The 57,671-nt window shown below is 59.5% G+C and carries 44 protein-coding genes and 1 riboswitch (1 of these 45 running past the window's edge); of the genes, 13 read left to right on the forward strand and 31 right to left on the reverse strand.

All coding sequences use genetic code 11. From position 1 onward, the window contains the following. Positions 1–225: 225 nt before the first annotated feature. The 3 genes from cpdA to AC1DSG_RS01520 all read right to left on the reverse strand — a co-directional run bounded on the left by cpdA (position 226) and on the right by AC1DSG_RS01520 (position 2,248). Entirely contained in the window at positions 226–1,041 is an 816-nt protein-coding gene (cpdA, locus tag AC1DSG_RS01510; RefSeq protein WP_477789261.1) for a 3',5'-cyclic-AMP phosphodiesterase, read from the reverse strand. 146 nt (positions 1,042–1,187) lie between these two features. Beyond that, entirely contained in the window at positions 1,188–1,640 is a 453-nt protein-coding gene (locus AC1DSG_RS01515; RefSeq protein ID WP_452624688.1) for a DUF1249 domain-containing protein, read from the reverse strand. Then, positions 1,631–2,248, reverse strand: coding sequence for an NUDIX domain-containing protein (locus AC1DSG_RS01520; RefSeq protein WP_007946986.1), 618 nt, complete (start codon positions 2,246–2,248; stop codon positions 1,631–1,633). The genes AC1DSG_RS01515 and AC1DSG_RS01520 overlap by 10 nt, the downstream gene beginning before the upstream one ends. A 228-nt stretch (positions 2,249–2,476) precedes the next feature. Here AC1DSG_RS01520 and AC1DSG_RS01525 point away from each other — a divergent pair, with 228 nt between their 5' ends. Then, entirely contained in the window at positions 2,477–3,223 is a 747-nt protein-coding gene (locus tag AC1DSG_RS01525) for an RsiV family protein (RefSeq protein ID WP_477789262.1), read from the forward strand. Here AC1DSG_RS01525 and cytX read toward each other — a convergent pair. Together cytX and thiC are read right to left on the reverse strand one after the other, a co-directional pair. After that, a complete protein-coding gene (gene cytX / locus AC1DSG_RS01530; RefSeq protein WP_477789263.1) occupies positions 3,192–4,472 on the reverse strand; it encodes a putative hydroxymethylpyrimidine transporter CytX in 1,281 nt (426 codons plus the stop codon). The genes AC1DSG_RS01525 and cytX overlap by 32 nt on opposite strands. Before the next feature lie 104 nt (positions 4,473–4,576). Beyond that, positions 4,577–6,466, reverse strand: a complete 1,890-nt coding sequence (gene thiC, locus AC1DSG_RS01535; protein ID WP_477789264.1) for a phosphomethylpyrimidine synthase ThiC — start codon at positions 6,464–6,466, stop codon at positions 4,577–4,579. 168 nt (positions 6,467–6,634) lie between these two features. Next, positions 6,635–6,740, reverse strand: a riboswitch (TPP riboswitch). A 193-nt stretch (positions 6,741–6,933) separates the two neighbouring features. On the opposite strand from thiC, the gene AC1DSG_RS01540 reads away from it, so the two are divergent. Then, the gene (locus AC1DSG_RS01540; RefSeq protein WP_477789265.1) at positions 6,934–8,370 is read left to right on the forward strand and encodes a TolC family outer membrane protein; all 1,437 of its coding nucleotides are present in this window, start codon (positions 6,934–6,936) and stop codon (positions 8,368–8,370) included. Between the two features lie 44 nt (positions 8,371–8,414). On the opposite strand, the gene waaA is transcribed toward AC1DSG_RS01540, so the two are convergent. Then, positions 8,415–9,692, reverse strand: a complete 1,278-nt coding sequence (gene waaA, locus AC1DSG_RS01545; RefSeq protein WP_477789266.1) for a lipid IV(A) 3-deoxy-D-manno-octulosonic acid transferase — start codon at positions 9,690–9,692, stop codon at positions 8,415–8,417. Between the two features lie 11 nt (positions 9,693–9,703). Further along, the gene (locus tag AC1DSG_RS01550) at positions 9,704–10,600 is read right to left on the reverse strand and encodes a LysR family transcriptional regulator (protein ID WP_477789267.1); all 897 of its coding nucleotides are present in this window, start codon (positions 10,598–10,600) and stop codon (positions 9,704–9,706) included. A 103-nt stretch (positions 10,601–10,703) separates the two neighbouring features. Between AC1DSG_RS01550 and AC1DSG_RS01555 the strand changes: the two genes are divergently transcribed. The 4 genes from AC1DSG_RS01555 (at position 10,704) to AC1DSG_RS01570 (ending at position 14,219) form a co-directional block, all read left to right on the forward strand. Next, positions 10,704–11,036, forward strand: coding sequence for a DMT family transporter (locus AC1DSG_RS01555; protein ID WP_015093202.1), 333 nt, complete (start codon positions 10,704–10,706; stop codon positions 11,034–11,036). A gap of 197 nt (positions 11,037–11,233) precedes the next feature. After that, positions 11,234–12,409, forward strand: coding sequence for an NAD(P)/FAD-dependent oxidoreductase (locus AC1DSG_RS01560; RefSeq protein ID WP_477789268.1), 1,176 nt, complete (start codon positions 11,234–11,236; stop codon positions 12,407–12,409). Further along, positions 12,406–13,218 carry an aldo/keto reductase gene (locus AC1DSG_RS01565; protein WP_477789269.1) on the forward strand — a complete coding sequence of 271 codons (813 nt, stop codon included), beginning with the start codon at positions 12,406–12,408 and terminating at the stop codon, positions 13,216–13,218. Before AC1DSG_RS01560 ends, AC1DSG_RS01565 begins: the two co-directional genes overlap by 4 nt. Positions 13,219–13,250: 32 nt before the next feature. Then, positions 13,251–14,219 carry a metal ABC transporter ATPase gene (locus tag AC1DSG_RS01570; protein ID WP_477789270.1) on the forward strand — a complete coding sequence of 323 codons (969 nt, stop codon included), beginning with the start codon at positions 13,251–13,253 and terminating at the stop codon, positions 14,217–14,219. A gap of 119 nt (positions 14,220–14,338) precedes the next feature. Here AC1DSG_RS01570 and hldE read toward each other — a convergent pair whose 3' ends face one another. Together hldE and msbA are read right to left on the reverse strand one after the other, a co-directional pair. After that, a complete protein-coding gene (hldE, locus tag AC1DSG_RS01575) occupies positions 14,339–15,763 on the reverse strand; it encodes a bifunctional D-glycero-beta-D-manno-heptose-7-phosphate kinase/D-glycero-beta-D-manno-heptose 1-phosphate adenylyltransferase HldE (RefSeq protein ID WP_477789271.1) in 1,425 nt (474 codons plus the stop codon). A 174-nt stretch (positions 15,764–15,937) separates the two neighbouring features. After that, entirely contained in the window at positions 15,938–17,740 is a 1,803-nt protein-coding gene (gene msbA, locus AC1DSG_RS01580) for a lipid A export permease/ATP-binding protein MsbA (protein WP_477789272.1), read from the reverse strand. 155 nt (positions 17,741–17,895) lie between these two features. On the opposite strand from msbA, the gene AC1DSG_RS01585 reads away from it, so the two are divergent. Both AC1DSG_RS01585 and AC1DSG_RS01590 read left to right on the forward strand, forming a co-directional pair. After that, positions 17,896–19,758, forward strand: a complete 1,863-nt coding sequence (locus AC1DSG_RS01585; RefSeq protein ID WP_477789273.1) for an O-antigen ligase family protein — start codon at positions 17,896–17,898, stop codon at positions 19,756–19,758. After that, positions 19,758–20,972, forward strand: coding sequence for an acyltransferase family protein (locus AC1DSG_RS01590; RefSeq protein WP_477789274.1), 1,215 nt, complete (start codon positions 19,758–19,760; stop codon positions 20,970–20,972). Before AC1DSG_RS01585 ends, AC1DSG_RS01590 begins: the two co-directional genes overlap by 1 nt. A gap of 32 nt (positions 20,973–21,004) precedes the next feature. On the opposite strand, the gene AC1DSG_RS01595 is transcribed toward AC1DSG_RS01590, so the two are convergent. The 16 genes from AC1DSG_RS01595 to AC1DSG_RS01670 form a co-directional block, all read right to left on the reverse strand. After that, positions 21,005–21,889, reverse strand: coding sequence for a glycosyltransferase (locus AC1DSG_RS01595; RefSeq protein WP_477789275.1), 885 nt, complete (start codon positions 21,887–21,889; stop codon positions 21,005–21,007). Next, on the reverse strand, positions 21,886–23,040 hold the full coding sequence (locus AC1DSG_RS01600; protein ID WP_477789276.1) for a glycosyltransferase family 4 protein: 1,155 nt from the start codon (positions 23,038–23,040) through the stop codon (positions 21,886–21,888). Before AC1DSG_RS01600 ends, AC1DSG_RS01595 begins: the two co-directional genes overlap by 4 nt. After that, positions 23,037–24,479, reverse strand: a complete 1,443-nt coding sequence (locus tag AC1DSG_RS01605; protein WP_477789277.1) for a PIG-L deacetylase family protein — start codon at positions 24,477–24,479, stop codon at positions 23,037–23,039. Before AC1DSG_RS01605 ends, AC1DSG_RS01600 begins: the two co-directional genes overlap by 4 nt. 8 nt (positions 24,480–24,487) lie before the next feature. Beyond that, on the reverse strand, positions 24,488–25,384 hold the full coding sequence (locus tag AC1DSG_RS01610; RefSeq protein ID WP_477789278.1) for an antimicrobial resistance protein Mig-14: 897 nt from the start codon (positions 25,382–25,384) through the stop codon (positions 24,488–24,490). Further along, positions 25,384–26,514, reverse strand: coding sequence for a glycosyltransferase (locus AC1DSG_RS01615; protein WP_477789279.1), 1,131 nt, complete (start codon positions 26,512–26,514; stop codon positions 25,384–25,386). The genes AC1DSG_RS01610 and AC1DSG_RS01615 overlap by 1 nt, the downstream gene beginning before the upstream one ends. Continuing rightward, on the reverse strand, positions 26,498–28,255 hold the full coding sequence (locus AC1DSG_RS01620; RefSeq protein ID WP_477789280.1) for a carbamoyltransferase family protein: 1,758 nt from the start codon (positions 28,253–28,255) through the stop codon (positions 26,498–26,500). Before AC1DSG_RS01620 ends, AC1DSG_RS01615 begins: the two co-directional genes overlap by 17 nt. Before the next feature lie 172 nt (positions 28,256–28,427). Continuing rightward, a complete protein-coding gene (locus AC1DSG_RS01625) occupies positions 28,428–28,763 on the reverse strand; it encodes a YceK/YidQ family lipoprotein (protein WP_477789281.1) in 336 nt (111 codons plus the stop codon). 147 nt (positions 28,764–28,910) lie between these two features. Beyond that, the gene (locus tag AC1DSG_RS01630; RefSeq protein ID WP_477789282.1) at positions 28,911–30,362 is read right to left on the reverse strand and encodes a lipopolysaccharide kinase InaA family protein; all 1,452 of its coding nucleotides are present in this window, start codon (positions 30,360–30,362) and stop codon (positions 28,911–28,913) included. Then, entirely contained in the window at positions 30,362–31,114 is a 753-nt protein-coding gene (locus tag AC1DSG_RS01635) for a lipopolysaccharide kinase InaA family protein (protein ID WP_477789283.1), read from the reverse strand. Before AC1DSG_RS01635 ends, AC1DSG_RS01630 begins: the two co-directional genes overlap by 1 nt. Beyond that, positions 31,111–31,845 (reverse strand): lipopolysaccharide kinase InaA family protein, encoded by a 735-nt coding sequence (locus AC1DSG_RS01640; RefSeq protein WP_477789284.1) that lies wholly within the window; start codon positions 31,843–31,845, stop codon positions 31,111–31,113. The genes AC1DSG_RS01635 and AC1DSG_RS01640 overlap by 4 nt, the downstream gene beginning before the upstream one ends. Next, positions 31,845–32,651, reverse strand: coding sequence for a lipopolysaccharide core heptose(I) kinase RfaP (gene rfaP, locus AC1DSG_RS01645; RefSeq protein WP_477789285.1), 807 nt, complete (start codon positions 32,649–32,651; stop codon positions 31,845–31,847). Before rfaP ends, AC1DSG_RS01640 begins: the two co-directional genes overlap by 1 nt. After that, positions 32,648–33,772 carry a glycosyltransferase family 4 protein gene (locus tag AC1DSG_RS01650; RefSeq protein WP_477789286.1) on the reverse strand — a complete coding sequence of 375 codons (1,125 nt, stop codon included), beginning with the start codon at positions 33,770–33,772 and terminating at the stop codon, positions 32,648–32,650. Before AC1DSG_RS01650 ends, rfaP begins: the two co-directional genes overlap by 4 nt. Beyond that, positions 33,772–34,833, reverse strand: a complete 1,062-nt coding sequence (waaC, locus tag AC1DSG_RS01655) for a lipopolysaccharide heptosyltransferase I (protein ID WP_477789287.1) — start codon at positions 34,831–34,833, stop codon at positions 33,772–33,774. The genes AC1DSG_RS01650 and waaC overlap by 1 nt, the downstream gene beginning before the upstream one ends. A gap of 1 nt (position 34,834) precedes the next feature. Continuing rightward, positions 34,835–35,869 carry a lipopolysaccharide heptosyltransferase II gene (gene waaF / locus AC1DSG_RS01660; RefSeq protein WP_477789288.1) on the reverse strand — a complete coding sequence of 345 codons (1,035 nt, stop codon included), beginning with the start codon at positions 35,867–35,869 and terminating at the stop codon, positions 34,835–34,837. 176 nt (positions 35,870–36,045) lie between these two features. After that, the gene (glnE, locus tag AC1DSG_RS01665; RefSeq protein ID WP_477789289.1) at positions 36,046–38,985 is read right to left on the reverse strand and encodes a bifunctional [glutamate--ammonia ligase]-adenylyl-L-tyrosine phosphorylase/[glutamate--ammonia-ligase] adenylyltransferase; all 2,940 of its coding nucleotides are present in this window, start codon (positions 38,983–38,985) and stop codon (positions 36,046–36,048) included. Continuing rightward, entirely contained in the window at positions 38,982–39,374 is a 393-nt protein-coding gene (locus AC1DSG_RS01670) for a hypothetical protein (RefSeq protein WP_150782383.1), read from the reverse strand. The genes glnE and AC1DSG_RS01670 overlap by 4 nt, the downstream gene beginning before the upstream one ends. Between AC1DSG_RS01670 and aceE the strand changes: the two genes are divergently transcribed. The 5 genes from aceE (at position 39,369) to msrA (ending at position 49,382) form a co-directional block, all read left to right on the forward strand. Then, positions 39,369–42,014: a pyruvate dehydrogenase (acetyl-transferring), homodimeric type gene (aceE, locus tag AC1DSG_RS01675; RefSeq protein WP_477789290.1), complete on the forward strand. Its 2,646-nt coding sequence runs from the start codon at positions 39,369–39,371 to the stop codon at positions 42,012–42,014. The two genes, AC1DSG_RS01670 and aceE, sit on opposite strands and share 6 nt — an antisense overlap. Before the next feature lie 11 nt (positions 42,015–42,025). Further along, complete coding sequence (gene aceF / locus AC1DSG_RS01680) at positions 42,026–43,978, forward strand: dihydrolipoyllysine-residue acetyltransferase (RefSeq protein WP_477789291.1); 1,953 nt, start codon at positions 42,026–42,028, stop codon at positions 43,976–43,978. A 270-nt stretch (positions 43,979–44,248) separates the two neighbouring features. Continuing rightward, positions 44,249–45,643: an alkaline phosphatase D family protein gene (locus AC1DSG_RS01685; protein WP_477789292.1), complete on the forward strand. Its 1,395-nt coding sequence runs from the start codon at positions 44,249–44,251 to the stop codon at positions 45,641–45,643. A 192-nt stretch (positions 45,644–45,835) separates the two neighbouring features. Then, positions 45,836–48,529, forward strand: coding sequence for a putative bifunctional diguanylate cyclase/phosphodiesterase (locus AC1DSG_RS01690; protein ID WP_477789293.1), 2,694 nt, complete (start codon positions 45,836–45,838; stop codon positions 48,527–48,529). A 205-nt stretch (positions 48,530–48,734) separates the two neighbouring features. Further along, the gene (gene msrA, locus AC1DSG_RS01695) at positions 48,735–49,382 is read left to right on the forward strand and encodes a peptide-methionine (S)-S-oxide reductase MsrA (protein WP_477789294.1); all 648 of its coding nucleotides are present in this window, start codon (positions 48,735–48,737) and stop codon (positions 49,380–49,382) included. A 136-nt stretch (positions 49,383–49,518) separates the two neighbouring features. Here msrA and AC1DSG_RS01700 read toward each other — a convergent pair whose 3' ends face one another. The 6 genes from AC1DSG_RS01700 to AC1DSG_RS01725 form a co-directional block, all read right to left on the reverse strand. Next, entirely contained in the window at positions 49,519–50,355 is an 837-nt protein-coding gene (locus AC1DSG_RS01700; protein ID WP_477789295.1) for a 23S rRNA (adenine(2030)-N(6))-methyltransferase RlmJ, read from the reverse strand. Between the two features lie 231 nt (positions 50,356–50,586). Continuing rightward, positions 50,587–50,910: a hypothetical protein gene (locus AC1DSG_RS01705; RefSeq protein WP_477789296.1), complete on the reverse strand. Its 324-nt coding sequence runs from the start codon at positions 50,908–50,910 to the stop codon at positions 50,587–50,589. 349 nt (positions 50,911–51,259) lie between these two features. Beyond that, a complete protein-coding gene (locus tag AC1DSG_RS01710) occupies positions 51,260–51,568 on the reverse strand; it encodes a contact-dependent growth inhibition system immunity protein (protein WP_477789297.1) in 309 nt (102 codons plus the stop codon). Beyond that, entirely contained in the window at positions 51,565–56,223 is a 4,659-nt protein-coding gene (locus AC1DSG_RS01715) for an RHS repeat-associated core domain-containing protein (protein WP_477789298.1), read from the reverse strand. The genes AC1DSG_RS01710 and AC1DSG_RS01715 overlap by 4 nt, the downstream gene beginning before the upstream one ends. Next, positions 56,223–56,960: a DUF4123 domain-containing protein gene (locus AC1DSG_RS01720; protein ID WP_477789299.1), complete on the reverse strand. Its 738-nt coding sequence runs from the start codon at positions 56,958–56,960 to the stop codon at positions 56,223–56,225. Before AC1DSG_RS01720 ends, AC1DSG_RS01715 begins: the two co-directional genes overlap by 1 nt. Continuing rightward, on the reverse strand, positions 56,950–57,671 hold the final stretch of the coding sequence (locus tag AC1DSG_RS01725) for a type VI secretion system Vgr family protein (RefSeq protein ID WP_477789300.1). 1,297 nt of this gene lie beyond the right edge of the window; only the last 722 of its 2,019 coding nucleotides appear in the window; its start codon lies off the right edge, out of view — the gene reads right to left on this strand; the stop codon is at positions 56,950–56,952. Before AC1DSG_RS01725 ends, AC1DSG_RS01720 begins: the two co-directional genes overlap by 11 nt.

Below are 57,671 nucleotides of genomic sequence, written 5' to 3' on the forward strand. Positions count from 1 at the left end.
GGCAGATGCTGTGTATTTAAACCCAGAGCGCCCTGAAATTAAGAGCGCAACGGGCTAGCAACTGTAAGACAAGGCGACAGGTACCTTGACACGTACCGCGTTTGAAAAAAAGTGAGTCGCCGTAAGGGCGAAACCGCCAGCGGCCGTTACCGCAGAAATGGATATGTACCCGCAAGCAAGAACCTGGTCGGCTGTCAGGCCGCCAAGATAAAGATCAAAAAACCATCAGTAACCGTTCGAACCGTAATCAACCTGAAAATCGAACCCGGAGACACGTTCGACACCCGTTTCGAGCTGGCCATCAGGCAGGAGCCGCAACCAGCGATACCCCGGCGCCTGCTCCCCCACCATGAAATCATCACTCCCCGGCTCAAACTGAATACAGGTCGAAGGAGAGGCAATCAGGCGCACACCCTTGCGCAGCTGATCAATCTCCTGATGCACATGCCCCCATAAAACCGCCCGCACCTGCGGAAAACGATCAAGCACCGCAAACAGCGCCTCAGGGTTGCGCAACCCGATCGGCTCCATCCAGGCACAGCCAATCGACACCGGATGATGGTGAAAACACACCAGATGATGCCGCTCCGGTGCCTCACTCAGTGACCGAGCCAACAACTGCAATTGCTCATCCTGCAAATACCCCGGCACCGAACCCGGCACGGCGGAATCGAGCAACGTGACCCGCCAGTTACCGACATCCACCACCGGCTCCAGCAAAGCGCTCTGCACCGCTGCCTCGGCCATGATCTGTGGCTCATCGTGATTGCCCGGAATCCAGCGCGCCGGCGCATCGAGCAGACGGGTCAGCTCGCGGAACTGCTGGTAGGACTCCAGCGTCCCGTCCTGAGACAGGTCGCCACTGGCGATGACCAAGTCGATGTGCGGCTGCTGAAGCTGCACCAATTCAATGACTTTTTGCAGGCTGTCCCGGGTGTTCATGCCCAGCAACGTCCCGTCCGCGTCGGCGAACAGATGACTGTCGGAGAGTTGCACCAGCAACGCCGGATCGGCGGTGGTCAATGTGGATACGCTCGGCAAGGCGTTCTCCCAGGACTGGATCACGGGTGAGGATGGATACCGCAATTATGCTGGGGGACGCTCAAAAGGGGAAATCCGTGAACCAGACACAGTTCACACCCGGCGCCCTATCTCCCAAATATGCTCATTTAGGGGAGATAGGACGCTCAACGCACAACGGCGTACTCGTGCCCGCAGGCCAGGCAATGGCTAAGCCATTCACCCAGAAACATATTCAGCTGGGCCTTTTCGTCCGGCTGGTGCATCGACGCGTTCGGGTAAGGATAGATGCCGCGAAAACGCCGTGCATGTTCGGCGCTGACGACTTCGGCCATGCAGGCGTCGTGATAGACCTGCACTTCCAGCTGCGGTATCGGCAGCCAGGGCAGGCTGTGCTCCTGGCGCACTTGCAGGGTCGTGGTGTAAGGACAGACTTGCAACACTTCCAGCGCCAGCACGCCTAGCATCTGTTCGCCGTGGGTGACGGCAATGCGCCGCGCCGCCGGCTCGTCACGCATGTCTGGCAGCAGTCGCATCAAGCGCGCGTAGTTCGCCTCGCAGGAAGCTTGCAGCCCCACAAGGTCCACCCTATAACGATCGCGCAGCTTGTTTACGACCATAACCCCCTCACTTCAGCGCGGTTTAAAGCTAACCATTGCAAGGCAATGATGCTGGCCGCGTTGGCAATTCGTCCATCACGTACGGCTTGCAAGGCATCTTCGAACGCCCAGACCGTGACGCGGATATCTTCAGCTTCTTCCTCCAGCCCATGCAGGCCGCCAACCCCGTTCGTGTCGCAACGCCCCAGAAACAGGTGCACAAATTCATTGCTGCCGCCCGGCGACGGAAAATATTTGATCATCGGCCAGAGCGCCCCGAACACAAGCCCAGCTTCCTCCTGCCCTTCGCGGTGAGCAACTTCTTCCGGCACTTCTTCCTTGTCGATCAGACCAGCGACCAGCTCGATCAGCCAAGGGTTGTCGGTCTTGCCCATGGCACCGACACGAAATTGCTCGATCAGCACCACTTCGTCGCGTTGCGGGTCGTAAGGCAGCACGCACACCGCATCGTGACGAACGAACACTTCACGATTGATCTCGCGACTCATACCACCGGCGAACAGTTCGTGGCGCAAGTGCACACGGTCGAGCTTATAAAAGCCCTCGTAGCACTTTTCGCGCCGAACGATATCAACGGCGGTCGGAATGGCGTTGGCGAAATCAGTCATGACAATCCTCTTTACTGCAAATCCATTACAAGGCTCCTTTTTGTTACTTGCAGCCTCGACTTCGCGCCATCCTAACGCGCCTGCGACATTTGATGCAGCCCCTTTCCCTTCAGCGGGATAGACGGTGAGGGCGAAACCAATTCTAATTAGCTTAGTGGCGAACTGACTGCTTCGTTGATAGTCGAAGCGGATAACTTTTTGCCTTTCCCAGTTTTGCAAAGGACGCCCATGTCGCTTCTTAAAATTGCCTCCGTGGCCGCTATCGCCCTGACGCTGGGCGCCTGCCAAAGCCTGTTTCAGCCCAGCTACCGGGCGCCGCTGGAAACCAGCCGCGACGCCACCGAAACCCTGAAACCGGGTTGCAGCACATCCGAATGCCCGCTGGTAAACATCGATACGATACGCTTCCCCGCCGAGCCGCAACTTGACGCCATCGTCGAAAAACGCCTGCTGCAATTGACCCGCACCTCACCGGACGCCCCAGTGGCACCCACACTGACGGCCTATCGTGACGAATTTTTGCGCACGGCCGCTCCGCGCTCCAGCAGTTACCTGCAAGCCAAAGTACGCGAGCAGCATGACGGCTTGGTGATTGTCGAATTTTCCAGCTACCTGGACACCGGCGGCGCTCATGGCACACCGGGTCGCGGCTTTATCAACTATTCACGCCAGCAACACAAAGTCCTGACGCTGTTGGACATGTTGATTCCAGGCCAGGAAGAAGCATTCTGGAAGGCAGCGAAAGTCGCGCACAACAACTGGTTGATCAGCACCAAGCTCGCTCAGGAACCGGAGTTCGTGAAGAGCTGGCCGTTCCAGAAAACCCAGAACGTGGCGCTGACCTACGGCGGGGTGATCCTCAAGTACGAAACCAGCACCATCGCGCCTTACGCGCTGGGCCATATCGAACTGAAGATCCCTTACCCGCGCCTGAACGGCATCCTCAAGCCCGAGCTGTTTCCCGGCCGTAGCTGAAGGCCCGACCCAGCACCAGCTGCAGCAGCCCTGCCAGAATCAACGATGGCAGGGTTGCGCCGATGTCCGGATACAGATTGGCCAGCAAATGATAAGTGCTCACCCCGCCCAACCAGGCGAGCAACGCCGGCCAGCGCAACGCGGCTGACGCCACTTGAGCCGAACGTTTGCGCAAGATGAAGTGATCCACCAGCACCACGCCGAACAGCGGCGCAAACACCGAACCGATCAACAGCAGGAAGTTCTGGTACTGGGCCAGCGGCGCCAGGCACGCGATCAGTGTGCAGATCACGCCGATGGTCAGCGCCAGATGCTCGACTTTCAAGCGCAACAAAATCCCGCTGGAAACGGCGGCCGAGTGAATATCGGCGAAGGCGTTTTCCGACTCGTCCAACAAAATCAGCAGCAGCGGAATGCCCAAGCCGGCACCGGCCAGTGCCAACAGCAAGGCATTCACTTCACCGCTCGGCGCGAATGCCAGGGTGTAGGCCACGCCCAGGCTCATCAGCCAGAAGTTACCGATAAAGAAACCGATGGCCGTACCACCGAAGACGTTTTTCGCACGCTTGCCGAAACGCGAATAGTCGGCGATCAGCGGCAGCCACGACAGCGGCATCGCGATGGCAATGTCAAAACCCACGGCAAACGGCATCGAGCCATCACCGGCCTGCGCCCACAACGCGGCCAGATCGGCTTTGGCAAACAGGTTCCATGTCAGCCAGATGCACGCGCCCAGCAACAGCCAGATGCCCCACTTGCGCAGGATTTGCCGCACGAATGTCAACGGACCGCTGACGGCCAGCAAGGTCGCCAACGCGCCGAAGAACAAGGTCCAGAGCAGCGGATTCGACAGCAGGCTGCCTTCGCTGAAGGCCCGCGCACCCAACAGGCTGGCGGCGTCACGCATGACGATGATTTCGAACGAGCCCCAACCGATCAGTTGCAGAAGGTTCAGCACGGCCGGCAGACTCGCGCCACGTTTGCCGAGGCTGAGTTTGAGTGCGGCCATCGACGACAGGCCGGTGTCGCTGCCAATCACACCGACGGCGGCCAGCAGCAAAACGCCGACCAGGGTGCCGAGGAAGATCGCCAGCAACGAACCGGACAGGCCCAGTCCCGGCGCGAGCAGTGCGCCGGTCTGCAGCACCATCAAGCCGATGCCGAGGGAGAACCACAGGGAAAACAGATCGCGCCCGCCGAAGACGCGCCTATCGGCGGGTACGGCTGTGCCAGGGGAATAGGTGTTCAAGTCAGATATCTCAAGGGAAACATGGGTTACAAGCTTCAAGCGGCAAGCTTCAAGAAAAAGCAGATCCAGCCTTTGCTTCTAACTTGCCGCTTGCAGCTTGCAGCTTAAATCTTTTTATAAAGCTGACTGCCTTCCTGCTTGAACCGTTCAGCCTGTTCCGCCAATCCCTGGGCGACCTCGGCATCCACGGTTTCGATCCGCTGGTTGGCCGCGTATTCACGGACTTCCTGAGTGATCTTCATCGAGCAGAATTTCGGTCCGCACATAGAGCAGAAGTGCGCGACCTTGGCCGAGTCCTTCGGCAGGGTTTCATCGTGATACGAACGGGCGGTGTCCGGATCCAGACCAAGGTTGAACTGGTCTTCCCAACGGAATTCAAAACGCGCCTTGCTCAAGGCATTGTCGCGAATCTGTGCGCCAGGATGCCCTTTGGCCAGATCGGCGGCATGCGCGGCGATCTTGTAGGTGATGATCCCGGTCTTCACGTCATCCTTGTTCGGCAGGCCCAAGTGTTCCTTCGGCGTCACGTAGCAGAGCATGGCGCAACCGAACCAGCCGATCATCGCCGCACCGATACCGGAGGTGATGTGGTCGTAACCCGGTGCGATGTCGGTGGTCAGCGGGCCGAGGGTGTAGAACGGCGCTTCGTCACAGCATTCCAGCTGCTTGTCCATGTTCTCTTTGATCAACTGCATCGGCACATGACCCGGGCCTTCGATCATGCACTGCACGTCGTGTTTCCAGGCGATCTTGGTCAGCTCGCCGAGGGTTTCCAGCTCGCCGAATTGTGCGGCGTCGTTGGCGTCGGCAATCGATCCCGGACGCAGGCCATCGCCCAGCGAGAAGCTGACGTCGTAGGCCTTCATGATTTCGCAGATGTCTTCGAAATGGGTGTAGAGGAAGTTTTCCTTGTGATGCGCCAGGCACCACTTGGCCATGATCGAACCGCCACGGGAAACGATACCGGTCACGCGTTTGGCGGTCAGCGGTACGTAGCGCAGCAACACGCCGGCGTGGATGGTGAAGTAGTCGACGCCCTGCTCGGCCTGCTCGATCAGCGTGTCGCGGAACAGCTCCCAGGTCAGGTCTTCGGCAGCGCCACCGACTTTTTCCAGGGCCTGATAAATTGGCACGGTACCGATTGGCACCGGCGAGTTACGGATGATCCACTCGCGGGTTTCGTGAATGTGTTTGCCGGTGGACAAGTCCATGACCGTGTCCGAACCCCAGCGAATGCCCCAGGTCAGCTTCGCCACTTCTTCTTCGATGGACGAACCCAGCGCGCTGTTGCCGATGTTGCCGTTGATCTTCACCAGGAAGTTACGGCCGATGATCATCGGTTCCAGTTCGGTGTGGTTAATATTCGCCGGAATGATCGCGCGACCACGGGCGATCTCGTCACGGACGAATTCGGGGGTGATGATTTTCGGCACGCTGGCGCCGAAGCTGTGACCGGCGTGTTGCTGGTCCACCAGGCCGGCGGCGCGGGCCACTTCCAGCTTCATGTTTTCGCGGATGGCAACGTATTCCATTTCGGCAGTGATGATGCCTTTGCGGGCGTAGTGCATCTGGCTGACGTTAGCCCCGGCCTTGGCGCGGCGCGGATTGTTGACGTGGGCGAAGCGCAGCTTGGTCAATTCGGCATCAGCGAGGCGTTCCTGACCGAAGTTCGAACTCAAGCCTGGCAAACGCTCGGTGTCGCCACGGGACTCGATCCACGCTGAACGTACATCGGCCAGGCCTTTGCGCACGTCGATGATGACATTGGGGTCGGTGTACGGGCCCGAGGTGTCGTACACAACTACTGGCGCATTGATCTMGCCGCCGAAATCGGTCGGGGTCACGTCCAGGCTGATTTCGCGCATAGGCACGAGGATGTCGGGACGCGAGCCCTGAACATAGATTTTTTGCGAGCGGGTAAACGGCTGAACCGACTGTTGATCGACTTGGGCCGAATCACTCAGGTTCATCGTATTTTTTGGTTTTATCGTCATCACGGGCTCTCCAGACAGCATCCAGGCAGTGGAATTTTGTCGGAGCGAACCTGTAACGAATGGACGCAGCCAATCAGCCATAACAATGCTGTTGGTGCTGTGCTCAGTGCTCGAGGGGTGTTCGATTGTCGAACAACATCCCGGACGAAGCACAAGAGGACTCGCCGGGTGACGAGAAATCTTGTTCCCTACGCAGGCGCTAACCTGATCAGGTTCAACGGGATCCGAAATTATTCGATCTCAGCCTCATAGCAAGGCACCCCGACAAGAACCCGGCCAGTCTAGACACAACTGGCAGAGAACGCCAATACCGCTGCAAACACCATGATGAATGGCGCATTCCGGATTGTTCCCGCCCTCTTGCACAACTACACTCGCTACGCCGAGCCACGCATTGACGTGGTACGTGCCGCGCTTTAGCCTTGGCGCTCAAATTATTCGTGTAATATTTCTTCTAGGGAACGCCTATGCTGCGCAAACTCTCACTGGCCATTGCCGTGTCTTGTGCGTCCAATGGAATGGCCTGGGCAGCAGAAGCGCCCGTATCAAACAAGAACGATCTGGTCAGTGTCTACCAGGAAGCAAAGGCCAACAACGCCGACCTCGCGGCGGCCATCGCTCAATACGGYGCACAGAAAGAAGTCGTGCCCCAGGCCCGTGCCGGCCTGCTGCCCAATCTTTCGGGCGGTGGCGAACTGGCTAATGTGCGCACCTCGATCGATCAGCCTTCGTCGACGACCAATCGCGCTGCAAATTCCTATCAGGCCACCCTGGCGCAGCCACTGTTCCGCGCCGATCGCTGGTTCCAGTTCCAGGCCGCCAAGGACGTCAACGAACAGGCTGCCCTGCAACTCTCGGCCACCGAGCAAAACCTGATCCTGCAGACCGCTGAAAATTACTTCAACGTGCTGCGCACCCAGGACAACCTGGCGTCGACCAAGGCCGAAGAAGCGGCGTTCAAACGCCAGCTCGACCAGTCCAACGAACGTTTCGATGTCGGCCTGTCGGATAAAACCGACGTGCTCAACTCACAAGCCAGCTACGACACCGCACGCGCCAACCGAATCGTTGCGCAGCGTCAGGTCGATGATGCGTTTGAAGCACTGATCACCCTGACCAACCGTCAGTACAATTCGATTTGGGGCGTCACCCATAGTCTGCCGATCTTGCCCCCGTCTCCGAATGACGCCAAAGCCTGGGTCGATACGGCGGCCAGACAGAACCTGAATTTGCTGGCCAGCAACTACGCGGTCAGTGCCGCGGAAGAAACCCTCAAGCAGCGCAAGGCCGGTCATTTACCGACGGTCGACGCTGTGGCGAAATACGAAAAAGGTGACAACGACGCACTGGGCTTCAGCAACCCGAACTTTGGTCAAGCGTACAGTGGAAACGTCGAGCAAACGACCCTGGCTCTGCAACTGAACATCCCGATCTACAGCGGTGGCCTGACCACCTCTCAGGTGCGTCAGTCGTATGCCCAGCTGGACCAGACCGAGCAGCAACGCGAAGCGCTGCGTCGGCAGATCGTGGAAAGCACCCGCAATCTGCACCGCGCAGTGAACACTGACGTTGATCAGGTTTCGGCGCGCAAGCAGTCGATCATCTCCAACCAGAGCGCGGTGGAAGCGACCGAAATCGGTTATCAGGTGGGGACGCGCAACATCGTCGACGTACTGGATGCGCAGCGTTCGCTGTACACCTCGGTGCGTGACTACAACAACACCCGCTACGACTACATCCTCGACAACCTGCGCTTGAAACAGCAGGCCGGGACACTGAGCCCGGGAGATCTGGAAGACCTGAAGCGTTACCTCAAGGCCGACTACAATCCCGACAAGGACTTCCTGCCACCGGGTCTGGCGAAGGCGGCTGAGGAGCAATTAAAAGCAAGACCTCCGCAGTAACAGGTCATCACTGTGGTGAGGGGCTAACCCTCTCACCCCATTTATTAGCGATCGATCAACCGCCCCAGCCCATCCAACAACCGCTGCAACGCCCCTTGATTGGTGCGCATCACCTTAAGCCCCGCTTCTGCCATCTGCTGCGCATCGCGCGGCAACTCGAACAGCCGTTGCACCGCCAGCGCCAGGCCTTCGGCATCCTCCACTTCCTGCAACGCCCCGGCACTGCGCAATTGCGCGGCGATTTCGAGGAAGTTGAACAGGTGCGGGCCACTCAGGACGGGCTTGGCCAGCGCGGCCGGTTCCAGCAGGTTATGCCCGCCGTTCGGCACCAGGCTGCCCCCCACAAAAGCGCTGTCAGCCAAGGCGTAGAGAAACAGCAACTCGCCCATGGTGTCACCCACCAGCACCGACGTAGCTGAGTTCACCGGTTCGCCCGTGGAACGACGCAGCGTGGCAAAACCCTGCTGCTGACACAGTTCGAACACCGCGTTGAAACGCTCCGGATGGCGCGGCACCAGAATCAGCAACGCATCGGGATGGTTGGCCAACAACTGACGATGGGCCGCGAGCACCACTTCGTCTTCGCCTTCATGGGTACTGGCGGCGATCCACACCGGCCGATCGAGCGCCTGCCACTGAGTGCGCAGTTCCACGGCCCGTTGCAGCAGTTGCGGGTCGATGGTCAAGTCAAACTTGATCGAGCCGGTGACCTCTACGGTTTCAGGACGCGCACCCAACGCTTGGAAGCGCTGGGCTTCGGCTTCGGTCTGTACCGCAAACAGGCTCATCTCGGCGAGCATCGGCTGGGTCAGTTTGCGGAAACGGCCATACCCCTTGGCCGAACGTTCGGACAGCCGCGCATTGGCCAGTGCCACGGGAATCCCGCGTTTGGCACATTGGTGAATATGGTTGGGCCAGAGTTCGGTCTCCATGATCACCGCCAGGGTTGGCCGGACCCGATCAAGGAAGCGCGCAGCGGCGCAGGGCAAATCGTAGGGCAAATAGCAGTGCTGGATGCGCGGCTCATTGGCGAACAATGCCTGGATGCGCTCCGAGCCGGTCGGGGTCATGCAGGTCACGGTAATCGGCAACTGGGGATATCGTTGCAGCAAGGCGCGAATCATCGGCGCGGCGGCAATGCTTTCGCCCACCGACACCGCGTGCACCCAGATACCGCCCGGTTTCATCACCGGCAGTCCAAGGGAGAAACGCTCGCCAATGCGCTTGGCATACGCCGGCGCCTTTCGCGCCCGCAGCCACAGCCGAATCGCTACCAGTGGCAGCCCCAAGTAAAACAGCGCGGTATAGAGAGTTCTATTCATGGCGGCGGAGTTTATCGGCTTTTCTCGCCGATCGCCTGCAAGTGCACGGCAAAACGTTCCGCCAGCCAACGAGCCGCCGGGCCCAGCGGTTCATCACGACGCCATACCAGCTCCACCACCAGCGCCGGCGGGGTCCATTCGCTGACCAGTTCAACCATCAAGTCCTGATACGCCGGGTATTGCACCACATGCCGTGGCAACCAGGCCCAACCGAGGCCGCGCACCAACCATTCGGCCATTACGTAGAAACTGTCGGCGCGCCAGACTTGCGGGCTGGCCGGTTCGCTGCCGGGATAGACGCTGGACTGTGTCGACATCAGTAACTGCCGATGCTGCGCCAGAGCCTGACAATCGACTTGTGCCTGTTTCGCCAGTGGATGCCCGACGCCACACACCGTGACCATCTCGACGCTCCCCACCACTCGCCGCTCAAGAGCTTCGGGGATCTGGTCGTGATAAAACAGCAACCCCAGATCGGCGCGGCGCTCCACCAGTTTGCGCGCCACATCGCCCTGGGCGGCACTGGTCAGTTGCACTTCGAGGCTGGGAAATTTTTCGGCCAGGGCTTCGAAGCTTTCGATGATCGGCTGATAGGGCATGGCCTCATCCTGCGCCACACGCAGACGCGCCTCCTGGCCGCGCATCATGGCCAGCGCGCGGCCATTGAGGCGCTCGCACTGCCGCAACACTTCCCGCGCCTCTTCGAGCAAGGCATTGCCGGCCTCAGTGAGTTTCGGCTGACGGCCGCTGCTGCGATCAAACAGGCTGACGCCCAAGTCTGCTTCCAACAGCGCAATCGAACTGCTGACCGCGGACTGCGCCTTGCGCTGATTGCGCGCCACGGCAGAAAAAGAACGCTGCTCCGCTACGCTGACAAACAACCGCAGTTGCTCAAGATCCCATTGCATAGACCAACCCATCTTCATGGCAGATAGGTAATGACTTTACCGCATCTGAAGAGCCTCTAAAATGCCGATCTCAGAAAGCAACACTTCACACGAGGATGCCCCCATGACCGCTTACTATTACCTGGCCATCGCCATCTGCGCCGAAGTGATCGCGACCGTTTCAATGAAAGCCGTCAAAGGCTTCAGCACGCCCCTGCCCTTGGTTCTGGTGATAGTCGGCTACGGCATCGCCTTCTGGATGCTGACCCTGGTAGTGCGCAGCGTTCCAGTAGGTGTCGCTTACGCGGTGTGGGCCGGCATGGGCATTGTGATGGTCAGCGTCGCAGCGCTGTTTATCTACGGGCAGAAGCTGGATGTGCCGGCGATGCTGGGGATGGCGTTGATTGTGCTGGGCGTCGTAGTGATCCAGCTCTTCTCCAAAACCGCAGGCCACTAAAGCCTGAAACACAATCCACCGTAGGAGCGAGCTTGCTCGCGAAGAGGCCGTATCAGCCGACATCGATATTGCCAGACACACCGTGTTCGCAAGCAGGCTCACTCCCACAGGTTTCCATCCATCCAGTTGATCCCCATCAATCCCCTTTTCTTCGAGTCTGTATACTGCGCCCTCGTCTAGAACACTGAGGTCGCCGCATGCCATCCGTTATTTCCACCGACGTTCTGATTGTCGGCGCTGGTGTCGCCGGCCTCTGGCTGAATGCGCGCCTGCGCCGCCAGGGTTTTTCGACCGTGCTGGTGGAAAGTGCCAGCCTCGGCGGCGGGCAGAGTGTGAAGTCCCAGGGCATCATCCACGGTGGCGCCAAGTACGCATTGCATGGCGCCCTGACCGGGGCGTCGGAAGCGATTGCCGACATGCCGCGCCGCTGGCGTGAGGCGCTCGCGGGCGATGGCGAGCTGGACCTGTCCGGCGTGCGCTTGTTGTCCGAAGCCCACTACCTCTGGTCCCCCGGCACGCTCGCCGGCAACCTCACCAGCTTCTTCGCCAGCAAGGCCGTGCGCGGCCGTGTCGATCAGGTCAAGGGCGAGCAACTGCCACCGGCCCTGCAAGACAAACGCTTCAAGGGCAAGGTCTATCGCCTGGCGGAATTGGTGGTCGATGTGCCAAGCCTGATCCAGCGCCTGGCCGACTTGGCGGGTGATGGCCTGCTCGCCGGGCAGAAGATTGAACCGTTGCTGGAAGGTGGCGTACTGGTCGGCCTGAAGGTCGACGAACGCGAGATTCGTGCCCAGCGCATAGTCCTGAGCGCCGGTGCCGGCACGGCGGCGTTGCTGGAAGCGCTGGGGCTGAGCCAGCCCGCCATGCAGCGCCGGCCGTTGCACATGATCATCGCCAAAGGCCCGGGCCTTAAACCGATGTACGCCCATTGCCTGGGGGGCGGCACCAAACCGCGCCTGACCGTGACCACTCACCCGGCGGCCGATGGCCAATGGGTCTGGTACATGGGGGGCGATATCGCCGAAGCCGACGGCGTTGCCCGAGAACCCGCCGAGCAAATCGCCACCGCCAAGCAAGAAGTCGAACAGTTGCTGCCATGGATCGATCTGAGCACCGCGCAATGGGCCACATTGCGCGTGGATCGCGCCGAGCCGCTGCAATCGGGACTTATCCGCCCCGACAACGCCTTTGTGGCCGAGCAGGGTCGGCTGCTGGTCGGCTGGCCGACCAAACTGGCACTCGCGCCGGACTTCGCCGACCGGGTCATCGCCAACCTGACGCGTGACGGCATCCAGCCGGGCCAGACCACGCCACTGCCTCCGCTGCCAAAACCACCGATGGGCGTGCCCGCCTGGGATCAACTGCTGCCATGAGCCAACCGACCCTGCACGATCTGCATCGCCCGCTGGGCAGCACAGGCCTTCTGGTTTCGCCGCTGGGCCTGGGCACGGTCAAACTCGGCCGCGACCAGGGTGTGAAGTATCCCAACGGCTTCCAGATTCCCGGCGACGACGATGCGCGCCGGCTGCTCAAACTCGCCCGCGACATGGGCATCAACCTGATCGACACCGCACCGGCCTATGGCCGCAGTGAAGAACGCCTCGGCCCACTGTTACGCGGCCAACGTCAGGACTGGGTGATTGTCAGCAAGGTTGGCGAAGAGTTTACCGACGGCCAGTCGAGCCATGACTTCAGCGCCGCCCACACTCGGCTGTCTGTGGAACGCAGCCTGCAACGTCTGGAAACGGATTTTATCGATCTGGTGCTGGTGCACTCCGACGGCAACGACCTGGCGATCCTCAATGACAGCGAGGTCTACACGACCCTCGCCATGCTCAAGGCTGAAGGTAAGATTCGCGGCTTCGGTTTTTCCGGCAAAACCGTCGAGGGCGGCTTGAAGGCTCTGGAGCAAGGTGATTGCGCGATGGTCACCTACAATCTGAACGAGCCGAACGAGAAGCCTGTCATTGACTATGCTGCTGCTCACGGCAAAGCCATTCTGGTCAAAAAAGCCCTCGCCAGCGGTCATGTGTGCCTGAGTCCAGGCGTGGACCCGGTGCGCGCCAGTTTCGAGTTGTTGTTTGAACATCCCGGTGTTGCCAGTGCTATTGTCGGGACCATCAATCCGCTGCACCTCGCCCATAACGTTGCGACCGTTGCCCAGGTCCTGCGTAGAAACTGATGCCGCCCACGCGGCCTTAAGCAGGAGCCGACATGCCGCGTACGCTCATAAGAAAGAACCCGAGCAACTTCAAGACCCTGCCGTTGTATGTCGAAGCGACTCCCGAAGGCTTGTGCTATCAGAGCGTCGGGATGCCGCTCAATTTCTCCCAAACCCTGCAACGTCGCCGCCTTGTGACGGTGACCAACACCGAGCGGTTTGCGCTGGAACTGGCCAATCTCGGCGTCTCGGTGCGCTTGACCTTGCATTGGCAGAATCGCGATTACTGGGTGCTGGTGCGTCAGCGTCGCCAAGACCGTGGCGACGTAGTGCTCAAGTTGATCTCCGGCTACGTACCGGCCCATGAACTGAACCTGCCGCTGCACACCGCGATCCAGGAAATTGCCGAAGAATGCCTGCTGGAAACCCCGGAAGGCTGGCTCGGCGGGCGCTTCAACGACACGTGGCTGCCAGCGCCCTATGCCAGTGCCCTGCATTACCGCGAGGCACTGCCGTTTCGCCTGACGCCGTTTTCCGGTTCGGCGCGGCCGGTGCGCTGCGCCAACCTGCAGTTGATCGAACGGCCGCGGGCTTACGTGCATTTGCCCACCGCGTCGTTGCAATTGATCTATGACTTGCGCCTGGACGTGCCTAAAGAAGCCAAATCCCTGAGTCTGTTTCATGTCGATGAGCGATTGGAAGGCGATCAATTGGTGGCCCGGCTCGACCGCAAACGCCCGGACTTGTACCTGATGCCATTACAGGACGGTCAGCCGATGGCCGAGCTCTATACGCTGAAAAAAGATCAGCTGTACCCGGCGAGTACTCGTGGCTTGTTTCTGGCGGAGAGCTTTGCCCGGCAGGAAGGCTGGGTGGTGCGTGATGAGCGAATTCGCTGGAAGGACTGGGTACGCCAGCAGGGGTTGAGCCCACCGGGGAAGGACTCCGGTCTGGCGCGGTTACGCGGGAAGGCAAAGCAGTTACTAAAGAAGATCGTGCCGCGCAAGGCGGCACGCCCCTGATTGCCTGATCGTTCCCACGCTCCGCGTGGGGATGCAGCCCGGGACGCTCTGCGTCCCAAAGCGGACGCAGAGCGTCCATTGAGGCATTTCCCACGCAGAGCGTGGGAACGATCAACGTCTCACTCGGACTTGCGGATTTTTTCGACGATTGCCGTGGTCGAGCTGTTGGCCACCAGCCCCAGCACCTTCACCGTCCCACCGTAAGCCGTCACGATGTCTGCGCCGACCACCTGGTCAATCCCATAATCGCCACCCTTGACCAACACGTCCGGCTTGACCGCTTGCAGCAGGTTTTCCGGAGTGCCTTCAGGGAAGCTGATCACCCAATCCACTGCACCCAATCCGGCCAATACCGCCATGCGACGGTCGACGCTGTTGATTGGACGACCCGGCCCTTTCAGGCGGCTGACCGAGGCATCGTCGTTGACTGCAACGATCAGACGATCGCCCTGGGCCCGTGCCTGCTCAAGGTAAGTCACGTGGCCGGCATGCAGAATGTCGAAGCAGCCGTTGGTGAAGACGATTTTTTCTTTGTGCGCACGCGCATCGTCGACCGCCAGCAATAGCTGCTCAAGTCCCAACACACCGCGCTCCGACCCTTCTGCACGCTGGATGGCACGACGCAGTTCCGGCGCGCTGATCGCCGCCGTACCGAGTTTGCCGACCACGATGCCCGCCGCCAGATTGGCCAGGGCCACCGCGTGCGGCAATTCTTCGCCAGCGGCAATCGCGGCTGCCAAGGTAGAAATCACGGTATCGCCGGCACCGGTCACGTCGAACACTTCTCGGGCGCGGGCCGGCAAGTGCAGCGCAGGATGATCAGGGCGCAGCAAGGTCATGCCGTGTTCACCACGGGTCACCAGCAACGCGCCGAGGTCCAGGTCGTGCATCAGCTGCGCGCCTTTGCTCACCAGCTCGTGCTCATCGGCGCAACCACCGACGATGGTTTCGAACTCGCTGAGGTTCGGGGTGATTACGCTGGCACCACGGTAGATCGAGAAATCCTTGCCCTTGGGATCCGCCAGCACCGGAATGCCACGGGCACGGGCAGCCTGGATCAGCACCTGATGGTTTTTCAGGGCGCCTTTGCCGTAGTCGGACAGCACCAGCACCTTGATGCCCTCTAGCAACTCGTCGACTTGCTCGCCAAGCGCCAACGCATCGGTGGCGAAGGGTTCTTCAAAGTCGATACGCAGCAGTTGCTGGTGACGACTCATGACCCGCAGCTTGACGATGGTCGGCTGGTGCGCAATGCGCTGGAATAGCGCTCGAACGCCAGCACCCTTGAGGCTATTGGCCAGGCTGTCGGCAGCTTCGTCGTCACCGGTCACGCCGACCAGCGAGGCCGGGGCACCGAGCGCGGCAATGTTCAACGCAACGTTGGCGGCACCGCCCGGGCGGTCCTCGATTTGCTCGACCTTGACCACCGGTACCGGCGCCTCAGGGGAAATCCGTGAGGTACCACCATGCCAGTAACGGTCGAGCATGACATCGCCGACCACCAAGACAGGGGCTTGATCGAATCGCGGCATGGACAACTTCATGGAGCAACCCACATACAAAATGAACAGGGGCGCGATATTACCACAGGGTTGGCATGGCCTTGCGCATGGCATGATCGAGGTCGTCAAAAGCCAAAAAAAAGCAGCCTGGTCGAGTTCAAGAACCTCAGGCTGCGATTTTTTCAGGCTGTCATTAAAACTGACGGATGCCGAGGGTCAGGCGATGTCTTCAGCCGGGGCGTCGAGGCCCATGGCGTTCAGGCGGGCGTAGTAACCGTTCTGCGCCAGAAGCTCGGAATGGGTGCCGCGCTCGACAATCCGGCCCTGATCCATCACAAGGATCAGGTCAGCCTTTTCGATGGTCGACAGACGGTGAGCGATTACCAGCGTGGTCCGGCCTTTCATCACTTGGTCCAGCGCCGCCTGAATGTGGCGCTCCGATTCAGTGTCGAGCGCCGAAGTAGCTTCGTCGAGGATCAGCAACGGTGCGTTTTTCAACAGGGCCCGTGCAATGGCCAGGCGCTGACGCTGACCGCCGGACAGCAGCACGCCGTTCTCGCCGACCTGGGTGTCCAGGCCTTCGGGTAACTGCGCGATGAAATCCATTGCATAGGCATCTTTCGCGGCTCTTTCGATCGCGTCTCGGGGTGCGCCAGCCAGGTCGCCATAAGCAATATTATTGGCCACTGTGTCACTGAACAACGTCACATGCTGGGTTACCTGGGCGATGTGCTTGCGCAGGTTCAGCAGTTTGTACTGCTCCACTTCAACACCATCGATCAGGATCTCGCCCTTGTCGTGGTGGTAGAAGCGTGGAATCAGGTTGGCCAGGGTCGACTTGCCGCTGCCTGACCGTCCAACCAGCGCCACCATTTGCCCGGGCTCGGCCGAGAAACTGATGTCATTGAGGACCAGGCGATCAGTGTCCGGGTAGGTGAAGCTCAGATTGCGCACGTCCAGGCGACCGCTGACGGCATCGCGCTCAATGGTGCCGGTATCGACTTCAGGCTCGACGTCCAGCTGCTCGAAAATACTCTCGGCCCCCGCCACACCTTTCTGGATGGTCGAGCTGACTTCGGACAATTGGCGGATCGGCTTGGGTAACAGGCCGGCCAGGGTGATGTAGGCAACCATGTCACCGGCCGACGCGTCGCCACGCAGGAACAGTACCAGGAACATCAACACTGCCATGGCGCTGTAGATCACCAGTTGCAGTAAAGGCGTGTAAATGGCACCGGTGCGCGTCATGCGCAACTGTTTGTCGGTGTTGCCCTGACTGGCCGCGAAGAAGCGCTTCTCTTCGTAAACCTCACCGCCAAAGCTGCGTACCACGCGATATCCCTGGATGGTTTCCGACGCCACGTGGGTCACGTCCCCCATGGCCACCTGGATTTTCTTGCTCTGCTTGCGAAATTTCTTGCTCGCGGTACGCACCATGATGGCGATCAGCGGCAGGATGGCGATCATGACCAGCGTCAGCCGCCAGTTCATATACAGCAGCGAGGCAAACAGGAAGATCACCGTCATGCCTTCACGGATTACGACCTTGATCGCATCTGTGGCCGCCCCGGTGACCATCGTCACGTTGAAGGTGATACGCGAAATCAGATGACCCGAGTTATGCTTGTCGAAATAGCGATTGGGCAAAACCAGCAGATTATTGAACAACTGCACTCGCAGGTCATGGACGAGCCCGAGGGAAACCTTGGCGAGAAAGTAATTGCCCAGATATGATCCCAGCCCCTGCCACGCGGCGATCAAAATGATCAGCAACGGTACAGCCTGCAACAGTTGCAGGTCGCGCAGGTAAGGCACCGTGGGGAAAAGCACTGCCTCAGGATTGGACAGGCCATCGACAAAGTATTTGAGGATGTATCCAAGCATCGGCTGGGTCGAAGCGAAAATCAAAAAGCCGACAATGCTGATCAGAAACAGACTGATGTACGGCCGGACATAGCCGAGCAGGCGGAAGTAGATTTTCAAGCTCGATGGGCTTGCGGAGAGACTGGAGTCGGCCATATCACGCGTTTGTCGATAAAAAGGACGCTGACTTTAGCACAGCTTCTTCAGGGTTCTGGCAATCGCCTAAAGGCTGTTATTGTTAGGCATGGAATAAAGCATCAAATAGCCATCACCCCGAAATGGCCGATCAACTCAGGATTGAATCTCTCAGCATGCAACTCAGCGGTTTCAATAGTGCGTCAAATCGAGTTTTCGATTTTATTTGCCTCTGGATTCTTCCAGCTGGCTATCTCTTGCTTCTTTGCGCACTGTTCTTCTTGCCGGGCCGAAGTCTGCACCACAAACTTTTTTATGGCCTGTTCAGCATTCCGACGCTGATTGCCCTGTGTCTGCGTCCCCGCGAACTCAAGGAATTGTGCCGCGAGCCGATTTTCATTGCCGTGGCGGTGTTCGCGGCCTGGGCGCTGGCGAGTTTGTTCTGGGCACCCGGAAAGGATAGCTTCTTCAGCCAATTCAAAACACCGCTGCATCTTCTGATGCTGTTCTCTGGCTGCTACTTGCTGGTGCGCTATCGCAGCGAAATCATTCACCCCCTGCTGTTCGCCGCGGCATTGGTCGGACTGGTCGGCACTGCCCACAGCCTGTTCATGTTCGCCCGCGTGTACGAACCGGGTATGCGCATGATCGGTGGCGGTGCGTTCGACAACCCGCTACTGAGCTCACATATGTATGGCTTTTACGCCGCCTACTGGCTGAGCATGAGCATGATCTGCAAGCGCCGCCAGATGCTCTGGCTGAGTCTACCGGCGATGGCAATCATGTTCACCGCTGTGATCGCCACCGGCTCCAGAACGCCTCTGGTTGCACTGACATTGGCAGCGCTCTGGCTGGGTTTCATTTGCTGGAACCGTCGCTCCGTCATATTGCTGGGCGCGCTGGCTGCCAGCGGAGCCACGATTTATGTGCTGTTTGCGCAAACGATCATTGAACGAGGCGACTCTTACCGCTTCGAAATCTGGCAGCTGGCCCTCAAGCAAATAGCCGATCATCCATGGATCGGTCATGGGTATAGCGCCAATCTGGCCATCGACCCCGGTGTCGGCGTCAACTTTCAGGAACCCCACAGCTTTGTCCTGGGTGTGCTCTATTACGTAGGAGTATTTGGTCTGCTGCCTTGGTTGTTTTTCCAGGCCTGGAGTTTGTTGAGCAGTTGGCGCAATCGTGTGCAACCACTGTTTATCATCGCCTCGACCTGGCTGATTTTCGGCATCGGCGCAGGCTTGACCGAGGGGGGCGGCATCATCTCTCGGCCCAAGGAGCACTGGTTTCTGCTGTGGATTCCGCTGGCACTGATCGTCGCGCTTTGCATTAATCAACGCGCCAGACGCTTGTTGGCGATGCCCATCAAGACGCTGACGCCAACGGCCCTGCACCAATTGACCGCCAATGCGCAGGTGATCGAAGAAGATGGCCTGGGTCCCAAAGTCTTGCGCCTGCTCGATGGCAGCTTCCTCAAGCTGTTCCGACGCCGTCGCTGGTACACCTCGGGCAGTTTCAACCCCTACTCCGAACGCTTTGCCGTCAACAGCGAGCAACTGCGCAGCATGGGGTTCCCGACCCCGCCTACTCTTGACCTTTATCGCCTCGCAGACGGCAGCAGCGCCGTGCACTATTCGCCCCTGCCCGGCAATACCCTGCGCCAGGTCCTGCAAGGCATAACCGCACCTGCGGTACGCCAGGCACTGGTGGAGCGATTCGGCAAGTTCATGGCTCAACTGCATGAACAAGGCGTCTATTTCCGCTCGCTGCACCTGGGTAATGTCCTGGTGCTTGAAGATGGCGAGTTCGGCTTGATCGATGTGGCCGACCTGCGCATTTACCCTTCTTCGTTGAGCCTGGCCCTGCGTCAGCGCAACCTGCGTCATATGCAGCGTTACACCGTAGACAAGCGCTGGCTGTTCCAGGAACACTTTGAAGCACTGCTTCATGGCTATGCCATGACGGCATCGAAGTCCGCTGTTGATAACCTGCACAGACTAGTGCTGTCCGGGAGTTCCCCGGTCAAGGTTCATTGATGAGTGAAACCAACCCTCTGATTGCTCTAGTAGCTTATCTGTTGGCCATTGTGACCGCAGCCCTGCTGTTACGCGCCGTACCGAAAATCGCCCGTCAAATCGAACATTCCAGTGAAAGCCGTTATGCCAGTATCGACGGGTTACGCGGTTATCTGGCGTTCGGCGTGTTTGTGCACCACTCGATCATTACCTTGATCTTCCTGCGCACGGGTGTGTTTGATTTTCCGCCGAGCAATTTCTACTCACAACTCGGCCAAGGCAGTGTCGCGCTGTTTTTCATGATCACCGCTTTCCTGTTTTGGAATCGACTACTCACCCAGGGACATCAACACGACTGGCTGGCTTTTGCGGTATCGCGGCTGTTTCGCCTGTATCCGTTGTACTTGCCGCTGATGCTGATCGTGTTTGTCACGGTGTTCTACCTGCAGAACTGGGAACTCAAGGACTCCGGGATCGACTTCGCCGGCCAGATCCTGGCCTGGCTGACCTTCGACCGTCCGGACGTCAATCAGTACCACCAGACCGGTGTACTGATCTCCAACGTCACCTGGACCCTGGGCTACGAGGTGTTTTTCTATCTGGCACTGCCCCTCGCCGCCATGGTGTTTATCTACCGAGGCAGCTGGAAGCAAACGGTGATGTGCCTGATCGGCATTTACGGCTTGTATGAAGTGGTCGGCATGGAGCACTCGCTGAAAAAACACTTTCTGGCTAGCTTTCTCGGCGGCATCGGCGCTGCGTATTGGGTTCGCAGACCGCAACTGGTGTCCTGGGGTCAGACTCGAATGGCGGGGATTATCGCGCTGCTGGCATTGGCAATTGCCTTCACGGCATTCAACCGTGCTTTCAGCCTGATGCCATTGTTGCTCATGTCGTTGTTTTTCGTGATTGTGGCGTCCGGAAACACCCTGTTCGGCGCGCTGAAACCACGCAGCATCCGCTGGCTCGGCGAAATCAGCTACAGCACCTATTTGCTGCACGGCTTTGTGCTGTGGGTGTTGATCCAGCGCCTGCCGCTGATGCTTCATCTAGACGCTCGTGACATCTGGACCTTTCTGCCGCTACTGGTCCTGTGCAGCTGCCTGCTGATTATTATCAGCAGCCTGACGTTCCTGTACATCGAGAAACCGGGCATAACGGCCGGCAAGAAGGTCTTGCTGTGGCTGCGCCAAGGCAAAAAAGCCAACAAGAGTCTGACAGAGAACGCTAGCTGAAGCCTGCTGCTACAAAGCGCAACCAGGCAGGGTCAGCCTTTTTCCAGCGGCGAGAAGTACAGCCGCCCCAGACCGCGCCAGGTCTTCTTGTTCCAGGCCTTGAACGGGATCTGCGCCAGCAGTTCTCGGGCCAGCTTGCGGTCACGGTTGGCGGTCTTGAGGAACATTGAGCTGAGGAACTTGTAGCGAACCTCGTCGTACAGCGGATGATCGCTGAACAGCGCGTAGGTACGCAGGATGCTGTCGATCATGAAGCGGTGGTTCTTGTAAGAGTTGGTGGCGTGCTTGCGATAGCGCGCCATCAACACATTCAGGCCATCGATAAAGTAACCGGCATGGGTCACTTTCAGTTCGATCAGCAAATCTTCCAGACGAATGTTCGGATCGAACCCACCCACTTTGTCCAGCGCTTCCCGACGGATCATCAGGGTCGGAGCGGGCGGATAGGGTTTACGCTCCAGAAACATGTCATCAAAGTCCAGACGACGAAACGGCACATCGCGGCGCTGACGCTTCTCCGGGTACAGGTTACCGTCGGCGTCGATCAGCTCGATATTGCCGGCGCAAATACCCACCTCGGGCTTGCCATCCATGTGCGCCACCTGAGTGGCGATGCGCTCTGGCAGCATGATGTCGTCAGAACCAAACGGCACGATCAGGCTGCCGCTGGAGCGAGCAATGGCACCGTTGAGCGTATTGGTCAGGCCCTGATTCTGCTGAACCCGAAAATCGAATCCATATTGCGCCTGCAGCACTTTGATGCGTTCGACGCTGTCGTCTTTGGAACCGTCATCGACCACCAGCAACTCGATGTTCTTATAGGTCTGGTTGAGGACGCTGAGAATGCTTTCCTCGATGTAGCGAGCGTGGTTGTACGACGCGATGATGACCGTGACGAGAGGTTGCGCGGCGCTCATGGTTGTTCCTTGCGGGCCTGTTCCAGGCCGGAGTCGATCAGATTCAGGTATTCCTGCCGGAACACCTCGATGTCGTGTTGTTCCTGGAGATAACGGAAGGCCTGCTCGCCCTTGGCCTTGAGTTCGTCATCCGACAGCCCGAGGTAGTTATCCAGCGCTGCGACCAGGCTCGGAACATCCTTGGGTGTAATCGCCAGTCCGCCCGCCCCTTCAATCAGCGGCAGCATAGCGGGCACGTTGGAGGCGATCACCGGCAGATGACCGCTCATGCCTTCGAGCAGCGCCAACCCGAGGCCTTCCGCCAGGGACGGCATGGTCCAGATGTCGAAGGCGCGAATGTACTGCAAGGCGATTTCCTTGAAGCCCAGCAAGTGCGCGCGGTCGGTCAGGCCCAGGCGTTCGATCTCAGCGTTCAGGCGCGATTCTTCGCGGCCGGCACCGATGATCGCCAACTGGGTGTTCGGGTACTTGTCCTTGAGCGCGGCAAATGCCTGCAACAGATAAGTGTGGCCCTTGACCGGTACAAGACGCCCCAGAGCGCCAATCAGGCGCACCGACGGATCGATACCCAACAATTCACGGGCACGCTCGCGGCTGTGCTGCAAACCTTCGGCCTGCTCGATGTCGATGGCGTTGGTGATCGCGTAAGTATTTTGATCGGTAAAACCGCAGTCGCAGTCCAACAGGTATTGTTTCACCGCCGGCGATACACCGACAAAACGCCAGTGACGATCGATCAGGCGCTGGGTCTGGCGACGCCGGTAGAACCGGTCGTACTCACCAAAACCGTGGGAAATACCGATGCACAGGGGCACTTTCAACCAGCGGTTAAGCGTCAGCATCATGTTCACGGGTTTGAAGCGGTTACAGATCACCACGTCGAATTTTTCCGCGCGGCAAAATTTGTACAGCGTCCACATCGCCCGAAGACGCATGCCCTTGAGGGACTTGTCGGAAAACTCGAAGTACACCGAACGGTCGGCCCGGCTTATAGCCTCACCCGCCCCGGGCTTGCCACGAAGGAATGCCGCCGTCACTTCGTAGCGATCACCGGGTAGCGCCTTGACGATCTGCTCCGCGAGGTCGGCAAAATCATGGGCTTTGACGTTGTAGTCAGGCTGCAATTGCAGAACCTTTAGCCGCTGGCTCATAACTCTCCCCGCTGAGAAGCGTTTGTAGGTGTGTGCTTGAGTATCCACAAAAGCTCGTGACGCCGAACGGCCTTGCGAAAGAATTCGTTCTCGCCGTAGGCCGGCGGCCTGCGCTTGGCCAGTAGCCGCTGGATCAACCGGCGCAGGCGTCGCTTGAACGGCATTGGCGGTTGCAGGTCATGCATCATGCCCAGCGCCATGGCTTTGTCGCGCTGAAGCTCCAGCGACAGCGGCAGGCAGCAAGGCTGCATAGGCGTCGCCGGGTCGAAGGCTGGCGGCAATGCGATGCCATGACCGGCATCGCCCATTGGCCAGCGGTCGTTGTCGTGCAAATGGTTGGCGTAGCCGAGCAGTGTGGTCGGCTGCCATTCCAGGCCGTTCAAGGCTTCGAGAACCGCTTGTTGGGCACAGATATGATCGGGATGCGGATCGAGGGTCGGGTGCGGCAGTACGATCACGTCAGGGCGCGCACGCAGCAGTACTGCACGCAGATCGGCCAACAGGTTGTTCCAGGTCGGCGCACCATCGACATCGCCCGGCAAGGCAAATGGATTCAGCTGGCGAAACAGGCGAGTGTCGCTCAAATCCGCTTCTCGCGAAGCGACCGGTTGCGTCGGCGCGGCCTGCATCGCCGCCAGTTGCAGGCAAAAATAGCCCAGCTGCAGGCAATGAGCCTGCGGCACGCCAGCCCAACGCGGCACCGCGATGCTGTCCCAGGCGCGCAAACGGCCCTTGAGTCGCGCTGCCTCGACCTTGTTCAGGCCGATCTGCTGGTAATGTTCGGCTTCGATTTCGCCGGCCGTCAGTGTCACGATCCAGGCTTCATCGGCCTGGCTGTACAAGCCATAGGCAGCCAGTTCGGCGTCGTCGGCATGGGGCGCGATCACCATCACCCGTTGCCGGCGGAAGTCGGGGTGCTCCAGTGCCCACAATATCGGCTCGCCGAACAGGCGGCAGTAGTGTCCACGCAGGCGCAATTCACCTCGTGACAATACTTGCGCCTGACCGCTGAGATTCAGGTAACGCAGGCCGTTGACGCCGCGTTCAAACGTTAGTCGGTCCGGGTTGTCCCCCCCCGAAAGCTCCACCACCGGGTCGATAAAGCGCCCCAGCCAGGTGCTTTTCACCCGTAGCGCCAACACCAGCGTGGCGTCGTCGACCAGCATCACGCCTTCGTCCAGGCGCAAGCGCTCGCCGTCCAGATGCACCTTGGGTTGTGGGGTGTAAGGCGGGAAGCTGTATTGGTAATCGTCCTTGGGGGAATAAAACAGGTGGTCGGCGAACCAGGCCTCGTGGGCAATCCAGCCCAGTACCGCCAGTACCGGCGGCAACCACCAGGCCACCAGCACGCCGATGGCAATCAACAGCATCAGCGCGATCAACAGGCTGATGCGTTTGTTACGCCGGTGGCGCTTGAGCAGTTGCTGTTTGCGGCTCATGGGTTCACTCACACGGTAAAAACCGGCACAGGATTGCACCAGCGGTCCTTGTATTCCCGGTCGGCACGACCGAAGGAAAACCGCAAAGGCTTGTCGAGGGCGCGAGCGTGTTCCCAGGCACTTTGGGTGTTGAGAAAACTCAGCACGCTGCCCGGACTGAACTCGCGGGTTTCGGGATCGACGCCACCGTTGATGTATTCAACGCTGATCCATTGCGGCGCTTCGACGCGGTAGACCAGTTGAGTGGCGATCGGGGCATCGTTGAGGAAGATCACCGAGCCGATCAGCAAGTCGCGCAGCAGTTCGATCACCTCGCCCATGCGCTCGGCACCCGTGGCCGGGAAACCCCAACGGCGCTGGAACAGGTCGCAATAAATCGCCGCCAGCTCAGCACTGGAAAACTCGGCAACCGGACGTACAACGCCACCGGCTTCTTCCAGCAGACGCAATTCACGGCGCTGGTTGTAGCGGAATTTTTTCGACAGTTCTTCGGGCGTGCGCGCCATGGCCAGTTGTTCGGCCTGCAGCTTGATATCGGTGAATCGGCCTTCGCTCAGCGCCGACAAATAACGTCCGCGATGGCGCAGCGCTGCTTGTGCATCGGCGGCAGCCGGCAGGATCACCTCGGCATTGCCGAGGTCGAACAGGCCTTTTTTACCACGGCGCTTGAGCACGTCTTTGGACAGCGCCAGGTCGCGCCCCCAGGTCGGGATGGCGGCTTTCACTTCACCGTTCTGCTCCCAGGCCAGGTAACGCACCGGGATCTCGGCCAACTGCGCCAGGCGCTCGACCACCATGGGATGCGTCGCAACACTACCGCCAAATCGCTGCCAGGCCTGTGCATAAGTCGAGGCGTCGACCAGCGTCCAGCCACGTTCGCGCCAGCCTTGAAATCGGTTGAGCATCAGCCCCTCGGTGCCAGTTCTGTGACGTGTGGCAAATGCCAGAAAGCATCGCGTACCGCGCGGTCGGAGAAATGTTCACGCAAGCGGTCGAGCATCATCTCGGCACACTGGTGACGTTGTTGCTCGTCCATTGCGGCCAGATGTTGCAGCCCTTGCGCCAGACGCTCGGCATCGCCCAACGGGAACAGAATGCCGACCCCTTCAACGACTTCCCTGGCACCACCGCAAGCCGTCGCGAGCAACGGCACGCCGGCGGCCATGGCTTCCAGTAGCACCATGCCGAAAGGTTCGTGGTCCGAGCTCAGGGCAAACACATTGAAGGCACGGAAATAGCGACGGGCGTCCGGCACTTGACCGAGGAACAGCACCCGATCACCAATGCCCAGTTCGCGGGCCAGTTCCTTGAGGTCCTGTTCCAGCCGACCGCTACCGAGAATCACCAGTTGGCTGTTGGCCGGCAATTGCGGCAATGCCAGGGCAAAACCGTGCAACAGCGTGGTCTGGTCCTTGTCCGGATGCAGCCGCCCGACGTTGCCGACAATCCAGGCATCCGCTGACAGACCCAGGGTTTCCCGGGCTTCGCGAGCCGAGACCTGACTGGTCTGCATGGCCGGCACATCGATACGGTTATAGAGCGTCTGAATCCTTCCCGCCGGCCATTTCGGCAGGCAACGGCGCATGTCGTCACGCACCGCATCGGAGACCCCGAGCAGACTGAGGCGCTTGCGGAAAATATGGGCGAACAGTTTGCGAGTGCCGCGCTGGTAATCGCCAAACGCGTGATGCACACCAATGACCGGCAGCGAGGTGCCGAGCAAGGCGATGTAGATCGGCTTGAAACGGTGGGCAATGCAGAAGCTGAAATTGCGCGAGGCGGCGATCTTGCGCAGATCGCCGATGGCGCCCAGCTTCAGACCACGAATGGCCTTGGAGCTGTATTCCATGAAGAGCACTTCATCGGAAGCGCAGCCCGCAGCGACGTCGCTGTCGGCGGCCCCGGTCAGAAAGACCGTGGTCACTCGATAGCCAGTCCCCGCAAACAGGCTGGCGTACTGCCGGGCACAGTCCAGAAACGGGCCGTCATAGCCGTGACAGAACTGCAGCACATGGCGTTCAGCCGAGCGAGTCATATGCGTCCGCGCCCTCTTTAACCACCAGGATGTCTTCCATGATCAAGTACTGTAGATCGGAACCGAAGAACATGTTCAGGGCATCGGTCGGCGAGCAGATCATCGGCTCGCCACGACGGTTCAGCGAGGTGTTCAACGACACGCCGTTGCCGGTCAGCACTTCCAGCGCTTTCATCATGTCGTAGTAGCGCGGGTTGTATTCGCGCTTGAGCACCTGGGCCCGGGACGTACCGTCTTCATGGACGACTTCCGGCACGCGGGTCTTCCACTCCTCCGCCACTTCAAAGGTGAAGGTCATGAACGGCGCCGGGTGATCGATCTTGATCATCTGCGGGGCAACGGTGTCGAGCATCGACGGGCAGAAAGGCCTCCAGCGCTCGCGGAACTTGATCTGGTGGTTGATGCGGTCAGCCACGCCAACGGCGCTCGGGCAACCGATGATCGAGCGACCGCCCAAGGCACGCGGACCGAACTCCATGCGCCCCTGGAACCAGGCCACCGGGTTGCCGTCGACCATGATTTTGGCGATGTTTTCCGGCATGTTGTCGAGCTTGCGCCAGACCGGTTTGCTAGGGTGACGGGCGCAGGCAGCGAGCACGTCTTCGTTGGTGTACGAAGGGCCGAGGTAGACGTGTTCCATCTTCTCGACCGGCACACCACGGGCGTTAGACACATACGCCGCCGCGCCGACCGCCGTGCCGGCGTCGCCGGATGCAGGCTGCACGAACAGCTCCTTGACGTCATCGCGGGCGATGATTTTCTGGTTCAGCTTGACGTTCAACGCACAGCCGCCGGCGTAGGCCAGCTTGCCGGTTTCCTTGAGCACGTCGCCCAGGTAGTAGTCGATCATCTGTAGCGAAATTTTTTCGAACAGCGCTTGAATGCTCGCGGCGTAGTGGATGTACGGCTCGTCGGCGATGTCGCCTTCGCGCTTCGGTCCCAGCCACTCGATCAGCTTCGGCGAGAAGTAGTAGCCTTTGCCCTTCTCTTTGTAGCGACGCAGGCCGATGACGTTGGCGTATTCGGTGTTGATTACCAGCTCGCCGTTTTCGAACGAAGCCAGGCGCGAGAAATCGTATTTGCTGGCGTCGCCGTACGGCGCCATGCCCATGACCTTGAACTCACCGTCGAGCATATCGAAACCGAGGAACTCGGTGATTGCGCCGTACAGGCCGCCGAGGGAGTCCGGATCGAAGAATTCCTTGATCTTGTGGATCTTGCCGTTTTCGCCGTAACCGAAGAAGGTCGTGGCGTACTCACCCTTGCCGTCGATCCCCAGGATCGCGGTTTTCTCTTTGAAACCGGAGCAGTGGTAAGCACTGGAGGCGTGGGCCAGGTGATGCTCGACCGGCTCGATCTTGATTTTCTTCGGATCGAAGCCCAGTTGCTCGAGGCACCAGACAATCTTGTTGCGATAGCGCTTGTAGCGGCGGTTGCCCATCAGGATCGCGTCAAGGGCGCGGTCCGGAGCGTACCAGTAACGCTTGGCGTACTGCCACCGAGCCTTGCCGAACAGGCTGATCGGGGCGAATGGGATCGCGACCACATCAACGTCGGATGGCTTGATGCCCGCCTGTTCGAGGCAGAACTTCGCCGATTCGTAGGGCATGCGGTTCTTTGCATGTTTATCGCGCACAAAGCGCTCTTCTTCAGCCGCCGCGACCAGCTTGCCGTCGATGTACAAGGCTGCGGAAGGATCATGGCTAAGGGCGCCGGACAGGCCAAGAATCGTCAATGCCACAGGGGTCTAGCCTCTTTAGTCTGCATGCAGGCGACAAGCGCCTCGAAAATTAATGTGCCCTCGCAAGCGGCGAGAGACAGCTAAAGGGCGGGATTATAGCGTAAAAGCAGCGGCAAGCCTCTAGCGTCAAGCGGCAAGCTCACGCGTTGACAGTAGAAAGACCTCGACATAGTTACCTGCGGCCTAACTGACCATAAATACTGAGATTGCCTTCGGTGGTCTGGCGGTAAAGGGTATAGGGCAGGCAAACCGTGTCGAGGACACCGGACAAGGCCAGGTCCACCAATACGAAGGATGCGAGGTAGCCGCCGGGTTCAGGCGGGGCATTCAAGTAGCAGAAATCATAGGCCAGGCCGCTGTAAATGCGCGGGATGGACTGGCAGTAGGTTTTTTGTTTTCTGAGACTTCGCGCCGCGTCTTCGTCTTCCTGAAAAACCGTAAGAGCGGTTCCGCAGCCGGTGAGCGCCAATGAGAAAGTGCCCAACATAACAGCCATTTTTATCGTCAAGATCTGCCCTCCGTGAACGTCAGGCAAACTAGCATCGTGGCTATTCAGGGCACAGTTCATGGGTTCTGCAGATCATGTAGGACAGTTCACAAGAACCTGTCCTCTAGATCTCGGGCGACTTGCCCGCGATAGGACCGAAGGTCCGATTCAGGCAGCGCCGGAGACCTCCTTGGGAAGTCGCTGATCAATCACCTGATACAGCGCACTACTCTCCGGCCAGTTACGCATAAACCGCGCCCGGTCCCGCGCATACGCCGGGGCAAAGCTGCTCACCGAGGCATGCTGACACATCGAGTCCAGATCAATCAGCGCCCAGCGATCGTCCTGCCAGAACAGGTTGTGGCCCTTGAAGTCGCCATGGCTGATTCGCTCGCCAATCAACTCCGCAAACAAATGATCCAGCGCCAACAGCTCCGCCTCAGGAGCGTCGCCGCTTTCGACGTAAGGCGCGAAGCGCTCGATGATGTCCGGCCCCGGCAGATACTCGGTCACCAGATACGCTCGACTGCGCAGCCAGAGAAAACGCGTCTCCAGCAACGCCAACGGCTTGGGCGTGGCAATGCCGAGGAACGCCAGGCGATTGCCTTCGTGCCACGAGTGCCAGGCACGGCTCGGGCGCCAGAAGYGCTTGAGCCAGTGCGCAAAACCCTTGATGTTGTAGCGTTTGATCACCAGCGCCCGACCATCAACCTCGACCTTTCCTACACTCGCAGCGCCACCGGTCTTATACAAATGACCTTGATCGAGCAACACGTCGGCCTGGGCCAGCACCGGCAACATTGCCGCTTCTTCCTCGCGACGAATCGCGCGCAAGGCAAACGCTCCGCGCTGGACGCTGAACAGCGTGCATTCGCGGCCAACCTTGATCAGGAAGTCCTTCAAGCGCCAGGCGCGAACTTTGTCGATCTGCGTCTGCAAGGCTTCCATCGGCAGGGCGTGCTCGCCGTTGCTCAACAGGTAATACACCAGCAATTCTTCAATGAACGGTTCCAGCGTCTTGGGCAGCTGCGCAAAAAACACGCCGAGGTTTTCCAGGACTTTGTTTCGTGACAGCGGCTGTCCCGGCGTTTCCGCACAGACGCCGCCACCATCGATCAGGTACAACCGACCGCGCTGGCGCAACAGGTTGTCCAGATGCAGGTCTTCCTGCCAGAGCCCCTTGCGATGCATTTGCCCGATAGCACCCAACGCCTCGGCCAGCACGGCGCCTTGCATATCCGCCAGCACCGGCAAGTGTTCGACTTTTTTCCAGGTCTCCCCGAGGCTCTCGGCGTCTTCGAGGAAATCGAACAACAACCAGCCGCCCTCGCCTTCCTTCAGCCCATCGGCCAGTAATTGCGGCGTGGTCAGGCCTTGATCGGCGAGCATGCGCACACCGTTGAGCTCACGCTGAAAATGCCGCGCAGCCTTGCTGCCCACCAACAATTTGGCCAGAACAGGACGGCCGCGCCAGACGCCAGCGCCGACGTAACGCTGTCCCGGCAAGACTCGCAGCAAACTGAGCAGCTGCAATTCGGCGGGGCCGGCGGCATCGGCCAGCGAAATACTCATCGGCAGGCTCGGGCTGCGACCGGCGCCTTTCAGTTCGGACAAACGCATCAGCGCTTCTCCTTGTGACTGCGCCGCGCAGTCAGACGCGAGATCCAACTGTCCACCAGCGAACTGTCCTGCGGTTGATCGACATAGACCGCCAACATCTCGCGCAACTGCGACTCGGTCCACTCCGGCGCGCGGCGTAGTAACGGTTCCAGGTCCTTGACCCGGTCACGTTGACCGAACAGCAGCGGCCGGGTTTTTTCCAGGTCGATCAACTGCGCCTGATAACCGTCGCCCTTGGCTTGCAGAAAAATATGCTTGGGATAGAAGCAGCCATGAACCTGACGCACGCTATGCAGCCGTCGCGCCAGAACACCACAGGCTTTGAGAATGGCCGTGTGCTGCGACTCGCTCAGGCTCGACCAGCGCTGCAACAGTGAATCGAGATCATCCCAACCGTCCAGCGCGCGGGTCAGCAGCACCGCGCGGACTTCACCGTTGACTTTGCGCTCACCAAAAAACACCGCTTGCAGCGCCGGTATGCCCAGCTTTTGATAACGGCTGATGTTGCGAAACTCACGGGCAAAACTCGGCTCACCAAAGGGCGCGTGAAAGGTACGCGTCAGGTAGTTGCTCTGGCGCTTGAGGTAGAAGCCACGACCTTCCAGATCCAGCCGAAACACGCTGCTCCAGCCACCGCCAACGGTGTTGGGCTCATCCACGGCGTCGAGCTGTTTGGCCCAGAGCGCATCGAACGTGCCGAGGCCATGGCGCTCAAGCAGCGCACGGTCTTCAGCGGCCAGAAAATCAGTCATTCGCGTCCCTCGAAAAATCTCACCACGTGCCGGATCCGTTTCTTGTCGGCGGCATTAAGCCGGTCACGCTGACGATATTGCAGATAAAAGCGCAGGCGCTGGGTGGCCGACAGGTGGTATTTGGCCACCTTGTCGAGGCAGGCCAAATCTTTGGTGATCCGGTATTTAAGCCAGAAGCCGCGCCAGAAATCACCATTGGGGCAATCGATCAGGAACAGCCGGGCTTGATCATCGATCAGCAGATTGCGCCACTTCAAATCGTTATGCGTGAAACGATGGTCGTGCATGGTCCGGGTGTAACCAGCCAACTGCCGGCTGACCGTGTCGACCCAGGCGCGGTCCGACAACTTGGGATCGAACCGTTCAGCGAGGGCCGACAGGTCTTCAGTATTCGGCAGTTCGCGCGTGATCATCGCCCCACGATCGTAGGCCGCGCCGCGCCGCTCCAAACCCCAGGCCACCACTTCAGCGGTGGGAATGCCCCACTTGGCGAAGCGTTTGAGGTTCTGCCATTCGGCCTTCACCCGGGGTTTGCCCAGGTAACGGCGCAGGCCTTTGCCGGCACCGGTGTAGCGTTTGACGTAATAGTTGACGCCGTTGCGATTGACGCGGATGACCTCGGACAACAGGTCATTGGTCAGCCGCTCACCCTGCAGCGCAAACACCGCTTCAAGACTGCCGAAATCCTCTGCCAGATCGCTATAAGCGGGTTCCAGTTTCCAACCCGCCATCAGAGTGCATCCCCATATCGCTGTTTACGGTCATAGAGTTTATTGGCCTTGCCCTCAAGCCAGGCGAGCAGCGACGCCTCTTCGCCCAAAATCTGACGCAGCGGCTGCTGGAAATAGCCCTTGAGAAAACGCAATTTGTCGCGCCGGGTCAGGCCAATGTCCAGGGCCGAGAAGTACAGCGCCGCCAGATCTTTGTTGCGCCAGCGCCGGGTGATCGCCGGGCGGGTCTGGGCACGGTGCAGGTCGATCACCGAGAGTTTGAAATCGTCGGCGGTCACCGGTTTGTCGGTGTGCAGCAGGAAGTGGCAAATGTAGCAGTCGCGATGGTTGACCCCGGCGCGGTGCATCATGCCAGTCATGCGCGCGACTTCGGCAATCAACGCCCGCTTGAGCGCAGGCGTAGGCGGGTTTTTGATCCAATCAATGCTGAAGTCTTCGAGGCTGACGGTCGGCGCCAGTTCTTCGGTGACGATGAAGGAGTGCTGGTCCGCCGGATTGCTGCCCTTCTCGCCGTAAGCGACAGCGGTCATGGTCGGCACTCCGACTTCTTTCAGGCGCTGAATGGCCTTCCATTCCTGGCCCGCGCCGAGGACCGGCAGCTTGGCCGTCAGCAGGTTCTTGAAGATCTCGCCCCAGCCGATGCCACGGTGAATCTTCACGAAAAAACCATTGCCGTTCACTTCAGTGCGCAAGGTGCGGCGCGCTTCCAGTTCACGGTAAACCTCGCCTTCGAGACCTTCGACTTCGGTGAACGCATCGCGTCCGGCCCAAAGGCTCTTGAACGGTTCAGCCAGCATCAACTTCATTGACCGTRCTCCGCCAGAATCACATCGGCCGCGTGCTGCGGCATGCTGTAGAGGTCGGCCGTCTCGGCGAAGGCCAGACCGTTGCGGCTCCAGGCCGCCCGTGCCTGAGCGTCGTTCAACATGCCGGTCAGATACTGAGTCAGTTGCGCCTGGTCGAACGGTTCGTCCAACACCAGCCCGGCGTCGGCCTCGGCGATGTAGTGGGCATAACCGCACACCGCGCTGACCAACACCGGCAGCCCGGCCACCAAGGCTTCGAGCAACACGGTCCCGGTGTTTTCGTTGTACGCCGGGTGGATCAACAGATCGGCACCGAGCAGGAAACGCGGGATATCGCTGCGACCCTTGAGGAACGTCACGTTGTCGCCGAGCCCCAAGGTGGCGCTCTGCATCTGGAATAATTTGGGGTCATCCTGGCCAATTACAAACAGCCGGGTACGCTTCTTCAGATCAGCGGGCAATGCGGCCAGCGCCTTGAGGCTGCGATCCACACCTTTGGTCTTGAACCCGGAACCGATTTGCACCAGCAGCAGTTCATCGTCCTTGAGGTTGAACTCGGCACGAAAACCGGCACGAATCTCGGCGGCATTGGCCGGCGCACGACGATCCTGGGAGATCCCCGGTGGGAGCAAATGAAAACGTTCCAGCGGCGTGTCGTAATGTTTGATGAACAGTGGCTGCTGCACTTCGGAAATCATCAACACTTCGGTCTTGGCGTCCCTGGCGAACACCGCGCGCTCGTATTCGGCGAAGTGACGGTAGCGGCCCCAACGGCGGTACAGCGAATGACGCAGGTTTTGCGCCTTGTCTTCGAAGCAGCCGTCGGCGGCGTAGTAAACGTCCAGGCCCGGCATTTTGTTGAAACCGATCAGGCGATCCACCGGACGCTTGGCCAGATCCGCTTCCATCCACTCGCTGAGCTTTTCATTGCGCCGATGGTTGAAGAAGGCCTTGACCGGCGCCACCAGCACTTCGAAACCCGGCGGAACGTCGCCCTCCCAGATAAGCGTGTAGACGCGAATTTGATGCCCGCGCTGCTGGCATTCCAGGGCGATGCGCATGAAGTCACGCTGCAAGCCGCCGAATGGAAAATACTTGTACAAAACGAATGCCAATTGCATCAGCGCAGCTCCTCAGCCAGTAACAACGTGCTCAGTCGGGTCGCGACACGCTCGGGATTCAGACGCGTGAAGCACAATGGCCACTCGCGTTTCAGGTCAAACTGACGGGCATCCTGTTCCGTCGGTTGGTACGTACATTTTTTCTGCAGGCAAGGTGCGCAGGGGRAGTCGCTGGCGATGTGAATCTGCGATTTACCATAGGCGCCGGTCAGGCCCGGATTGGTCGGCCCGAACAACGACAGGGTCGGTACATCGAGCGCGGCGGCCAGATGGCCGAGGCCTGTGTCCACGGCCACGCAAGCCTGTGCGCCGGCCAGCACCTTGCCGACACCGGCCAGGTTCAGCTTGGGCAGTACTTCAACGTGACGGAAGCCGGCGGCGATGCGCTCGGCCCGGGCTTTCTCGATTGGATTGCCCCACGGCAGCTTCACAGCAACGCCGAGATAACCGACGCGCTCGGCCAGCTCACGCCAGTAGGCTTCCGGCCAGTGTTTGGTGTCCCACGTGGTGCCATGCAGGAACAGCACGTACGGATTTTTGCGCGGCAGTTCCACCAGGCGCTCGACGTTCAGGCCGTAATCGCCCAGGCCTTTTGGCAAGTCGTAGCCCAACGCCAGAGCGAACAATTGACGCACCCGCTCCACCGCGTGTTGTCCACGGCCCACCGCCAGGCGACGGGAGTAGAAACGTGCAGCCATCGGCTCACGCGCCGAATTCTTGTCCAGCCCGGCGACCGGCGCCTTGACGTAGCGCGTCAGCCAGGCACTTTTCAGCAGGCCCTGGGCGTCGATCACCAGATCATATTTTTCGGCGCGAACGCTTTGTTTGAAGCGCTTCCACTCGCCACTCTTGATGGTTTGCCAGATGTTTTTGCGCCAGCGGCGGATCGCCACCGGGATCACCTTGCCCACGGCCGGGTGCCAGGTCGGGATCTCGGTAAAGCCTTCTTCCACCACCCAGTCGAACTGGATGCCGGGGATCGCCCGCGCCGCGTCGGTCAGTGCCGGCAGCGCGTGAATCACGTCGCCCAGCGAGGAAGTCTTGATCAGCAGAACCCGCAAACTATTTGACCTCGACCACTGTGCCCTGCAACCGCTGCAAGGCTTCGTTCACGGCTTGCGGCATGAGCTGGCGCAAGCAGTTGTAATGTCCGAAACGGCACGTGCGATCGAAGCAGGGGCTGCATTCGATGCCCAGGCGAACCACTTCGACATGCTCGGCCAACGGCGGGGTGAAACCCGGCGACGTCGAGCCATAGATCGCCACCAACGGGCGGTTCAACGCGGCGGCGACGTGCATCAGACCGGAGTCGTTGGACACCACCGCGTCGGCACAGGACATCAGGTCAATAGCTTCGGCCAGCGAGGTGCCACCGCTGAGGTTGACCGCCTCTTCCCGCAAACCGGGTATCAGCCGCGCACGGATGTCTTCGCCCACGGCGTGATCGTTTTTCGAACCGAACAACCAGACTTGCCAGCCTTCGCGAATCTTCGCTTCGGCGACCTTGGCGTAATGCTCGGACGGCCAGCGCTTGGCCTCACCGAACTCCGCGCCGGGGCACAGCACCAACACCGGACGGTCGAGGGCCAGACCGAATTTAGCCAGCGTCGCTTCGCGGGTGACCGGGTCGATCTGCAAGCTCGGGCGTGGATAAGGTGTCGGCAGTTCGGCGCCTGGCTCGTACGCCAGGGCCATGAACCGCTCGATCATCAGCGGATAACGTTCTTTGTCCAGCGTGCGCACGTCATTGAGCAGGCCGTAGCGGAATTCGCCACGCCAGCCAGTGCGTTTCGGGATGCTGGCGAAGAATGGCACAAGCGCCGACTTCAGCGAATTGGGCAGCAAAATCGCCTGGTCATATTGGCCGGCAAGGGATTTGCCGATGCGCCGACGGGTCGCCAGCTCCAAGGCACCGTGGCCGAGCGGAAAGCTCAAGGCCTGCCGGACTTCGGGCATGCGCTCCAGGATCGGCCGGCTCCACTCGGGGGCCAGGACGTCGATTTCGCATTGCGGGTGGCGCTGTTTGAGACTCTGAAACAGAGTCTGCGCCATCACCATGTCACCGACCCAACTGGGCCCAACGATCAGAATTTTCATGTGGTTTCCAAAAACGAACCGGGGAGGCATACGCCTCCCCGCCTCGAGAATTCTACAAGACACTGCAGATCTACTGCGGGAGCGGCGTGACAGTCAGCATACAGGCTGGATGTGACGGCCTCTTCGCGAGCAGGCTCGCTCCCACATTGGGTATTAGGTGTTACAACTATCCTGTTTCAGCTTAACCCCAGCTCACGCCAGATCCGCATGACCTGTCGCCTTTCATCCGCGAACTGATCGCCTGGTATCACCCCGGCGTCCTTCTGCAAGGCCTGCCGGTGAGCGGCGGCGCGGTAGGCTTTATAGGCCTCGCGCAACAAGCTGGCGTCTTCGGCGGGCATCAGCCCTTCGTTTGCCAGCTCTTCCAGAATGCGGAAATTATCAGACCAGCGCAGCAATGACGGGCACGTTTGGGACCACGCCAAGGCCGCGTATTGCACCATAAATTCAATATCGACGATACCTCCGGCGTCCTGTTTGAGATCAAACGGCGCCGTGGCTTCGAAGGCATTCGCCCCGGTCCCGGCCGCCGTGCTCTTGGTGCCGAGGTTATCGCGCATCTTCGCGCGCATCTCACTGACCTCCTGACGCAGGGTCGCCAGGTCTCGCGGCTTGCCCAGCACCGACGCGCGAACCCGCTCGAATTCCCGACCGACCTCCGCGCTGCCCACCAGCACCCGCGCCCTAACCAGCGCCTGATGCTCCCAGGTCCAGGCCTCTCCGTGCTGATAACGGGCAAATGCACCGATCGAACTCACCAACAACCCCGATGCACCCGAAGGTCGCAAGCGCATGTCCACTTCATACAGCTGACCGGAGTTGGTCTGCGCCGTCAGCAAGTGAATGATCCGTTGCCCCAGGCGGGTGAAAAATTGCGCACCATCGATCGGTTTCGGCCCGTCCGTTTCTGCCAGTGGATCGCCATCGTGGATAAACACCAGATCCAGGTCCGAAATATGCCCCAGTTCCAGCCCGCCGACTTTTCCATAACCGACAATGATGAAGTCGGGATCGCACAATCTACCGTCAGCGCGCGACGGCGTGCCGTACTTGGCCACGGTCTGGCGCCAGGCCAGGGCCAACACTTGTTCAAGAATCGCTTCGGCGAGCCAGGTCAGGTAATCGCTGACTTTCATCAGCGGCAGGCTGCCGGCGATTTCCGAGGCGGCGACGCGCAAGCGGTGCGCCAGTTTGAAATGGCGCAGGGCTTCCATCTGCTGCTCGAGGTCGTCCTCGGGAATCCGCATCAGACGTTCACGTAACTCGGCGGTCAGTTCCGGCGCCAGGGGCGGCTTGAACAGCCGGCCTTCGTTGAGCAACTCGTCGAGCAGCAGCGGGAAGCGGGTGATCTGCTCGGCGATCCACGGACTCGCGGCGCACAAGGTCAATAACCGTCGCAGCGCGCCGGGGTTTTCGGTCAGCAACACCAGATACGCAGATCGACGGGCCACGGCTTCAACCAGCGGCAGCACRCGCTCCAGCACCAGATCGGGATTGGCATGTTCCACGGCCTGGGCCAGCAGGCGCGGAATAAAAGCATCAAGGCGCTCACGCCCCAAACGCTGCATCGCGCGCAACTGCGGACTGCCGCGCAGACCGGCCAAGGCTTTCAGGGCTTTGGTCGCCTCCTTGAAACCAGCCTCTTGCAACTGACGGCAAGCCGCTTCTTCATCTTGAACGTCTTCCCACAGCGGCAACCATTCCCCGCCCACCACCACTTCGCTTACCGTGCCTTCTTCTTCGTCGGGATCAGCGATCACTTGAGCGAAGTGCCAGGCCACGCGGCCGCGCCAATACATCAGCCGCTCATGGAAAGCGTCCCAGTCGGCAAACCCCAACATAAAGGCGATGCGCGCCTGATCTTCTGCGCCATCGGGCAACATCTGGGTCTGGCGATCGGCAATTGCCTGGATCGCGTGTTCGGTGTACCGCAGAAATTCGTAGCCTTCGCGCAATTCGCTGATCACCGCTGGCGGCAAGTAACCCTGACCTTCCAGCGTGTTCAGTACTTTTAATAGGGGGCGTTGTTGCAGGCTCAAGTCGCGACCGCCGTGGATCAGCTGAAAGGCCTGGGCGATGAACTCGACTTCACGAATGCCGCCGGAGCCGAGCTTGATGTTGTCGGCCATGCCTTTGCGCCGCACTTCCTGCTGGATCAGCTGCTTCATGGTGCGCAACGCTTCGATCGCCGAGAAATCCAGGTAACGCCGGTAAACGAACGGGCGCAGCGTCTCTTGCAATTGCGCTCCGGTCACTTGATCGCCGGCCACCACCCGCGACTTGATCATCGCGTAGCGCTCCCAGTCGCGCCCCTGATCCTGGTAATACTGCTCCAGCGCATTGAAGCTCAGGACCAATGCACCGGCCGAACCGTAAGGCCGCAAACGCATGTCGACGCGGAACACGAAGCCGTCGACAGTCATCGGGTCCAGCGCCTTGATCAGACGCTGGCCGAGGCGGATGAAGAACTCCTGGTTATCCAGCGAGCGTTTCACTCCCACGGTTTCGCCGCCCTCGGGGTAAGCGAAAATCAGGTCGATGTCTGACGAAAGATTGAGCTCTACGGCGCCGAGCTTGCCCATTCCGAGGATGACCATCTGCTGCGGCTGGCCACTGCGCCGGCCGGTCGGCACACCGAACTGCTGACAATGACGCGAGTACAACCACTGATAGGCCTGATCGATGCTCGCATCGGCCATGTCCGAGAGGTCGCGGCAGGTCTGGACCAGGTCGGCCTGACGGGTCAGGTCGCGCCAGATGATCCGCACTTGCTGGCGGGTGCGCTGACGGCGCAGGGCGCGGCCGAGTTCGTCATCGGTTTGCGCCGTATTCACCGCCGCCGCAATCTGTCCGCACAGCTCACCGGGGGTAAAGCTGCGGTCCAGTTCACCGGACTGCACCAGCGCCAGCAACATCAAAGGATCACGCACACTTTGCTCAGTCACAAAGTCGCTGGACGCCGTGACGCGGGTAAATTGTGCCCAGCGTTCAGGCGTCCAGGCCGACAGGCCATGATCGTCATCAAGTGCCGCAACGGCGGTACGGAACGACTGCTCGGCGCGGGTGACAAACGGCAGGAGAATGCCAGGCAGTTCGGCAAGCGTGGGAAGGCTCATGGTCTATCCTTGATCGGCGTGGAGACGGCTGCATGTAGTGAATTGTGAAAACCCGCTACCTGAAGGACTGTCGAACAAAAGTTAGAAATAGCTGAAAATTCTTTATTTTTGGCAGCGAACATCAAGCTTTCACCTTTTGTGGTTGGCAAAAGACCAACCTTAACGATTATTCTCACAACGCAGCCGGAGGCCACAAGCCATTCATCTGTAGTTTTACTACTCGTATATACATCCGAAAGGCTGAAATGCCCGAAGATTTGTAGTAAAACTACACGCCGCCGGAACAACCTCTCGGCAATCCAAGAATTTATATCGTCTGCCCACAAGGCCAGTCGCAAACTCAGGCAACCGATTCTGGAAGCCTTTCCGCCCTGGAGCAAGCCATGCAAGACCTCGATCCCGTCGAAACCCAGGAATGGCTGGACGCCCTGGAATCGGTTCTCGACAAAGAAGGCGAAGACCGCGCTCATTATCTGATGACCCGTATGGGCGAATTGGCGACCCGCAGCGGTTCGCAACTGCCTTACGCCATCACCACGCCATACCGCAACACCATTCCCGTTACCCACGAAGCACGCATGCCTGGCGACCTGTTCATGGAACGCCGCATTCGCTCGTTGGTACGCTGGAACGCGATGGCCATGGTGATGCGTACGAACCTGAAAGATTCTGACCTGGGCGGTCACATCTCCAGCTTCGCCTCCAGCGCAACCCTGTATGACATTGGCTTCAACTATTTCTTCCAGGCCCCGACCGACGAACACGGCGGCGACCTGATCTACTTCCAGGGCCACACCTCGCCAGGCGTTTACGCCCGTGCATTCATGGAAGGCCGCATCACCGAAGACCAGATGAACAATTTCCGTCAGGAAGTTGATGGCAACGGTCTGTCGTCCTACCCGCACCCGTGGCTGATGCCTGATTTCTGGCAGTTCCCGACGGTATCCATGGGTCTGGGCCCGATCCAGGCGATCTACCAGGCACGTTTCATGAAGTACCTGGAAGCCCGTGGCTTCATTCCTGAAGGCAAGCAGAAAGTCTGGTGCTTCCTGGGCGACGGCGAGTGCGACGAGCCGGAATCCCTGGGCGCAATCTCGCTGGCTGGCCGCGAGAAGCTCGACAACCTGATCTTCGTCATCAACTGCAACCTGCAGCGCCTCGACGGCCCGGTTCGCGGCAACGGCAAGATCATCCAGGAACTCGAAGGCGTGTTCCGTGGTGCTCAGTGGAACGTGACCAAAGTCATCTGGGGCCGTTTCTGGGACCCACTGCTGGCCAAAGACGTCGACGGCATCCTGCAACGTCGCATGGACGAAGTCATCGACGGCGAGTACCAGAACTACAAAGCCAAAGACGGCGCGTTCGTGCGTGAACACTTCTTCAACTCGCCAGAACTCAAGGCGATGGTTGCCGATCTGTCCGACGACGAGATCTGGAAACTCAACCGTGGCGGCCACGACCCGTACAAGGTCTACGCGGCGTACCACGAAGCGGTCAACCACAAAGAACAACCGACCGTCATCCTGGCCAAGACCATCAAAGGTTATGGCACCGGTGCCGGCGAAGCGAAAAACACTGCGCACAACACCAAGAAAGTCGATGTCGACAGCCTGAAGTTGTTCCGTGATCGTTTCGACATCCCGGTCAAAGACGACGAACTGGAGAACCTGCCGTTCTTCAAACCAGAACCGAACAGCGCCGAAGCCCGCTACCTGAGCGAGCGCCGCACTGCACTGGGCGGTTTCGTGCCACAGCGCCGCGCGCAGAGCTTCAGCGTGCCGACCCCATCGCTGGATACCCTCAAGGCTATCCTCGACGGTTCGGGCGACCGTGAAATTTCCACCACCATGGCCTTCGTGCGGATCCTCGCGCAGCTGGTCAAGGACAAGGAAATCGGCCCGCGCATCGTTCCGATCATCCCGGACGAAGCCCGTACCTTCGGTATGGAAGGCATGTTCCGTCAGTTGGGCATCTACTCGTCCGTCGGCCAGCTCTACGAGCCAGTCGATAAAGACCAGGTGATGTTCTACCGCGAAGACAAGAAAGGCCAGATTCTCGAAGAAGGCATCAACGAAGCAGGCGCCATGAGCTCCTTCATCGCCGCCGGTACTTCGTACTCCAGCCACAACCAGCCAATGCTGCCGTTCTACATCTTCTATTCGATGTTCGGCTTCCAGCGTATCGGCGACCTCGCCTGGGCCGCTGGCGACAGCCGTACCCGTGGCTTCCTGATCGGCGGCACCGCCGGCCGGACCACGCTGAACGGCGAAGGCCTGCAACACGAAGACGGTCACAGCCACATGCTGGCTGCCACCATCCCGAACTGCCGCACCTTTGATCCAACCTACGGCTACGAGCTGGCGGTGATCATCCAGGACGGCATGAAGAAGATGACCGAAGAGCAGCAGGACGTTTTCTACTACATCACCGTGATGAACGAGTCCTACCAGCAGCCAGCCATGCCGGCCGGTGTCGAGGAAGGCATCATCAAGGGCATGTACCTGCTCGAAGAAGACACCCGCGAAGCGGCGCACCACGTTCAGCTGATGGGCTCCGGCACCATCCTGCGTGAAGTCCGTGAAGCGGCGAAGATTCTGCGTGAAGAGTTCAACGTCGGCGCTGACGTATGGAGCGTTACCAGCTTCAACGAACTGCGTCGCGACGGCCTGGCCGTCGAGCGCACCAACCGTCTGCACCCGGGCCAGAAGCCTAAGCTGAGCTTCGTCGAAGAGTGCCTGAACGGCCGTAAAGGTCCGGTCATTGCCTCTACCGACTACATGAAGTTGTTCGCTGAGCAAATTCGTCAGTGGGTCCCGTCCAAGGAATTCAAAGTCCTGGGTACCGACGGTTTCGGCCGCAGCGACAGCCGCAAGAAACTGCGTCATTTCTTCGAAGTCGACCGTCATTTCGTGGTGTTGGCAGCCCTGGAAGCATTGGCTGACCGTGGTGACATCGAACCTAAGGTTGTGGCTGAAGCCATCACCAAGTTCGGTATCAACCCGGAAAAACTCAACCCACTGGACTGCTGAGGAGAGATTCTGTGAGCGAACTCATTCGCGTACCTGACATCGGCAGCGGTGAAGGTGAAGTAATTGAACTGTTTGTGAAGGTCGGCGACCGTATCGAAGCCGACCAGAGCATCCTGACGCTGGAGTCGGACAAGGCGAGCATGGAAATTCCTGCGCCTAAAGCCGGCATCGTCAAAAGCCTGAAAGTGAAGCTGGGCGATCGCCTGAAAGAAGGCGACGAACTGCTGGAGCTGGAAGTCGAAGGTGCCGCTGCGGCGGCTCCGGCGGCTGCCGCTGCGCCAGCGGAAAAAGCCGAAGCGAAACCGGCTGCCGCACCTGCTGCTGCCGCGCCAGCCGCTGCCCCTGCTGCCGCTTCGATTCAGAAAGTGCACGTGCCGGACATCGGTTCGTCGGGCAAGGCCCAGATCATCGAGATCCAGGTCAAGGTCGGCGACACCGTCGAGGCTGATCAATCCTTGATTACCCTGGAATCCGACAAGGCCAGCATGGAAATTCCTTCGCCCGCCGCTGGCGTGGTCAAGGCCATCAGCGTAAAGCTCAACGACGAAGTCGGTACCGGCGACCTGATTCTGGATCTGGAAGTGGCAGGTGCTGCGGCACCGGCTGCCGCCCCGGCCCAGGCAGCTGCTCCGGCACCCGCCGCTGCGCCTGCTCCTGCAGCAGCTCCAGCTGCTCCAGTGGCCGACAGCGTTCAGGACATCCACGTTCCGGACATCGGTTCGGCAGGCAAGGCCAAGATCATCGAAGTCCTGGTCAAGGCCGGCGACACCGTCGTAGCCGACCAGTCGCTGATCACCCTGGAATCCGACAAGGCGAGCATGGAAATCCCGTCGCCTGCCGCTGGCGTGGTGGAAAGTGTTTCCATCAAGCTGGATGACGAAGTCGGTACCGGCGACCTGATCCTCAAGCTGAAAGTCAAAGGCGTTGCGCCTGCTGCGGCCCCGGCTCCGGCCGCTGCTGCACCGAGCGCTCCTGCCCCGGCAGCGGCGGCGCCTGTTGCTTCGGCCGCTGCCGCACCTGTTGCTGCACCGGCCAAGCCGGGCGCCAAGGTTCACGCTGGTCCGGCAGTACGCCAACTGGCCCGTGAATTCGGCGTCGAGCTGAACGCCGTCGGCGCCAGTGGCCCGCACGGTCGCATCCTCAAAGAAGACGTGCAGGTTTACGTCAAAGCGATGATGCAGAAGGCCAAGGAAGCACCGGCCGCTGCTGCTGGCGCAACTGGCGGCGCGGGCATCCCGCCGATTCCGGTCGTGGACTTCAGCCGCTTCGGTGAAACCGAAGAAGTGCCGATGACTCGCCTGATGCAAATCGGCGCGTCGAGCCTGCATCGCAGCTGGCTGAATATTCCACACGTGACTCAGTTCGATTCGGCTGATATCACCGAGCTGGAAGCGTTCCGCATTGCTCAGAAAGCCGTTGCAGAGAAGGCTGGCGTCAAGCTGACCATCCTGCCGCTGCTGCTCAAATCCTGCGCGCATTTGCTCAAGGAACTGCCGGACTTCAACAGTTCGCTGGCGCCAAGCGGCAAAGCGATCATCCGCAAGAAATACGTGAACATCGGCTTCGCCGTCGACACCCCTGAAGGCCTGCTGGTACCGGTCATCAAGAACGTTGACCAGAAGAGCCTGTTGCAACTGGCAGCCGAAGCCGCTGCGCTGGCCGCCAAAGCCCGCGACAAAAAGCTCACCGCTGATGACATGCAAGGCGCCTGTTTCACCATTTCCAGCCTCGGCCACATTGGCGGCACCGGCTTCACGCCGATCGTCAACGCGCCGGAAGTGGCGATCCTCGGTGTTTCCAAGGCAACCATCCAGCCAGTCTGGGACGGCAAAGCCTTCCAGCCGAAGCTGATGCTGCCACTGTCGCTGTCCTACGATCACCGTGTGATCAACGGCGCCGCGGCTGCACGCTTCACCCAGCGTCTGAGCAGCCTGCTGGCGGACATCCGCACTATCCTGCTGTAACACCGGCCGGCCCTCCCTCACCGGAGGGCCGTTCGCGTTCCACGTTTTCCGAGCGCCACGCTCGTACCTCAACCCCGCCAATTTGGCGGGGCTTTTTTTGCCTTCAATAAAGCTTCTTCCTACATTCGTCGCTGATATCGGCCACAACGCAAGTCCACTTCCTCCCGATATTTTTCGCGAGCCAATAACTACGCTTAGTCCGACTGATATTTAATAAAACCGCATCAGTCATTTCTGCTTAGTTAGAAATTACTTCGAATGGATTCGAACATGTTAAAACCAACTGTCGGCCCAATTATTGGCCACACCACAACTAATCACGCGCGCATCTTTCTGCGCGGCGAACTTCAAGATAACTCAGTGGTATTTGCAGGTATTCGTTATCGGCGCCTGGGTGAAGAGCGCTGGTCCCGAGGCGTGTTTGCAAAACTGACGATCTTGCGCGACATGTCCGATGTGATTGCGCTTAATGAACTGTCCAGCGACACCGAGTACGAATATCAGGCTGGCTGGTTCAGCCCGATGAGCCCGGTGCATACCGTGGAGACGATTCAGGAACTACCTCTGCAGTGGCCCAGGGAGATTTACCGGTTCCGCACCCGCTCCAGCAAGGCCGACACACCAAGGGCTTATATAGTCGGTTCGTGCCGCTACCTGCGCATGACGGCGGGCATACCGTCGGCACCGCAACGGGGTGACCGGATTTTTGCTTCGATCACCGATCTGGCGCAGCAGGCAGACCCGCCTGTCAGCGCGATGCTGATGACCGGCGACCAAATTTATGTCGACGACCTGAACCTCATTGCTCCCGACCGGGAATACAAGGAAATACTCAGCAAGTATCGCGCAGCTTTTTCCCAGCCAAACATCACAAAGTTAATGTCCAACCTGTCGACTTACATGATCCTCGACGACCATGAAATAGAAGACAACTGGCCAACCAACGAAAGCAAGGAAGATGCTTATTTATACAAAAACGCCACCGCGGCCTACGAGCTATATCAAGCCAGCCACAGTCCGGCGCATAAACTTCTAGCCGACGGACAAATAGACAGAAAACTTGAACAGTATTGGTATCAGTTCGTCGAAGGCGATATTGAATGGTTTGTCACCGATAGCCGCACTCGACGCAATTTATCGGCCGATGATCGCCGTATCCTCGACGAAGAGCAGGAACAGGCACTGCTCACATGGCTGACCCACAGCCAGGCCCGTGTCAAATTCGTGGTCACCAGCGTGATGTTCTACCCCGACCGCAAAATTCAGGGCGATGACGCCTGGAAAGCCTTTCCCGAACAACGCCTACGGTTGCTGGAAACGATTCGGACGCAGCGCATCAAAAACGTTGTCTTCATTTCCGGCGACGTCCACGGCTCCCTGACCAGCCGCCTGACCCACAGCGAAGACCCGGACTTCGAGGTGCACACCATCGTCTCCTCGCCACTGTGCAACAGTAAACTGCTGCCGTATGCCAAGGCCTCCACGTTCATCCTGGATCAGGCACTAGCGCAAACGACTGCGGGGGAGTATCGGCATGAACTGACCAGCAACGTAGTCAGCCAGGACAATTTCGCCCACTTGATCGTTGATGGGGAGCAGATTCAGGTCAATTACCACGATCGGGATGGCAAGCCATTACAAACGGTCAACATCCCGCTGCACTAAGACAACAAAGGCCAAATGCATTGGTTTTTAGTCGGCGCTGGAGAAAACCTCACGCCTGCCGACATATTCCTATAGCACTTGGCCTTCATGTCTCTTGTCAGTCGGGGCCGCAATGATGCAACCTTGCCGCAGCCATCAATCAAGAGGGCGAGAGCCCGACGCGTTCAGCACATTCGAAGCGAGTTCCCCTCAATGAAAAGCCAACCCGATGCCGCCAGCCGTATGGTGGCCGAGGTAGTGACGCAGTTGCCTGTGCCCTCGCGGCTCGGCATGCTGCGTTTCGAACGGCTGAATGAACCTAGCTGGGCGCTACTGTTTCTGGACCCTAATTGCGAACGTCATTTCGGTCTGCCGGCCGTAGACCTGTGTGCGCTGGTGGACTCTCCCTACGCCAGCCTGATGGAGCCCGAAGCGCGCTATCAGCTGCATGACGCGGTCCAGCAGCAACTGACCGACAGCCCGAACTACCAGATCCGCTACACCTTGCACACCGCCTCCGGCACCTTGAACCTGCTGGAGCTGGGCGAAGCCTATAAACAGCACAATCGGCACTTGTTGCGCGGCTATCTGCTGGTGGTCGACGACCTGTTCGAACACAATCAGCTACTGCCCACGCAGGATCTGGAAACCCAGAACTCACGCCTGCAAATCGCCCTGGAGCTCAATCAGCTCGCCCAGCAGGTACAACTGCAACATCTGGAACGAGTGCGCGCCCAACAGGACCTGATCCTGTTGCTGACTCGCCAGCGCTACAGCAGCAACAATTCCCTGCAAGAAGCCGCCGAACTGATCACCCGCAGCGCCTGTGATATCTACGAAATTGACTGCGCCAGCCTGTGGAACCTTGAAGGTTCGCTGCTGGTGCCGATTTCGGCCTATCACCGCGCCAGCGGGGAATACCGGCTGCCGGAGCCGATCGACGTCAGCAGCTTCCCTGATTACCTCGAAGCCTTGCACAGCAGCCGCGCCATCGACGCCCATAACGCCCTGCGTGATCCGCGCACCCGGCACATGGCCGAGCGCCTGCGCCCACGCGATGTGAACGCGATGCTCGACGCCAGCATCCGCGTCGACGGGCAAGTGGTCGGCGTGCTGTGCCTGGAACAGACCGGTGCGCCCCGTGCCTGGCAGTCGGACGAAATCGCCTTTGTCGGCGAGCTGGCAGATCAATTCGCCCAGGTCATCAACAACCACAACCGCCGCACCGCCACCAGCGCCCTGCACCTGTTCCAGCGTGCGGTCGAGCAAAGCGCCAATGCCTTTTTGCTGGTCAATTGCGATGGCGTGGTGGAATACGTCAACCCAAGCTTCACCGCGATCACCCAATACAGCACTGAAGAAGTCCACGGTCAGCGGCTGTCGGAACTGCCGGCACTGGAGAACCTCAGCGAACTGCTGTTCGACGCGCCCTCGGCGCTGGCCAAGAGCAACAGTTGGCAGGGCGAGTTCAAGAGCCGACGCAAAAACCTCGAACCTTACTGGGGGCAGCTGTCGATCTCCAAGGTATACGGCGATAACCGCGAGTTGACGCATTACATCGGCATTTACGAAGACATCACCCAGAACAAACTCGCCCAGCAGCGCATCGAGCGCCTGGCCTACACCGATAACCTGACCAACCTCGGCAACCGCCCGGCGTTCATCCGCAACCTCGACGAACGCTTCGCCCGAGACACCGACACCCCAATCAGCCTGCTGCTGGTGGACATCGACAATTTCAAGCGGATCAACGACAGCCTCGGTCACCAGACCGGCGACAAATTGCTGATCAGCCTGGCCCGACGCCTGCGCAACAGCCTGAGCCCGAGCGGCGGCCTGGCACGCTTTGCCAGTAACGAATTCGCCGTGCTGCTGGACAATACCGACCTGCGTATCGGCCAACAGGTCGCCCACGAGTTGCTGATGACCCTCGACAAGCCGATGTTCGTCGACAACCAACTGATCAGCGTCACCGGCTCCGTGGGCCTGGCCTGCGCGCCGCTGCACGGTCGCGACCCGCAAACCTTGATGCGCAACGCCGGTCTGGCGCTACACAAAGCCAAAGCCAACGGCAAGCATCAGGTCCAGGTGTTCACCGAAGCACTGAATGCCGAGGCCAGCTACAAGCTGTTCGTCGAGAACAACCTGCGCCGCGCCCTGACCCAGAACGAGCTGGACGTGTTCTATCAACCCAAGCTCTGTCTGCGCAGCGGCCGTCTGCTGGGAATGGAAGCGTTGCTGCGCTGGAACCATCCTGACAAAGGCATGATCCGCCCGGACCAGTTCATCAGCGTCGCCGAAGAAACCGGCCTGATCATCCCCATCGGCAAATGGGTCGCCCGCCAGGCCTGTCGCATGAGCAAGGAGCTGAGCGCCGCCGGCCTGGGCGATCTTCAAGTCGCGATCAACCTGTCGCCCAAGCAGTTCTCCGACCCGGATCTGGTGTCGTCCATCACCAACATCCTCAAGGAAGAAGCGTTGCCGGCCCACTTGCTGGAACTGGAACTCACCGAAGGCCTGCTGCTGGAAGCCACCGAAGATACGCACTTGCAACTCGACCAGCTCAAGCGCCTGGGCCTGACGTTGGCGATGGATGACTTCGGTACCGGTTACTCGTCGCTCAGCTATTTGAAAAAATTCCCGATCGACATCATCAAGATCGATCGCAGCTTCATCCACGAGATCCCGGACAATCAGGACGACATGGAAATCACCTCCGCGGTGATTGCCATGGCCCATAACCTGAAACTCAAGGTCGTGGCTGAAGGCATCGAGACCGCCGAGCAGCTGGCCTTCCTGCGCCGCCACCGCTGCGACGTCGGTCAGGGCTACCTGTTCGACCGGCCGATACCCGGCGCCGAGCTGATCGAAAAGCTCAAGCGCTATCCGCGTGGCCCGTTCGCCTGATTCGACCCCGAAAATTCCTGAGGAACACCTCGAATCCCTGTGGGAGCGAGCCTGCTCGCGATAGCGGTGTATCAGTGACATGGATTTTGGCTGACACACCGCTTCGCGAGCAGGCTCGCTCCCACAGGGGTAGTGCGTAACTGGGCGGCATTGGGCAAACTGGCGGTCTGATTCCTACATCCCAACCTGACTGAGAGGACTGATCATGGTCTTGCGCTCGGAAATTCTGGTGAACAAAAACGTGCTTCCAACCAAAGAACAAGCTCTGCCTGGCCGCGAAACACCCATGTCCCTGCCGGAAAAACACTTCGTCCACGACGCGCCATTGCTGGGTCCATTCATCACCGACGTGGATTTTGCGATTTTCGGCCTGGGCTGCTTCTGGGGAGCGGAACGTCGCTTCTGGCAGCGTGAAGGCGTAGTCAGTACCGTGGTGGGTTACGCCGGCGGCTTCACGCCGAACCCAACGTATGAAGAAGTCTGCTCAGGCCTGACCGGCCACAGCGAAGTGGTGCTCGTGGTCTACGAGCCGGAAAAAGTCAGCTACGACGAGCTGCTGAAGATGTTCTGGGAACTGCACAACCCGACTCAGGGCATGCGCCAGGGCAACGACATCGGCACTCAGTACCGTTCGGTGATCTATGCTACCAACCCGGCGCAATTGGACGCCGCACTCAAGAGCAAAACAGTATTTCAGGCTGAATTGACCAAGGCCGGCAAAGGCGAAATCACCACTGAAATCGACGAAGCGCCGACGGTCTACTTCGCCGAGGCGTACCACCAGCAGTACCTGGCGAAGAACCCAGAAGGGTATTGCGGGATTGGCGGCACAGGCGTGACCTGCCCGATCTAGCGATAGCTACAAGCTACAAGCTACAAGCTACAAGCTACAAGCTACAAGCTACAAGCTACAAGCTACAAGCTACAAGCGGCAAGACTGGATGCTCGCCGCTTTAAACTTGCAGCTTGCCGCTTGAAACTTACTGCTGCTACTCAGCAATCAACCAATCCATCTGCCACCCACCTTGGGTCTGCCCCAATTTCTTGGACAACCACGGCAGCAACTCACGCAATTCCTCTTCCAGTCCCCACGGCGGATTCGCAATCGCCAACCCGGACCCGTTCAGACTGTTCGGTGTATCCAACGGATGCACCAGCAACTCCACACGCAACAACTTCGGCGCGCCCGAGCCCGCCAGATCCTGATAAAAGCGCCGCAACATGCGCTGGTCCTTCACCGGGTACCAGATCGCCGCCACGGTTTGACGCATCCGGCCAACCGCCTCTTTCAGCGACGCCGCACAGCGCTGCATCTCATCGAGCTGTTCAAACGGCGGATCAATCAACATCACCGCCCGCTTCTCCTGCACCGGCAACATCGCACGCGGCACGTGCCAGCCTTCGCCCAAATGCACCTTCACCCGACGGTCGCCGGCCATGTTGTCCTTGAGCAGCAAACCGTCTTCCGGGTGCTTCTCGTTGAGCATCACCCGATCCTGCGGCCGCGTCAGACGCCGCGCCAGCTCTGGCGACCCCGGGTAATAGCGCAACTGGCCATCCGGGTTCATGTCGTGCAGCACCTTCATGTAATCGTCGGTCAGCGCCGGTAAATCTGGCTGATCCCACAGACGCGCAATGCCTTCCAGGTACTCACCGGTACGGCTCGCCTGATCACCCTGCAGGTCATACAGACCAATGCCGGCGTGAGTATCGAGATAGGCAAACGGCTGCTCCTTGCGCGACATCAGGGCGATGAGGCGGGTCAAAGTCAGGTGTTTGAACACATCGGCGTGATTGCCGGCATGGAAGGCGTGACGATAATTCATGATTGCTCCTGCGAAGGCCGGGAAGTTTACCTTGTACCGAGGCGAACGTCAGGGCCTCGCAGCCGAGCGGGCAATTCGAATGGGCCAGCCCTACACGATGATCGTTCCCACGCTCCGCGTGGGAATGCCACAAGGGACGCTCCGCGTTCCAGCCACACCGGGCACCGATTTGACGCAGAGCGTCATGGGCTGCATTCCCACGCAGAGCATGGGAACGATCATTCGGCGGTGTTAATCCGAAGCCAGAGCCCGCAACCGCCGGCCAATCACATCCAGCACATCACACCCATCCCGCAACGGAATGGCACACAGCAAGGCAAAGTCGCTGAGGATGAAGGATTCGCACTCGAGCGAACCGCGCATCGACATGTTCTCCAGCACCTGTGTCACGGCGCGAATTCGATAGTTGGCCGCGTCGTACAAAACATCGAGCGGCGCGTGGGTATCGACGAACAACGTGGGCATATCGGTGCAGTTGCTGGTGAGGGCCATGAAGCGGTTTTTGGGGTGGGGGATTGGTTTTTCGTAGGGTGGATCGGGATGTAGTGTTGGCATTTGAGACCTTCCGATGAAAATAGGAGCTGCCAAAAGCCTTCCTACAGGCTTGGGTGGCAGCTATACGCGGGGTAGGAATACCGAGCATCGGAAACTCGACCACGCCGAAACGTGCCCGCGCACAGCCGCCGTAACAGATGTTACGGACGTACATTGACGGCCGCAAATCAAGTTTCGAACGCTTACGCGCTACCGATGCTATGAAGGGTTCCTACACCCCACCACTGAATTTTCAGTGACCATCAAAGGCTATCGGTTGAATTCGATTCACACTAGTTCATGGAAACCGATACGAGTTGAAGGAAAATTCCGACGGGCTTGCCCGGAAATTTCGCTGACCACCAATCGATCAAAATTGACCAAGCTGCTTGGTCAACCTGCTCGCAATGTGGCGCAACCACGCCTCTCCTGACGGCCATGCATTCCAGTAGCAGTAGTAACAACTCAATTCTTTCAATAGATACTCTTTCAATACCAGCTCATCTTTCTTCAGATTAAGCAGTGCATTGAGTTCCTTTAGGACCACGATTAAATCGTCGACATGAGACTCGGTTAAAAAGGAGTCGAGCACCTGCTCTGCAGTTTCGTGTTCAACCAACCAATCTTGATGAAAGTACGCACCAAAAAAGTCGTGCAACTCCGGAAATTCAACATTCATAGCTCTGGAAACCCTGTCAGCAAAAAATACCCCTCAGGAAGTCGAACATCCTTTATCAATACCAACAAGATCTTCGAAGCCGGCACATATTCGGTACTACCATTGGGCAAGCTGATTCCAACCGGTTCATCGAATTTATGCGTGATACTCGTCTTACCCTTCGTACTTTTTAAGAATTTGTCGATTCGCTTTTTATTTTCAGCCAATGCCCTAGCGACAAACGATTCAGCACTAGCTCTATCCGAAAACGTTGAGGCCGCGGGGATATTAGGCTCGGCCTCAAGTCTTTGGGCTAACTGCAACTTCGTTCTCCCTACATGCTTGGCAATAAGATGCCCCCCTTGCGCCTCATGCGCAGCTAAACCTCCGCCTGGAACAATTTCGCTAAACGGCCCTTCAGGCTCACCGGGACAAGGCAGACATGCCAATCCCAACGGATCAACCCACCCCGTCGGATTCGGCGTGTACTGATACGGGTTCAGCCCACCCGCCAACTTGATCGGGTCCGGCGTCAGGTACCGTCCAACATCAGGATCATAGTACCGATGCCGGTTGTAGTGCAGGCCGCTCTCAGCGTCGAAGTACTGCCCTTGAAAGCGTAGCGGTTGCTCAAGCTGCTCGCCCCCACCCAGCGCCAGGTGCGTGACTTTGCCGTAGGCGTTGTACTTCGCCGACCAGACAATCTCGCCACCAAAATCGGTCAGTTCCTGCGGCGTGCCGAGGTGGTCGAGTTGGTAGTAGAACGGGCAGGCTTTGCGCGGGCCTTTGCCGTCGAGCATGGCCAGTGGGCGGAAGCTGCCGGGTTCGTAGAGGTAGCTGCGGTAGTGTTCGCGGCTGCTTTCGGCGATGAGGTTATCGCCTTGCCAGAAGAATTCGGTGGTGTGGCCGTCGACGGTTTTGGCGATGCGGCGGCCGAAGGCGTCGTAGCGGTAGCTGGCGGTGCAACCGTCCGGGGTGGTGACGCCGATCAGGCGGTGTTGGCAGTCATAGCGGTAGTCGGTGACGAGTTTTTGCGCGGTTCCGCGGCGTTCGCAGATCAGGTTGCCGAAAGCGTCGTAGTCATAGTGGCGGTCGCCCTGCATGAGCAGGCGATTGCCCGCGACTTTCGCGGCGCCGGGGCGGTCCTGCATCAGCAGGTTGCCGGCGGGGTCGTGGGCGAAGGATTCCGGTGGGTTTTCGCGGGTGTGGCGGACGCGGGTCAGGCGGTTGAGCGGGTCGTAGGTGTAGTTGCGCTGGCCGTGGCGGGTGTCGGCGATGCTGTCGAGATTGCCGTTGGCGCTGTAGGCATAGTCGCGGCGATAGAGCGGTTGTTGCTGTTGGCTGACGGCATGGGCCTTCAGACGGCCCTGATCGTCGTAAGCAAATTCGCTGAGCAACTGGCCTTGTTGGCGTTGCTGCTCACGGCCGAAGGCAAATTGGTGGCTGGTGAGCCGCGCGCCGTTGAGGTCGATGGCGGTGAGCGCGCCGCCCTTGGCGTGGTGGTAATCGAGTTTGCTGCCGTCCGGCAGGCGCAGGCGATTGAGTTGGCCGCAGGCGTCGTAGCTATAACGCAGCGTGCCCCAGCCCTGATGTTCGGTGATCAGCCGGTCTTGTTGGTCGTATTCGAATTCCAGCGGGTGGTCGTGGCCATCGTCGACGCCGATCAGCCGGCCGAGGCTGTCGTAGCGGTATTCGACCTTGAGGCCGTCGGGCAGGGTTTTGACCAGCAGTCGCCCGGCCGGATCCCGCTCGTAAGCGGTGATCAGCTGCGAGCCGTCAGCGCCGAACTCGGTTTTCTCCAGCAGTTGGCCATTGAGGTCGTAGGCGTACGCCGTGCGTTGGCCGTCGAATCCGGTTTCCTGTCGGATCAATCCGCCAAGCGTGTAATCCAGCCGATATTGCTCGCCGGATTCGTTTTCGATTTCCGTGAGCAACAGCTGCGCGTTGTCGTAGCGATACTTCAGCTGGGTGCCGTCGGCATTGAGGCGGCGACTGACCAGGTGCAGGTCGTCCAGGTATTCGTAGCGCGTGATGCGGCCGAGTTCATCGCGTTCGGCAGTGATTTTTCCGTAGGCGTTGTAGCTGTAGGCGCGGCTGGCACCGGTAGGAAGAATCGTCTGGATCAGTCGGCCAACGGCGTCCCATTGCGACTGGGTGACCGCGCCGTGTTCGTCCTGACGGGTAATCTGCCGGCCCAGGGCGTCGTAGGAAAAACGCCGCTGACCACCATCCGGCAGCGTTTCCTCAAGCAACTGCCCCAATCCATTCCAGACGAACACATGCCGGCTGTTGTCCGGATAACGGATCGACAGCAGCAGACCTTTTTCGTCGTAGTGGTAATGGGTGACCTGACCGTCAGGATCGGTCGCTTCGGTGATGTCACCCTGGGCATTACGCTGATGCTTCCACACCGCTTTGCCGCGATAACGGGCGTGCAGGAAACCGTTGCGATACTCGTAGGCCGTTGGCTCGTCTTCGGGCGGAATCAGCGCCACCAGGCGTCCGACTTCGTCGTAACGGTATTCAGTCACCGCCCCGAGCGGGTCCTGCTCGGCGATCAGCCGGCCTTCCTCGTCGTAGGCCTTGAGCTGTTCTCCGCCGTCCAGTTCGACCTTGCGCACCAGCCGCGCCCGCTCGTCGTGGACGTAAACCTCTTCGCTGCCGTCGACGTTGTGCACGGTGACGCTGCCGGCGTCATCCCACACGTAGCGCGCATCCATCTGCGCGAACGAGGCCCAGTGGCGAATGCAGCGTGCCGCTTTGCCGGACTTTTCCCACGCCCAGAGGAAACTCGCCCCTCCGGCCAGTTGCCGCTGGAGGATGACGTGTTGGTCGTCGTAGTCGTAGCGTTCGCTTTCACCGGCGGCGTTGCTGGCTTCGATCAGTTGTGCGCGTTCGTCGTAGGTGTAACTGACCAGGGTTTGCTCGGTTTTCCAGCACTCCTCAAGGGTTTGCGCGGGGATAAACACCTGGTAGTCGACGGCGACTAAATGGTTGCGTTCATAACGCAAGCGCAAGGCGCGGCCGGCGCCGTTGTCGAGGCGCTGGATGCGCTCCTGGCGGTCGCGGGAGATGCGCAGGCGGTTGTCGTACGCGTCGCTGATGGTCGTGAGTCGACCGTGGTGAAAGTGATAAAACCGCGTGTCGTCGCCGGCCTGGGCGAGGATCAGTTCTTCGGGATCATTGCCCAGATAAATCGCCGCGCGCGACAGGCTGTTGTGGATCGCCGGGCGCTCAGCGGACGGCAACGGGAACGTGGTGCGGCGGTTTTCGTGGTCGCTCCAGATGACGCTGTCGCCGTCGATGTCCAGTCGATGGGAAAGCGAATGGCTCCAGCCGAACCCGAGGCCGCAATCGATCTCGGCGGCACTGGTGCGATAGAGCCGGGTGAAGTCGAACGGCAGGAGGCCGTCCAGCGAACCGTCGGTGAGGGTCAGCAGTTCTTCGCCGGTGACCATTGAGACCGGGCATTTGTTGGTGGCGGTTTTATTGGCGGAATCGGCGGCGTCGCCGTTGGGGTTTTTCGCCTGATCCGGGGCGTTGTCGTGGTGTTCGTTTTGCTTGAGGGTGGTGTTGCGTTTGGCATCCCAGCGTAGTTGCATCCGACCTTTATTTAGTCCTGCTGCAACGCCGCGCGCGGCAACTGTTTTGTAGCGGTCTACGTACTCCATAAAGTTGTCGATGATCGTGACCATCGACTTCACGAAGCCCATCACGGCTTGAAAAATCTGCGCGCTGTACTTGGCCAGTCGCATTGTCAGCCAGGCAATACCGACGCCGACCACGCTCAACACCAAGCCAATCAACAAGTCGATGACCAGGCCAACCACGACTTTGGAAATGGCCTCGGCCGACGTCCCGGCCAATTGCGATGGCGGCAGTGCTTCGAGCCATAACATTGCTGTGCGCATCAGCAAGCACAGCGCCGCCTCGTCGCTGGCCAGCAACATGGCTTTTTCCATCATGTCTGGAGCGCTGACTGCGAGCCTTGCAAGTTCTCCTGCGCTTTCACCCAGTTTCTCGGCAAAGGCTCCAGGGTCTTTCAGGATGTCGACTAGTTCACCGATACCATCCCAAACCTCCTGAATCGCCGCCCAACCTCCTGCGAGCATTCCATTGCCCACGGCGGCCAATGATGCCGACGCCGATTGCTGCGACCACTGCGGTTTAAACCCCTCCCACTCCTTGCGCAGCCAGCCTTCCAGCTCCGTGCTCAGGCCTTTGTAAGAATCAAAAAGCTTGTCAATCTGCTTCGGCGTAACTTCACTCTGAACATGAACCCGATAGAACTTTCCGGGTTTCCCTACGAACTGCCCTTTTCCGTTTTCATGGAGCTTGACCGGTGTGATCTCGCCGCCATCAACAGCAATCACATCAACCGAAATATTCCCCAACGGAATGTCATAAACCGATTCAAATTTGCTCTCTATCTCCAGAATCCCGCTCGCCGGACACTGCGCAACACCCGAGAAAAAATCATCATCGCCACTGCTCACCGCAGTCGTGGTGCTCCCAAGTTTTATCAGCCGTTCCATGCTCATCAGCGAAGGCAAATCCATCGCCCGGCTGACCCTGTCCGTATTCCGCCCCAAGAAGCTGCCAAGTTGCTGGCGATACAAAACCAGCGTGTCTTTAAACCCGTCGAGCTCCTGCTCGATCCGTACGATCTGATCCATCAGTCCAGCTCCGTCATCAGGTAATCCACCAAAGCTGATTTCGGTGCTTGAGGCAGGTCCGGCGTCTGCAAGAAAAGCGCGACTTTGTGCCGCAATACGCTCGGCGAAAACGCTTCATAAAGATCAGGTCGGTCCTCGCTCAACCACATCAGCAAGTTGTTGATGCGAGTCGTCGCGGACTCGCCAGCGAGGTGTTCAATCAGCGGTGCGGATACTTCCCACCACGGGAAAACCCTGGAAGTCTTCAGCGCACTGCCACCGATATCGAGCGGCTGACCATTGATCAAACAACGGTCGATCACAGGCATTAACTGCGTGGCATTAACTTCGCCGGACTGAAGGATCGGGAGCAAATAACGCCCATCCCAGAAGCGGAAAAACACCGCATGACCGTTGGGCAAAAGAACTTGGGTAAGGCTGCGCAGATGCTCGACCAGCACTTCTTGAGACGCAGAAGAAACCGCCAACCAACCCCAATCGCGAGACTCGGTGGCAGCGACCCACTCCAGAAACTCACTGCCCGCCGCGACAATTCCGACATAGGGCATCACCGGTTCCCACTCGGCGTAGGCGGTGTCGGCCCAGATCGGGTGCAGCGCATGAGCGGTGGTCGAGCGCTGCCAGGCTTTGAACGKCTCAGCCGCGCTGGCATTGCTGAAGACCGCAAAGAGTTTTTCCGTCGGCTTCAGCGGCTGCCGGTCCAGCCACTCGCGAGGCGTCAAATGATCAGGCTGCACAGACACCGTCCTTGCAGCGCTCGCATTCCTCACAAAACGGCGCGTCGCTTTTCAGGCTCATGATCTGCGCCGCACTCAACACCGCTGCCGGTGCGGCGGCGAGTTTCAGCGGTGCATCCAGCGACGCCGTTGCAGCAGCCATCGCGGGCATCAACGCCCCGCCCACCTGAATCGGCACGCTGCTGAAAATCCCACCGGGACCGATGTTGATCCACTGCCCGCCCGCCTGAATCGTCGCGCTCGCGCCGCCGTCGATCACCACTTGCTGGCCGGCGCTGACGTGGAATTGCTGACTGGCGTTAAGCGCCTGGCTGGTCACGCGGATGTGCCGGACGCCGGTCACCAGCAAGTGATCGTCGAGCTTCACTTCGGTCTGGCGCTGACCGTGGGTGATGCGTTGCTCATCGGCCTTCAACTCATGGCGAGCGGTGCCGGTGACGACGATGCTGCGCTGGTTATCGACCTGAACCTGTTGATCATTCAACACATGCTGGGTCCAGTTTCGCTGGGCGCGCAGGTAGATTTCCTCGGCGCCTTTGCGATCCTCGATGCGCAACTCGTTGTAACCGCCACCTCCCGGGCTGCTCTGGCTGCGGAAAATGCTGCGGGTTTTGTCCGCTGGCAGATCCAGCGGAACAGGGGTTGCCGCGTTCGGCAGGCAACCCATCACCAGCGGTTTGTCAGCATCGGCGTCAATGAACCCAACCAGCA

The organism is Pseudomonas sp. P5_A12, from assembly GCF_056400685.1.

Coding starts and splice junctions, on each gene's coding strand:
- AC1DSG_RS01515 (WP_452624688.1), bottom strand. CDS start 1,640: ATGGTCGTAAACAAGCTGCGCGATCGTTATAGGGTGGACCTTGTGGGG.
- AC1DSG_RS01520 (WP_007946986.1), bottom strand. CDS start 2,248: ATGACTGATTTCGCCAACGCCATTCCGACCGCCGTTGATATCGTTCGG.
- AC1DSG_RS01525 (WP_477789262.1), top strand. CDS start 2,477: ATGTCGCTTCTTAAAATTGCCTCCGTGGCCGCTATCGCCCTGACGCTG.
- waaA (WP_477789266.1), bottom strand. CDS start 9,692: ATGAATAGAACTCTCTATACCGCGCTGTTTTACTTGGGGCTGCCACTG.
- AC1DSG_RS01550 (WP_477789267.1), bottom strand. CDS start 10,600: ATGCAATGGGATCTTGAGCAACTGCGGTTGTTTGTCAGCGTAGCGGAG.
- AC1DSG_RS01555 (WP_015093202.1), top strand. CDS start 10,704: ATGACCGCTTACTATTACCTGGCCATCGCCATCTGCGCCGAAGTGATC.
- AC1DSG_RS01560 (WP_477789268.1), top strand. CDS start 11,234: ATGCCATCCGTTATTTCCACCGACGTTCTGATTGTCGGCGCTGGTGTC.
- AC1DSG_RS01565 (WP_477789269.1), top strand. CDS start 12,406: ATGAGCCAACCGACCCTGCACGATCTGCATCGCCCGCTGGGCAGCACA.
- AC1DSG_RS01570 (WP_477789270.1), top strand. CDS start 13,251: ATGCCGCGTACGCTCATAAGAAAGAACCCGAGCAACTTCAAGACCCTG.
- hldE (WP_477789271.1), bottom strand. CDS start 15,763: ATGAAGTTGTCCATGCCGCGATTCGATCAAGCCCCTGTCTTGGTGGTC.
- msbA (WP_477789272.1), bottom strand. CDS start 17,740: ATGGCCGACTCCAGTCTCTCCGCAAGCCCATCGAGCTTGAAAATCTAC.
- AC1DSG_RS01585 (WP_477789273.1), top strand. CDS start 17,896: ATGCAACTCAGCGGTTTCAATAGTGCGTCAAATCGAGTTTTCGATTTT.
- AC1DSG_RS01590 (WP_477789274.1), top strand. CDS start 19,758: ATGAGTGAAACCAACCCTCTGATTGCTCTAGTAGCTTATCTGTTGGCC.
- AC1DSG_RS01595 (WP_477789275.1), bottom strand. CDS start 21,889: ATGAGCGCCGCGCAACCTCTCGTCACGGTCATCATCGCGTCGTACAAC.
- AC1DSG_RS01600 (WP_477789276.1), bottom strand. CDS start 23,040: ATGAGCCAGCGGCTAAAGGTTCTGCAATTGCAGCCTGACTACAACGTC.
- AC1DSG_RS01605 (WP_477789277.1), bottom strand. CDS start 24,479: ATGAGCCGCAAACAGCAACTGCTCAAGCGCCACCGGCGTAACAAACGC.
- AC1DSG_RS01610 (WP_477789278.1), bottom strand. CDS start 25,384: ATGCTCAACCGATTTCAAGGCTGGCGCGAACGTGGCTGGACGCTGGTC.
- AC1DSG_RS01615 (WP_477789279.1), bottom strand. CDS start 26,514: ATGACTCGCTCGGCTGAACGCCATGTGCTGCAGTTCTGTCACGGCTAT.
- AC1DSG_RS01635 (WP_477789283.1), bottom strand. CDS start 31,114: ATGACTGATTTTCTGGCCGCTGAAGACCGTGCGCTGCTTGAGCGCCAT.
- AC1DSG_RS01640 (WP_477789284.1), bottom strand. CDS start 31,845: ATGGCGGGTTGGAAACTGGAACCCGCTTATAGCGATCTGGCAGAGGAT.
- rfaP (WP_477789285.1), bottom strand. CDS start 32,651: ATGAAGTTGATGCTGGCTGAACCGTTCAAGAGCCTTTGGGCCGGACGC.
- waaF (WP_477789288.1), bottom strand. CDS start 35,869: ATGAAAATTCTGATCGTTGGGCCCAGTTGGGTCGGTGACATGGTGATG.
- aceE (WP_477789290.1), top strand. CDS start 39,369: ATGCAAGACCTCGATCCCGTCGAAACCCAGGAATGGCTGGACGCCCTG.
- AC1DSG_RS01685 (WP_477789292.1), top strand. CDS start 44,249: ATGTTAAAACCAACTGTCGGCCCAATTATTGGCCACACCACAACTAAT.
- AC1DSG_RS01690 (WP_477789293.1), top strand. CDS start 45,836: ATGAAAAGCCAACCCGATGCCGCCAGCCGTATGGTGGCCGAGGTAGTG.
- msrA (WP_477789294.1), top strand. CDS start 48,735: ATGGTCTTGCGCTCGGAAATTCTGGTGAACAAAAACGTGCTTCCAACC.
- AC1DSG_RS01700 (WP_477789295.1), bottom strand. CDS start 50,355: ATGAATTATCGTCACGCCTTCCATGCCGGCAATCACGCCGATGTGTTC.
- AC1DSG_RS01705 (WP_477789296.1), bottom strand. CDS start 50,910: ATGCCAACACTACATCCCGATCCACCCTACGAAAAACCAATCCCCCAC.
- AC1DSG_RS01710 (WP_477789297.1), bottom strand. CDS start 51,568: ATGAATGTTGAATTTCCGGAGTTGCACGACTTTTTTGGTGCGTACTTT.
- AC1DSG_RS01715 (WP_477789298.1), bottom strand. CDS start 56,223: ATGGATCAGATCGTACGGATCGAGCAGGAGCTCGACGGGTTTAAAGAC.